The sequence below is a fragment of the Exiguobacterium sp. s80 genome (genome assembly GCF_018618725.1).
Taxonomy (GTDB): domain Bacteria; phylum Bacillota; class Bacilli; order Exiguobacteriales; family Exiguobacteriaceae; genus Exiguobacterium_A; species Exiguobacterium_A oxidotolerans.
The window spans coordinates 173015-222134 of record NZ_JACSMP010000004.1 but is presented as its reverse complement, the minus strand read 5'-3'; the positions used below and the strand labels follow the sequence as shown (position 1 = coordinate 222134).

Genomic DNA, 49120 nt, shown 5'->3' with positions numbered 1-49120 from the left:
GCTTCAGGAAAATACTTCGTCTCCCTGCTCGTCGAGCAGGAGAGCAACGAAATGCCGAAGACGGGCTCATCCGTCGGCGTCGATGTCGGATTGAAGCACTTCGCCGTCCTGTCGGACGGCACGGTATACAAGAACGACCGTTACTTCCGTTCGCTTGAGCAAAAGCTGGCGCGCGAGCAACGCAAGCTTTCTCGTCGTCAACGGTTGGCCTTGGACAAGAAAGTAACACTTTCCGAGGCGAAGAACTACCAGAAGCAGAAGCGAAAGGTCGCCCGCATCCACGAGAAGATCGCCAACAAGCGAACCGATTTCCTGCACAAGGTGTCGACCGAGATCGTCAAAAACCACGACGTCATCGGCATCGAGACCTTGCAAGTGAAGAACATGCAGAAGAATCGCAAGTTGAGCAAGTCCATCTCTGAGGTCAGTTGGTCGGAGTTCTTCCGCATGCTCGGATACAAGGCGGCATGGTACGGAAAGACCGTCGTGAAAGTCGGCAAGACCTTCGCCTCTAGTCAACTGTGTTCCAGTTGCGGACATCAACACAAAGACGTGAAACATCTTGGCTTGCGTGAATGGACATGCCCGAGTTGCGGCATCCACCACGACCGTGATGTGAACGCAGGACTGAACCTCAAACAAGAAGCTGAACGCCTCTTAGCTTCTTCAACCGTCGGGACGACGGGGTTAGCCTGATCAGGTTTCGACCGTCAGGTCGGATCACTCAGGAATCCTCCACCTCTAAGCGAAGCGTAGGTGGAGGTAGTTCAAGGGCGTTTTATTTGTTTACATACGTCAATACGTCTGCGACAAATGTCCGACTCCCTGCAAGAACACTCGTTTGTTCTTGGAAAGTCATCGCGTCGCCTTCAATTGTCCCGACGCGCCCTCCAAGCTCCTCAATCAACAGTTGTCCAGCTGCGTAATCCCATGGCATGTTTCGCATCGTAATGTAGCCGTCAACACGCCCCGCGGCGACCCAAGCGAGTTCAAGCGAGGCGGCACCGACTGCCCGAACCCCAACAGCGTCTTTTACGAGTGGCGCTAGCAATGCTGCATCAATTCTTCGATTGGCAGTCACCCACGTCGCATTCATACAGATGATCGCATCATTAACCGGCTTCTCTTCAATTGGCGCTAATCGAATTCCATTTTCGAATGCGCCCTGTCCTTTAATGCAATGAAACATCTCATCCGCCATGACGTCATACACAAATCCATACTGAAGTTCGCCCTCTACCATGATGGCAATCGAAATCGCAAATAAGCGTTTTTGGCGAATGAAATTCATCGTGCCGTCAATCGGATCGACGAACCAAATCGTGCCACCCAATGTTTCAGGTCGCGCCGCACGCCCTTCTTCTCCATATATATGATGATCTGGATACTGATTCAGGATACCTTCAATTAATAAATCTTCGACATTTTTGTCAATCTCCGTCACTAAGTCACTTTTATTCGTTTTTTCTTCGATATGATACGCATGGTCTATCATCTGACGGATATATTTACCCGCTCGTTTCATTAAATCGATAGCATGTAACTCTATGCCTTGCATGCGCCTCACTCCTTTTATATGATTCCTGTCTTTTCCATAGTAACAAAAAAAGAAAACCAGCGAAAATTTTCGCTGGTTGATTGATTTAATTTATTTGATTTTTAGTTTATCGTTTACTGAATCATGCCTCTAATAACACCATTTCTTGGCGGTATTTTTCGAGACGCTCTTTACTGGCACCAACCGCTTCTGCATCACTTTCTACGATTGCATCGTGCAATGTTGCGAGCTCATAATCAATTTCGAGACGCAATACCGGAATGCGTTTTTCTGCATCTTTTCTCTTGTATGCTTCTATTACTTGTTTCACAGTAACCACACTCCTTCGCGAGATAAATGAACGTTTTAATTATCAGACAATTGCGACTAATTAGTGGATTGAATCTATAATAGTACGATTCAACTTAGATGTAAAGCATCTATTTTTAAAAATTACAGTTTAACGATATCGTCTTGTATGTAATATATAACCCATTTTTCTTTATTCTAAACAACTAATCGGTTTCCCTTTCAGGATATATGTAGGATGCACACTAAAAAAAGACAAGGAATTCCGAATGAAATCCTCGCCTTTCTCTCTTAATCATTCTTCATTTTTTCATTCGTAAAATCGGTTCGTCTTGTTTGATTGCTTGTTGGACCGCACGGTAACTGGAGCAACCTGTTTCTTCGAAATAGAATTGATCGAGTTGTTTTTCTTCCGACTTCGCATTCACGATTTTCTTGAAGGCTTTATATGTCCGCATAAATTCTTCACGTGACACACCTTTTTCGTAAGCTTCTTCAACGATGTTAAAAAAATCAATGACGGTGACGATTTCCTTCGTCGACCAGTCTGGGTTGATGGGATAATTAAGAGCCATCCTGACACATCCTTTCTTCACGATTCTTATTTTACAATGAAATCGAAGATAAAACAGTTGCAACGTTATGAAAACTTGTTATAGTTAGCTTGTTTGATTGTTTTTTTATTCGGTTTTAAGGGGGGAAATCTGGTGCAAACAAAAAGCTTAACACAGCTCGATACACCTTTATTCGATGCGCTACTCGCGCATGCGAAACGTCAACCAATTCAATTTCATATTCCTGGTCATAAAAATGGGCAAGGAATGGATCCTGCATTTCGATCGTTCATCGGTCAAAATGCACTCGATATCGATTTAATCAACATCGCTCCACTCGATGATTTACATCATCCGAAAACGATTATCAAAGATGCCCATCAATTGGCGGCACAAGCATTCCATGCAGATGAAACGTTTTTCTCTGTCCAAGGAACGTCAACGGCAATCATGGCAATGATCATGAGCGTCGTCGGTCCGGACGATAAAATCCTCGTTCCGCGAAATGTCCATAAATCGATCATGTCGGCTATCGTTCTTTCTGGAGCGCACCCGATTTTCATTCACCCTGAATTTGATGAAATGTTTGGAATTGCTCACGGTATCACACCAAGTGCCGTCGAACGTGCCCTCAGTCTTCATCCTGATACGAAGGCGATACTTGTCATTAACCCGACGTACTTCGGTGTCGCAGGCGACCTTGAGAGCATCGTCAAGCTTGCTCATGGGAAAGGCATCCCTGTCCTCGTCGACGAAGCACACGGCGTCCATATCGGCTTCCACGATGATATGCCGCTATCAGCAATGCAAGCAGGGGCTGACTTAGCCGCTACGAGTGTGCACAAACTGGGTGGATCACTCACAGGAAGTTCTGTCTTGAACGTCCGCCGAGGTCTGGTCTCGCCCGATAAAGTCCAGACTGTCCTCTCGATGTTGACGACGACTTCAACATCGTATCTGTTACTCGCTTCACTCGATTGTGCACGGCGCCACCTCGCGATCAATGGTGAGGCAATGAACCGACGCGCACTTGAACTATCGGCACGGATGCGGATGGGTCTCGCTAAGTTGCCTTACCTCGCCGTCTTCGGTGAATCGGACTTACATTCGAGTGCGACATTCGCGTTCGACCCGACTAAAGTATTGATTTCGGTCAAAGGACTCGGTATTTCGGGTCACCTCGTCGAAGAGTTCTTACGCGAAGAGCACCGGATTGAAGTCGAACTATCAGATTTGAATAACATCCTCTTAATCATTACTTCAGGCGACTCTGAGGAAACGATTGACGCCTTACTGACTGGAATGACTGAGCTTGTTGAGCGGTACCGTGATACAGGTGCAAAAACGACTTCACATTCTATCATGTTGCCTGACATACCTGCACTCGCATTAAGTCCACGTGATGCCTTCTACGAAGAAACGGAAACGATTCCGCTCGCGCAAGCTGTAGGACGGATTTCTGCGGAATTCATGATGGTCTATCCCCCGGGTATCCCGATTTTCATTCCTGGTGAGATGATTACGACGGATAACTTAGCGTATATTAAAGAAAATATCGAAGCGGGTCTTCCTGTCCAAGGGCTTGAGGATCATTCACTCGAAACAATTAAAGTCATTCAACAATCGAATGCCATTCGATGATTCAAACGAAAGCAGACGTTACAGCTTCTCAAAAAAGTACGGGTGCAGGATATCAAATCCTCCGCCCGTACTTTTTATTTTACCAAGACCACACCTTAGCCTCTTGCATATGATAATGAAAAAAAGCCCTTAAGCGGTCGGCTCCCCGCTTAAGGGCTTAAAGCTTATTTCATGATGTGGATTGGGCTACCGATTGCAACTTCAGCAGTTTCCATCGCGATTTCACCAAGTGAAGGGTGTGCGTGGATTGTGAGTGCGATATCTTCAGCAGTCATTCCAGACTCGATTGCGAGTCCCATCTCTGCGATCATGTCAGATGCGCCTGTACCAGCGATTTGAGCACCGATCAAGAGACCGTCTGATTTGCGTGTGATCATTTTCAAGAAGCCGTCTGGCTCGTTGAGTGCAAGGGCACGACCGTTTGCAGCATAAGGGAATTTAGAAGCGAGGTAATCAAGACCTTCTTCTTTCGCTTGTGCTTCTGTATAACCGACTGTTGCGAGTTCTGGGTCTGTGAAGACAACCGCAGGAATCGCGCTATAGTCGAGGTATGCCGGGTGTCCAGCAGCAGCTTCAGCAGCGATTTTCGCTTCGAAAGATGCTTTGTGCGCAAGTGGTGGTCCAGGAACGATGTCCCCGATTGCGTAGATGTTTTCGTTAGACGTACGGCACTGATCGTCGATTTCGACAAGTCCGCGCTCGCTAAGTTTAACTTCAGCCATCTCAAGACCGAGATCAGAAGTGTTCGGGCGACGACCGACAGTGACGAGGACGTAGTCCGCTTCAACTGTTTGTGTTTCACCTTTCACTTCGAACGTTACTTTAACGCCGTCTTCTGTCTCTTCCACACTTTGTGCAAGTGCTTCGTTGTGGATTGTGATGTTGCCTTTTTGTTTGAGTTTTTTCTTAACGACTTGTGTCATTGCCGGCTCAAAACCAGAAAGGATGTCTTTTGTTCCTTCTAAGATGACAACTTCAGTATCGAAGTTAGCATACGCTGTACCAAGCTCCATTCCGATGTATCCGCCACCGATGACGATGAGTTTTTTCGGAAGTTCAGGAAGGTTCAATGCGCCTGTAGAAGAAAGGACACGTTTAGACCATTTGAACGCTGGAAGTTCGATTGGAGTCGAACCTGTTGCAATGATACATTTTTTGAATTTGTAAGGTGTTGAAGAATCTTCGTTGATGATACGAACTGTATCTTCAGATTGGAAGTATGCTTCCCCTACGACTGTTTCGATGTTGTTACCTTTAAGAAGGCCGCCAACACCACCCGTTAATTTGTTAACGACTGATTGTTTCCAAGATTGAACTTTCGAGAAATCGACTGCAACGTTCTCAGATGTGATCCCCATTGAGTCCGAACCTTTTGCATGTTGGAAGTTGTGTCCAGCTGTAATTAACGCTTTTGACGGGATACATCCAACGTTCAAGCAAACACCACCGACGTTTTCACGTTCGACGACTGTTACTTTAAGTCCGAGTTGTGCGCCACGGATTGCAGCGACATAACCACCAGGGCCGGCCCCGATTACGAGTAAATCTGTTTCTTGTGCGAATTCACCTACTACCATTGCTTATCCCTCCATAATGAGAAGTTGTGGGTCGTTCAACAAGCGTTTAACTAGGTTAAGCGCGTTTTGTGCTGTTGCACCATCAATGAGACGGTGGTCAAAGCTGAATGAAAGTGCAAGTACTGGTGCTGCAACGATTTCACCGTTTTTAACGACTGCTTTTTCAGCAATACGGCCGATACCGAGGATTGCAACTTCCGGGTGGTTGATGACAGGTGTGAACCATTGTCCGCCAGCAGAACCGATGTTTGTGATTGTGATCGATCCGCCTTTCATCTCTTCACCAGAAAGTTTACCATCACGTGCTTTACCAGCTAAATCATTGATATCATCAGCGAGTGAGAAGATTGATTTGCGATCTGCGTCTTTGACGACAGGTACGACAAGTCCGTTATCTGTATCCGCTGCGATACCGATGTTGAAGTAGTTTTTGTAGACGATTTCTTCGTTAGCATCATCGATTGAAGCGTTGATAGTCGGGTACTTTTTAGCAGCCGCAGTCAATGCTTTAACGACGAACGGAAGGTAAGTCAATTTCGTACCTTGTGCTGCAGCAACTTCTTTGAAGTTTTTGCGGAGTGCCACGAGGTTCGTTACATCGACTTCGTCCATAAGTGTTACGTGTGGTGCCGTATGTTTCGAGTTGACCATTGCTTTCGAAATCGCTTTACGAATACCTTTGATTTTTTCGCGTGTTTCAAGCTCAGGTTGAGCAGCAACATACGGTTTCACTTCAGCTTTAGGAGCAGATGCTTGTGCAGATGCTTTTTCTTCTGAAGCTGGTGCAGTAGAAGATTGACCACCGTTTGCAAATGCATCGATGTCTTCTTTAACGACGCGACCGTTGTCTCCAGAACCTTGAACTTCACGGATGTCGACGCCTTTTTCACGTGCATATTTACGGACAGAAGGCATCGCGATGACACGTTCTGATTTGTGGATTTGAACTTCAGTCGGCTTGTCTTCGACTTTTTGATCCGTGTCTTGGACATCTTTTGCGTTTTCTTCTGCTTTAGGTTGTTCAGGAGCTGCTTCTTCAGAAGGAGCTGAACCTTCACCTTCGACGTCGAATGAGATTAATACGTCACCAACAACAGCAACGACACCTTCGTCTACTTTTACTTCTTTGACTGTACCATCAACTGGTGACGGGATTTCAACGACCGCTTTATCGTTTTGAACTTCAAGAAGAACGTCGTCCTCTTTTACTGTGTCGCCCGCTTTTACGAACCACTTTACGATTTCGCCTTCGTGAATACCCTCACCGATATCCGGCAATTTGAATTCAAATAAACCCATTTGAATATGCCTCCTTTTATTTCACTCTTCTAGTCAATTGTTATCTTTAAAACGGAAGCAAGGAGAGAATTTCCCCTCTCCTTTTTCCGAATCACGCTTAGAAATTGTAAACTGTTTTTACTTTTTCAACGATATCTTTGTGGTCTGGAATCCAGACGTCTTCACCTTGTGCGAATGGGAAGATTGTATCTGGAGCCGTTACACGAAGAATCGGTGCTTCAAGATCAAGAATTGCACGCTCTTGAATTTCAGTTGCGACCATTGCAGCCACACCTGCTTGTTTTTGAGCTTCTTGAACGACAACGACACGGTTCGTTTTCTTAACTGACGCAACGATTGTATCGATATCGATTGGGCTGATTGTCATCAAGTCGATGATTTCGACGCTGATGTTTTCTTTTTCAAGTTCCTCAGCTGCTTTAAGTGAAGCGTGGACCATCGCGCCGTACGTGACGATTGTAACGTCTGTACCTTCAAGTTTGATGTCTGCTTTACCGAGTTCGACCGTGTAGTCCCCTTCAGGAACCTCGCCACGGAATGAACGGTAGAGTTTCATGTGCTCAAGGAAAACGACTGGGTCGTTATCGCGGATTGACGCGATCAAAAGACCTTTTGCATCGTACGGAGTTGACGGGATGACGACTTTAAGTCCTGGTGACTGAGCCATCAATCCTTCTAAGTTATCCGCGTGAAGTTCTGGTGTCTTAACGCCACCACCGAATGGTGAACGGATTGTAACTGGTGCACTGTACGTACCACCTGAACGGTAACGTAGACGCGCGAGCTGAGCTGCTACTGAATCGAACACTTCGAAAACGAAACCGAAGAATTGGATTTCCATGATTGGGCGGAAACCAGTCAAGCTGAACCCGACTGCAAGACCACCAATACCTGACTCGGCGAGTGGTGTATCGAAGACGCGGTCTTCGCCTAATTCATCTTGAAGACCTTCTGTCGCACGGAATACCCCACCGTTTTTACCGACGTCTTCACCGAACAAGAGAACTTGCTCGTCGCGTTTCATCTCGACGCGCATTGCGTCAGTGATCGCTTGGATCATCGTCATTTGTGCCATGGGTTATTTCGACTCCTTTGCTGTATACTCATCAAGCTGCTCTTGCAGGTTTTGTGGTAACTTTTCAGCCATCACGTTGATGAAGTCAGTAACTTTTTGTTTTGGTTCTTTGTCAGCTTGTGCAAGTGCTTCTTTCACATCAGCTTTTGCTTGCTCGATGACTTCGTTTTCTTTGTCTTCGTTCCAAAGACCTTTTGTTTCCATGAACGCACGGAAACGAACGAGTGGATCTTGAGCTTGATACTCATCATCCATATCTTTTGTACGGTAACGTGTCGGATCATCACCAGCGAGTGTGTGTGGTCCGTAACGGTACGTGAGTGTTTCGATCAATGTCGGTACACCGTTGAGTGCTTCGACACGTGCTTGTTTCGTTGCAGCGTAAACTGCGAGAACGTCCATACCGTCAACTTGAATACCGTTGATGCCGGCAGCGACCGCTTTTTGTGCAATTGTTTTTGCCATTGATTGTTTTTCAACCGGCGTCGAAATTGCGAAACGGTTGTTTTGGACAACGAAGATTGCAGGGGCTTTGAATGCTCCAGCAAAGTTCATTCCTTCGTAGAAATCACCTTGTGAAGAACCGCCATCACCTGTATATGTGATTGCTACTTGCTCTTTACCACTTTTCTTAAGACCGAGTGCAACACCGGCAGCTTGAACGATTTGTGCGCCGATGATGATTTGTGGCATTAAGACGTTCACACCTTCAGGAATCTTACCGCCTGTGATGTGTCCACGTGAGAACAAGAATGCTTTGTAGAGTGGGAAGCCATGGAAGACCATCTGTGGAATATCACGGTATCCAGGAAGAATCCAGTCATCCTTATCGAGTGCGAATTGTGTTCCGATCATTGACGCTTCTTGTCCTGCTACTGGAGCATAGAAACCAAGACGTCCTTGACGGTTGAGTGAGATTGCACGTTGGTCCCAGATACGTGTGTATACGAGACGACGCATTAATTCCGTTAATTCTTCATCTGAGAGATCCGGCATAGCGTCTTTGTTGACGACTTCACCTTTCTCGTCAAGAATGCGGAACGTTTCAAAGTTTTCTTCCACGTTTTTAAACATGTTTAAGTTCATCTTTTCACCTCATCCTTTCACTGTGCTCAGCGAAATATTCCTCTGACTGATTTGCCCACATACCAATAGTGTTCAAAAAATCGAAGTCCCGTGTGACCTTTCTTGAACATATATCTGTGTACCTATTCAGTTGAGTAAACTGTATTAACATGACTCGACACGATTTGATGTCTTGTTCATTACGTTACAAGTATAAAACTGTAACGCCTATAAAATCAAAGGAAATGTTTTATTTTTTTTTACGACCGTCATTTGTGACGCCTTTCACAAAAACCTTCTGTTTCTCCTTCTGTACTATTCAACTATTTGTAACTGTGTTAGTTATGAATTTCCCCTTTCGCTTGTGCTATAATTTTTATAGATGAAAGGGGTGTTGTTCATGATCACCATGAATGAAATCGTACGCGAAGAAGTTCCGACGCTTCACGAACGATCGGTGGAAGTTACTTTCCCACTCAGTGAGGAAGATAAAGAAACGATGCGCTTGATGCGCGAGTTTCTTGCTAACAGTCAAGATGATGAAATAGCTGAAAAGTACGATTTGCGTAGCGGGATAGGTCTTGCTGCTCCTCAAATCGGTGTCAATAAGCGGATGTTCGCGATTCGACTTCCAGACGGCGACGATCTTTTAGAGTTCGGAATCTATAATCCGAAAATCATCAGCCACTCTGTCGAACAGACGTTTTTAACTGGTGGTGAAGGCTGCCTATCCGTCGACCGTGAAGTCGAAGGTCACGTGCCACGCTATATGCGTATTACCCTTACTGGCATCGATCATAACGGAATTCCTGTAAAATTAAGATTAAAAGGTATGAAAGCCATCGTTTGCCAGCATGAATATGACCATTTAGACGGCATCATGTTTTACGATCGAATCGATAAAAAAGAACCATTCAAGGAATATGGACCTGCCACATGAGCTCTTCCACGCCTTGAAACAAAAAAGCCATTTCCTGATTCAGGAAATGGCTTTTTTCGTTAAACTTCCATAATGATCGGCATGACCATCGGATGACGTTGTGTTTTTTCAGTCAAATAAGGTGTTAATGTATCGTTGATGACTTGTTTGATATCTGTCCACTTCGTGTTTCGGTTCGTTAATGATTGTTCTAACGAACGTTTCAACAAGCGCTCGGCATCTTTAATTAAGTTGCCTGATTCACGCATGTAGACGAATCCACGGGAAATGATGTCCGGTCCAGAAACAAGACGGTTTGTTTTCGAGTCGAGTGTGACGACGACGACGACGAGTCCTTCTTCCGAAAGAATACGACGATCGCGTAACACGATGTTTCCAATATCTCCAATCCCTTTTCCATCGACGTATACCGCATTCGCCTGGATTTTACCAGTGATCGCTGCTGCATTGGCATCGAGTGCTAAGACTTCACCGTTATCCATGACGAAACAGTTCTCTTCCGGAACACCCGCATCCATCGCAAGCGACATGTGTTTTTTCAACATACGGTATTCACCGTGAATCGGCATGAAGTACTTCGGCTTGAGTAGGCGCAGCATCAAGAGTTGCTCTTGCTGACTACCGTGACCTGACGTATGGATATCATTGAGCTTACCATACATCACGTCTGCTCCTGCTTTATACAGCTGGTTGATCGTTTTCCCGACCGAAACAACGTTTCCTGGAATCGGTGAAGATGAGAAGATGACCAAATCATCAGGAATGATTGAAATCTGACGGTGTGTCCCATTGGCGATTCGGCTTAACGCTGCCATCGGCTCTCCTTGCGAACCTGTACAAAGAATCGTAATTTCATTCGATTTATACCGTTTCATTTCGTTCGGTTCGATGATTGTTCCTTTAGGTGCCTTGATGAAATCAAGTTCTTGTCCAATCATCATGACCTTGTCCATGCTTCGACCGAAGACGACGATTTTCCGTCCTGCTTCGACCGAGGCATTGACGACTTGTTGGAGACGATAAATGTTCGAGGCGAACGTCGCAAAGATGATTCGTCCATCCGCTTTCCGGAAAACATCCGAAATCGTTTCACCGACAACCCGTTCACTCATTGTAAATCCTTCAACTTCAGCATTCGTCGAGTCAGATAAGAGACAAAGTACGCCTTCTTTCCCGAGTTCTGCCATCTTCGCTAAGTCAGCAGGCTCCCCAACTGGTGTGAAGTCGAACTTAAAGTCCCCCGTATGGACGATATTGCCTTGTGGCGTTTTTACGACGACACCGAACGAATTTGGAATCGAGTGTGTCGTCCGGAAGAATGAAATACTTGTCTTCCGGAACTTGATGATCGAGTCCTCATCAATTTCATGAAGTTCCGCCGTCCGTAATAAACCATGCTCTTCTAATTTGACCTTGATTAAACCAAGGGCAATTTTCCCCGCATAAATCGGTAAGTTCACTTGTTTTAATAAGAAAGGAAGTCCGCCGATATGATCTTCGTGTCCGTGTGTAATGAACACACCTTTGACTTTATCTTTATTTTTGATTAAATACGTGTAATCTGGAATAACATAATCGATTCCGAGCAATTCATCTTCTGGGAACATGACCCCTGCATCAATGACGATGATTTCATCTTGGAATTGAACCACATATGTGTTCTTCCCGATTTCTCCTAAACCGCCGAGTGCGAATACGGCTGCTTGGTGGTTTTTGACGAACTTCATGCGAACGTCGCTACCTTGTAGTCAACACTTTGTTTTTCGTACTCTAGGAATTCTCCACTTACTTCGCGGATGAATTCAACATTAATGTCTTTGATGAGATGATCAATCGATGTTCGCACGTCACGAATGCTCTCTCCTTCAACATACATAACCTCTGTCCGTTCTCTTACTGGTGCTTCCGAACGAAGCGGTTGATAAAATACTTTAAAAATCATACTTAGCAACTCCTTATCAGTCCATTGTTTTTTGTCCTTAGATTAGTATACACGAAAACGGTTCATTTTTTCATCCTTATTCAACAACTGATATCTGCTTGAACCTAGGCGCTATGCTATACTTTCATTTGTAAACGGCTATTCAGCCAATTAAATAGAGAAGGTGAAACCATGGCAAATCAAAAAGTCGTCTTTTTCGATATCGATGGAACCTTGCTTCACGATGGTCATTTCATACCGGAATCGACAAAACAGGCAATCAAACAACTACAGGAAAACGGCGTTTACGTCGCCATCGCGACCGGGCGTGGTCCTGCAATGCTGTCAGGCGTCCGTGAGCAACTCGGCATCGATACGGTCATTGGCTACAACGGTCAAATCGTCGTTCATCAAAATAAAGTCATCTATAAACGTCCGCAACCCGTCGATGATTTGAAACATTTAACATCACGTGCAAAAGAGAATGGGCACACACTTGTTTATCTCGGCGAGAAACAAGGCTTCACGACGCGTCAAACAGACGATACCGTCGCGACGTCACTCGGCGCGCTCGATATTCCCCTCCCTGCTTATAATGAAGAAGCTTACGAGACGCACGATATCTTCCAAACCCTCGTCTATTGTCAGGCAGAAGAAGAATCGATTTATACGCAAAACTATCAAGCATTCGATTTCATTCGCTGGCACCCACAAGCGATGGACGTCATCAATGCCGGATCGTCGAAAGCCGATGGAATTAAACAATTCCTCCGTTTAACGGATATCAAACGTGAAGATACGTTTGCTTTCGGTGACGCGCTGAACGATCTCGAGATGCTCCGCTACGTCGGAACAGGCATCGCGATGGGCAATGGATTAGACGAAACAAAAGCCGCCGCCGACTTCGTCACGAAACACATTCTTGAAGACGGCATCGCGCACGGTTTAAAAAAATTCCAATTAATTTAAAAGGGATACAAAAAAAGCTGAGGAGATCCCTCAGCTTTTTACTTTATGGATGGCTCGTTCGAGACGATCCAAGTCTTCGTTTTCTCCAATGACGACAAGGTAGTCGCCCTTTTCAATGACTTCATCAGCTTGTAACGAAATCATGACATTTTCTCCCCGTTTGATGGCGACGACGTTCGCGCCGTACTTACTTCGTAAATCAAGATCAATCAACGTTTTGTTTGCCATGCGATCGCTGACCTTGATTTCAACGATTGAGAATTCTTGAGACAGGTCAAGATAATCCAAAATATTCGAACTCATCAGGCCGTTCGCAATCCTAACCCCCATGTCACGTTCCGGGTGGACAATGAAGTCAGCACCGATTTTCCGCAATACTTTTTCATGGTAATCGTTCGTCGCTTTGACAGTGATTGATTTAACACCGAGTTCCTTTAAAATCAACGTTGTCAAAATCGAAGCTTGAATGTTTTCCCCAATCGCAACGATGACGTGATCAAAGTTTCGAATTCCAAGACTTTTCAATACGTTCTCATCCGTCGTATCCGCGATGACGGAGTGTGTCGCAATCCCCATGTATTCATTGACACGTTCTTCATCCGAATCAATCGCTAGAACGTCATAGCCATTCTTCGATAATTCACGGACGATTGAACCACCAAAACGCCCCAAACCAATTACTGCAAACTCTCCATTCATGTTCAACTCTCCTTCAGATTTCGCTTCGTCAGTAGTAGTGTACCCGATTCCTTCTTAAAATACTATAAACGCCTTCACAGTGCGTGAAGGCGTTTAAGATCTCGCTATTTTTTTACTTTTTCGCCTCTGACATAATCGTTATCAAACAGGAACAATCGTAAAATCAGATAGAGTGCCGGAATCAATAATAATAGTCCGAAGATAAAGACTACGACAAGCGACGTCGCCATTGTTTCGTTAACGACCGCTTTATTGATATCGATGTACGGATATAAGATATACGGTAAATGAGTATAGCCGTATCCGAACCATGCAACTCCGTATTGAGCCATGACAGCGATAAAGGCAATTCCATAATTCCGCTTCAGGTAGACGAGTGCGACTGCAACACAGAAAAACACAAAACTTGCTGCGAACCACCACCAGTTACCATTCAAAATGTTTTCATAATGCCATGCAGCTTGATTCTTTAAACCAAAGAAAACAAGTCCACAGACGATGATCGTTGGAATGCTCCAAAAGAGCGCCCATTTCCGAATCAAGTCACTCGCCCCTACGTCTCGCGCCTTATCTGCGTAGAACAACAGGAACATCGCACTAATATAAAGGACAGAGACAATCGCAAGTGCTACGACTGACCAGGAATAAAAGTTCGTAAACAATTTCGTCCCTAAAAACTCAACCGTTTCATTCGTTTTACGAATAAAGCCACCTTGACTAATCGTCAACGTCGTCGACATCGCAGCCGGAATCAAGAGCCCCGTCGCACCATAGAGAAACGTATAGAACATACTATCGTTCGAACCGTAGTTCGCAAAGGCATAAAAGCTACCGCGAATCGCAATCAGAACGAGTACGATTGATGCAGGCACGAGAAGTGCCGTTCCATAGTAATAAGCTGTGTCCGGGAAAAACCCGACGAGACCAACAAAGAAGAAAACGAAGAAAACGTTCGTCACTTCCCAAACGGGCGAAAGATAACGTAAAATCAATCGATTCGTCAAATGATCTCGTTTTGTATATTTCGAGTAAAATGCGTAAAATCCAGCACCGAAGTCAATTGAGGCAACGATGAGATATCCATAGAGGAACGTCCAAAGTACGGTTATTCCTAGTGTTTGAATGTCCAACTCGTTCCCTCCTTATTCTTTATCGTCCGCAAACATCGCTTCACCGCGAGTATGGTGATCGTCTGCGAGTTCTTTACCGACAGGATTATTCTTAAACATACGGAGCAATACGACTGTACAAATCGTACCAAGTAAGAGGTACAACATGCTGAATAGAATCAGCATCGGTCCGACTGCAGTAGATGTCGTCGCTGCGTCAGCCGTTCTCATAATACCATATAGCGTCCATGGTTGACGTCCGATTTCCGCGTACATCCAACCTGCTTCAATCGAAACGATGGCAAGTGGTCCACCAATGAAAATACCGCGCAGTAACCATTTATTATACGGGTTCAACTTCTTCAGTCGGAATGCGAGTATGAACAAGGCGGAAATCGCTGCTAAATACATCCCGATCGATACCATGATATCGAAGAAATAGTGGACGAATAACGGCGCTTGGTCTTCTTTCGCAAATTCATTTAGACCGATGACTTCTGTATCTGGTGCTCCACCTGCAAGAATTGACAAGGCGTATGGAATCTTAACCGCACCTTTGATGTCATAACTACCATCTTCTTGTTCATCCAAAATCCCACCGAAAATCAATTCTGCTTCATTTGTCGTTTCAAAATGCCACTCCGCTGCTGCTAATTTTTCAGGTTGATATTTCGCAAGATACTTTCCTGAAAAATCACCGACGAGCGCTGTCGAGAAGGCGAAAATCAATCCAGCCATGACTGTCAGACGAAGTGCCTTTTTGTGATACGCCGTCTCGGCTGCGGACAGTGTTTTCTTGCGCAATAGATGGAACGCAGCAATTGCTGCTAAGATGAACGCAACCGTCAAGTAAGCAGATACAATAACGTGTGTCGCTTTTGTTGGCGTTGCCGTATTGAACATCGCTTTTAACGGTTCGATTTGTGTTAACGTTCCGTTGACAATTTTAAAACCTTCCGGAGAATTCATGAACGAGTTAACTGTCGTGATGAAGAAGGCTGACGCCGTTGCCCCGATGACGACCGGAATCCCGATTAACCAGTGTAACCATGGATTTTTAAAGCGATCCCATGTGTACAAGTAAATCCCAAGGAAGATCGCTTCAAAGAAGAAGGCGAACGTTTCCATGAAGAGCGGCAAAGCAATCGTCTGTCCGGCTACTTGCATTAATGAAGGCCATAAGAGCGATAATTGTAATCCGATTGCCGTCCCCGTAACGACTCCGACCGCTACCGTTACGATATAACCGCGCGTCCAACGTCGTGCTAAAAGAATATAATCTGGATCTTTTCGTTTAATTCCAATGTACTCGGCTGCGAGTACCATCAACGGAACTCCTACACCAATCGTTGCAAAAATGATGTGAAATGCTAATGTGAGCCCTGTCAATAATCGACTGAGCATAACTGGATCATTGAACATGTGTGTGCCCCCCTCTTCCTAAACGTACTTCTATATATGTTTATATCCGTATCATAGAGAACATAATCATTTGTGTCTGTTCTAAATGTTTGATGTAACAAATTGTTCACATCTATTCGTGATTTTCTTCACAAAACGTTCGAAAACTAGATGATCTCGCTAAATGAAAACCCTTTACTTCGATTTGAGGCGAAGTAAAGGGCATTTCTACAGTCTTTTTACGATTCATTCAGTTTACACATATTCACGGAAGTAATGATCCAGTAAATTAATCACAAATGGGATCGCCTCTTCATCCGGATTCAACGTCGGCTGATGTAAACCGGACGTTGGATTATCGATTCCAAGCCAAAACATCATGCCTGGGACTTCTTTTAACATGAATCCAAAGTCTTCACCCGTCATCGCAGCGTCGCATTCAACATAATTTGCATTCATCTTAACGAATGAAGAAAATTTATCGACGACGTTTTGATCATTCACGACTTCGTAATAGCGGTTTCCAAATTGCAAATCAATTTTCACGCCAAATGACGCTTCAATTCCACGAACGATGTCACGTACCCGTTCTTCTAATTTTTCCATATCAGTACCGTTCAACGCACGCATCGTTCCATCTAGCACAGCTCGACCGGCAATAACATTTTCACGAATCCCCGCATCGACCTTGCCAATCGTGATGACACTACAATTCATCGGATTGATTGATCGACTGACGATTGTTTGCAACTGCATGATGAGTGCAGCCTGAGCAACGACCGTATCGACCGTCAAGTGTGGAAATGCAGCATGACCACTTTGACCATAAATCGTGATGTGAACTTCCCGCGCACTGGCAAATAATACGCCAGGACGACTCGCAATTGTCCCGACCGGATATTCAGGTGCCACATGGAGACCATACATTTCACTCGGACGATATTTTTCGAATAAGGGACTTTTAATCATCGGTTCCGCTCCACCCGGACCTTCTTCTGCCGGTTGGAATAAGAAGACGACGTCATCCATGATCGGTAACTCGACAAGACGACGAAGCAGACCTAACGCAATTGACGCATGGACGTCATGCCCACAGGCGTGCATCATTCCCGGATGCTCCGAGCCAAAAGGAAGACCCGTCGCTTCTTCGATCGGCAAACCATCGATATCTGCGCGGTAACCGATTGTTCGATTTCCGGTCAACCCTTTAACACGAACGAAAACACCTGTTTCAAACGTATCGTAGCTGACGCGGTCTTCAGGATAAGAGCGAATCTGATTTAAAATAAAGGCTTGCGTCTTGAACTCCTTGAATCCTAATTCAGGTATTTTATGAAGTTCTCTTCGCATTTCAATCGCGTATTCCATCTGACTGACTTCCCCCTTCTTCTTTTACGATGTCCCAAAAGGCTTGGACTTGTTTTAACTCAAGCATGGATTCCGTCGATAAAATCCATGTATCGCGTTTCAGTACTTTACCCGAAGACGTCTTCAACGGAATCTGCATCACTTCGCTCGATTCTTGAATCGTTGACTCTGGTAAAATCGCGAATCCAATGCCGTGTAACGCCATTTGTTTACAAGTTTCGATTTGGTCGACGACGAGCGTCCGCGCAGGCGGACTTGAAAAACGATCCTGCCACCACTCGAGTATTTCTTGATAGTACGTCGAATCACTTTTGAACTGAATGAATGGTCGGTCCGTCTTACGCAACTGTTCAAGCGTCGTCAACTCACTATCAACAAGATAGAGCGGGTCTGAGAACAACCGTTCCTTGACGCCCTTCCAGTCCGGATTACCTCGAATGATGCCGATATGAAAATGTTCTTCGAGCATATGCCGCATCATTTCACTCGACCACCCTGTTACGAGTTGGACGCGTACATGCGGGTAACGTTCCACGAAACGTTTCAACACGCGTGGCAACCAATATTGACCCATAATGGAGGCGACAGCAATCCGAAGGGTCCCGTAGACTGCCCCTTCTTCGGCAGTCAGTTCACTTTTCAGTTCTAATTCTTTTCGATTCATTTCTTTTGCGAGCCCAATGACTTTTTCTCCTTGGGGCGTAATGCTTAATCCACGGGAAGAACGAATGAACAACTTCGTCGCCCACCTGCGCTCAATCGCAACCAATCGTTGACTGAGTGCCGGCTGCGAGACGAAAAGACGTTCGGCTGCTCTTCGCATATTCAGCTCTTCCGATAAAGTTATCAACATTTCCATTTCCGACACTTGCAATGTAAGATTCGACTCCTCATGATATAAGATGGCATTAGTTTAACACGTTAGGAAGGAAGGTACATATGTCACGCTATCATTTTATGTTAATCGTCTCAACGATTGCGACCTTAGGAAGTCTGTACTTCAGTGAAGTTCGCGGTTTCATCCCTTGTCCACTTTGTTGGTGGCAACGCTTGTTCATGTATACGACGGCATTTTATTTAATCATTACACTCTTTCGGAATCGCCCCGTCGATGCTCTTTTCGTTCGACTATATGTTGGAATCGGTTGGGCAGTTGCTGCCTATCACGTTGTTCTCGAACGCCTCCCGGATGGCGAGGCACTCTGTACGAATGGTTGCCTGATTCAATGGGTCAACTACTTCGGTTTTTTGACAATCCCAATGATGAGTTTAATCGCCTTCACCCTCTTATTGATCCTTGCCTTTTACCCGAATAAACAAAGTGCATAAGTTGCAGATATCTGTTCAAACAAATGCGTCACGTAGAACTCACTACAAAAATTAACGCACAGGAAACCCGAGCGATTCCATTTCGATAACAGGAATGCTCGGGTTTTTCATTTCCTTCCGATGCCGATACTATGCTTGACCGTTTCACTGCCACTCCCTCGACACCGCGTAGGCACTTGAAAAAGATAATTCCGATAACTGACCTTCTCCTTCACACCAATCACCTACGAAAGCAATCGACGTATCCGCTTCCAAAAAGCAAGGCAACGGCCTTTGTCCCATCTTCCATTTGATTTCTTGAACGATTGCGCGTTTCATCGTCCGCTCTGTCACAAGGCGATCTCGCCACCCTGGATAGTGGTGATCTAATAAGTCATGGGCGTGCTGTACTTTTTCTTCAATATATGTCGCTTGACTGACCTGTTTATGATCAAGATATGCGACGACTTGTAAGACTTGTCCCTCTTTCGGAGAAATGCTTGCATCATAGTGTGACAAATCCGTGACGAAGACTTGATGGTCTCGATCGAATACATAAGAAAAAGGAGTATCAATGTAAGGACTGATTCCGACATCATAGACTAGGGCTTCGGCTGGTTCAAACTGCGCGTATGGTTCAATAAAGTGCTGGATCGATAATGGTAATGCAACTTTACGCATCTCGCGAGGAGGTATCGCGAGAATTACACGCTTAGCCGACCATTCATTTTTTTGGCGATCGCGTAATCGATAACCTCCCCTACTTTGTTCAATCGCTGTAATCTTGGTTTTCCGATGGATTTCTCCCCCGTAGTCCGTCAAAACGCGTTCGAGTTCATCAATTAAGGTTTGCCAACCTCCAGCAATATATGAAACCGGTTTGCGCGTACGAAATAGTTTCCGGTAATACGCAAAATAGACAGATGACGGAATATTTTCGGGTTCGGAAGTGAAAAAATTACTCGAAGCTAAATCGAGCATTAACCTTGAGACATCGTCTTCGACCTTTTCTTGGACCAACCAGTCCCCAATTGAAACTTCCGACTCTCCACGTTCGAGTGACAGTAGTGTTTTAACGACCGCCCATGTGAAACGCACCTTATCTGTTCCTTCCACTAGTTCTGTCTTCAACAGGCCGAGTGCATTCGCAGGAGCCGCAGTCAAATGTCCAGCAAACTCATATTTCGCCTTAGAAGAAGAAAAATCGAGCCATGTCACATTAAGCTTCAATTGTTTAATTAATGAACGGAGTGCTGATTGGTCACGCCCATAAACAGCATGCGCTCCATAATTGAACGTAAATCCTTTAAGCACTTGCGAAGTTGCCCTCCCCCCCAGTAAACCGGCATCGTACAGATGAATTTCCTTTCCTTGATCCGCGAGAAGTGCTGCCACTGATAAACCAGCTAACCCACCACCGACGACTGCAATCTTTTCCACTCGACGCACCTCCTTTTAAGCATCAATTCCCTTTTCTTGATTCTTTTCCCGATTCCAAACAAAAAAAACGACACCCCTAAAGGATGTCGTTTTAAAAAGATACTTTGCCTCGGAGAGCAAGCATCGTCATATCATTTCCACCAGTCATCTAATGGAGAAACCGGCATATGATGTTTATGACCTACACGTTTATACTGTGTCTCTAGTTTCGTTTGACTTGCAGTTGAAATGCTTTTTCCTTCTAGATAGTCGTCAATCTCATCATACGTCATCCCTAATGCGAGTTCGTCAGGTAAACCAGGTCGGTCATCCTCTAGATCAGCTGTCGGTACTTTATCAATCAATCCGACAGGTGCATCTAAATAACGTAACAATTGTTTTCCTTGTCGTTTGTTTAAGCCAGTCAACGGTGTTAAATCACAAGCCCCGTCACCATGCTTCGTGTAGAAACCTGTGACGAATTCAGCTGCATGATCCGTTCCGACGACGAGACAACCAAAGTGCGCTCCAAGATCATATTGTACTTTCATCCGTTCACGTGCCTTCGTATTACCTTTACTGAAATCAGATAGGACTTCTCCTGTCGCGACTTCAAATGAAGCCATTGCCGCTTCTACTGCCGGCTTGATATCAACGCGTAACGAGTGATCTGGTCGAATGAATGATAAGGCAAGTTGTGCGTCCGATTCATCCTGCTGCTGTCCATAAGGAAGGCGGACCGCATAAAAATGAAAATCTCGTCCTGTTTCTGCTCTCAGTTCTTCTACAGCGAGTTGACAGAGCCGTCCGGCAAGAGACGAGTCTTGACCACCTGAAATACCAAGGATAAATCCTTTAGCACCCGTATGAAGTAAGTATTCTTTTAAGAAACGAATCCGGTTCGCCACCTCTTCATGCGCCTCGATGACCGGCTTGACTCCTGTCGCTTGAATGATGTCTTGTTGCATTGTCACATCACACTCCTCATTCTCTATTTTTTACCAAAATTAGACGAGAATACTCCCCCTTCTAAACGTTCAGGGCGAAGCCCTAGTCCAAGTGGGGGATGAATCGTCGTCGGTCAGGACGTGTCTTCCAACACGTCAATTGTCCGACGCTCTTCGTTTGAAAACAATTAAAATCAGGAATAATTAAAATGTCACGTTCTTTGGAAACTGAAGATATAGGGTTGTGACAGGAAGTTCGTCTGTCACGTAAAATCTTCAACGTCCACCTTGCGGATGACCGAAGTAGCGAAAACCAAGCAGAGTAGGCATCCGCTCAAAAGAAACGGGCAAGTTTAACGTTCAACCGTCGGGACGACGGGGTTAGCCTGATAAAGTTTCGAACATTAGATCGAATAACTCAGGAATCCTCCACCTTTTAGCGAAGCGTAGGTGGAGGTAGTTCAATAGTTTCAGTTTAGCATCATAGCTTCCCTTTAGAAATAACGGATGTCACCTTCGATGTCGAGTCACGCGCTCCCTCGAATTGTTGAACAGTCATTCCGTCGATTTCTTTTACATCGCTAGTATCTGATAATTCAATCGTCACTTCATATTCCTTTTCCTCATACGGTTTAAACTGTTCTTCTTCAATCGCTTGTGTAAAAAGATGTTCTTTCGAAAACGTGTAAATCACGTGATTTCGTCCATCACGCACCATTAATTCAAAGCGTTGTGATGAAGGATACGCAATTTTCACGTTTTGGTCATTTGGATTGTGCAACCGTACGATTGCCTCTATTGTATTCAATCCAACAGCCTGTCCTGACACGGCAATTTCAATCGGTTGATTCGACACTTTTGTTGCAAGGTCCGCTTTTTTAGTTTCTTGACTACATCCGACTAACATGAGCGCTAATCCAAGTAACAGCAACCGTGTTCGAGACCATTTCATGACGTCTCCTCCCTCTTTTCATCCATTTTATCATACAAAAAAGGAGACAAGGTTTCCCTCATCTCCTTTTCATAGTTGCTGATTAAGCAACAGGCATTTCTGTTATATCGGTTGAACCTGAGAATAATTGTTCCATCCCCGTTACGAATAATTCATCACAGATCGCATCTGTCGCTGTGACCGGTGCGACGAGTGTGATTGTCCGGCTATCACCTGTCTCGATTGTAACGTACACACCAGAAGCCGTTCGTTCTTTATACCCCACTGCTAAGTCTGTTTCTGCAAAAAGTATCATGTCCCCGCATCTCCTTTGTTATGTTAGATTTCAGTTAAACCAACTCACTCGGTTAATCTCGAATCCGTTATGTTGATTTCACTTTACCAAACGTCCAAAAGAGCAGGTGAATTGTCATTCGACAATTCATGTCAAAACTTTATGCCAGTTTCCTAACCCATAAAATGGATGATATAAAAAACAAATCATTTCTTTTGAAACATGCAGATTATCATCAGATTTCAAAGACATTTCAAAATCATTACAGTCTTTTCTTCTTTTTTTTGCCAGGACATAAGTCTTATAGGTAAAATATGACTAGACAAAACATGCGCGATTTTGTCGAATGATTGTGCCAAACATGGTTTTTTCAAGTTCTTATGAACTTTCATCAATCAAACGGTTCATTTGTTGCCAGACTGTCCCTAGTGCTTCTTCCCCACTCTCGATTCGTGCTAAGGCGAGCTCGGCTTGGAGTGCGACTTCATATTCTTTATCTTGCGCTGCTTCTTTTAAGCGAGATACTGCCCGTTCCGTTCCAACATCGAATAGAAAGCGCGCGGCACGCCAACGAACAAGTTTGTTTTTATCGGTCAACGCTTCAATCATCATCGGCTCCGCTTCCGGAAGTGCCCAATCAGATACTGTATCCCCTGCGGTCCGACGAACGATTCCTGAAGGGTCATGTAAAGCATTCGTGATATATTCGAGCAATTCTTGACGATTCTCCTCAAACATGCCGAGCTTGACGATTGCTTGTCGTCTGATTTGCATTTTTTCATCCTGAAGCATCTTCGCATAAGCCGAGATCCAGCTTAAATCAATCGGTAATTCATCCAGTGCTGCAAACCGCTCTTTCCAGTCGCTCGAGCTAAGGGCTTGTCCATCAAACGTAACGTCTTCACCCGAAGCGAGTACTTTCAATCGTTCAACCCGCTCTTGAGGATAGGCGATTTCGAGCTCTTGCGCCACTTCCTCTAGACTATCGTCCAGTTCCCCATACCGTGGGGCTTGTTCAACCCAGCGTCGATCACTAATGACATTTTGGACAAAAGGTTGGACGAATAGTGCAGCATCCCGAAACCTTTCCGGTAACCCTTGTCGTTTTTCTTCTAATCCTTTGACGCCTTTGATTTGCATCGGGACACCGAGGATGAATTGAACAAAGAGATGCACAGGTTCGAATGCGGCATCTGTTTCATGATTTTCGACATCACTTAAATTCTCACCAAAAGCTCGGCGAATTTCGATGACGAGTGTTCGCCAATCGTATTTTGGAAAACGTTCGACGGCAAGAAAGTCACTCACTTGATAGACTGATTTAATTCCAGGAATGTCTAAAAGTTTCGTTACGTGCTCCGGCGCACCAAAAGCATGTTCAAAGGTCTGTCCCTTTTCAGAAAATGTTTCATCAACGATGACTTTCATGTTGTTTGGACTTGGTGTTGGTTCAATTGCTACAATTTTCATATCGATCCCTCCCCCTCCATCATTCAGAAACTTTAAAGAAATTGCAACGCAAAAGCTCTACGATTCGAACCGTAGAGCTTTGATGTTGTTTAAGCAAATACACGCTCGATAATCTCACAGAACGCATCCGGTGTTTCAAGCATCCCCATGTGACCACTGTCCGTCGATTCAAAGCTGATCCGTGAGTTATTCGGGCTAAATGCACTCTCTTTAGAGATAAGGGCATCTTTTTCACCATGAACAATCACACCAGGAACTGAAGTTTGATTCAATGCGCTCGTGACATCTCTCCGGTCGCGCATCGCACTTAGAGCGCGTATTGCACCTTCGACTGTCATCATGTAACCAATCTCTTTTGCTTCAGAAATTAGCATCGGATCTGCCCCTTCAGCAAATAAGCCGGGAATCATGCCGTCAACGAATGCCCGAACTCCAATTTCCTCGACACGACTAATGTTTTGATTCCGTTTTTGTTTCGCTTCAGTAGCGTCTGGTTTCGCCGTTGAATAGACGAGACCGAAACCAGCAATTTTATCTGCATAAGCTTCGACGATCGCAGCCGTAATATATCCGCCGAAAGAGTGACCAATGATAATCGGATTTTCGATTTCCCGGCGTTCCAAGTCCTTCATGACCCACTCTGCAAATCCTTCCACTGTGTCAGGTCCTACGTCCTCTCCTTCATGACCGGGTAGTCGCAGCGGCAAGACATCAAACGATAAGCGAAGCTTTGCTTCCACCCGATTAAAATAATCTGTTCCTCCAGCAAATCCGTGTAGCAATACGAGTGTTTGTTTCGACATTGACTAACTCATCCCTTCCATTCCGATGCAAGCATCCGGTAAATTGTCAAATCCATAAAACGTCCATGACTGTAGGCATAATCCTCAAGCAATCCTTCCGATTGAAAACCTAATTTTTGGACGAGTGCATTCGAAGCAAGATTTTCAGGTGCAACAAGGGCACTGATGCGATGGAGGGCGAAGTCTTCGAATCCATGTGTTAAAACAGCACGCGCCGCCTCAGAAGCGACACCTTGCTTCCAGTAGTCTTGACTGACCTCAAAACCGATTTCAGCACGGTGGTACTGCGCTAACCAATTATGGAAGCCGATTGTCCCGATTAATTGGTTCGTTTGCAAATCAGCGATTGCCCACCGAATCGCCTTCCCTTGTGTAAACTGTTCTTTGAAATAACTAATGACGTTTTTTGCTTCATACACAGTCGCTAACGGATCCGATCCGTAATAGTACATGACGTCCTCATCTGAAAGAATCTTAAATAAATCACGTGCATCTTTATTTTCAAGTTCCCTTAGAACAAATCGTTCCGTCGTCAACTCTGGAAATGGTTTTCGTAACCCCCACATCGTTTGATCACCTCTTTTTATGCTTCTATTCTTTATTATGCCCGTTTTCAAAAGGAATTATTCTTTTCGCTCGATTGAAGTTTTGCTACTATTGAAATAGTAAGTATTGATGAGTCAAGAAAGGAAGCAGATGGCTATGTCAAGTACAATGCTTTATTTTTATGAAGATGCAGAAAACCATCGTTTAACGATGTCTGGTGTGACATTTTCTGATTTCATGATTGCGCTAGATTTAAAACGTCCATTACTTGTCTCAGGTGCAGACTTTAAAGCCGTCAAACAATCGTTTCGTACTTCGCTCAATTACGTTGAAGCACATGAAATCGAGCAATTTTCCGCGTCGAATGATGTCGTTCGTCATCCATTGAACGCGATCGACATCCGCTCTTCACATTCCTTAGATACATTAACTGATCCTGAAGTTGCGGAGCTGTTATTCCTCATGCATATGAAGCGTGGTATGCCGAGCCCGTTCGCGTCATCGGTCGAGAACGAGTTCGCCTATTTCAGTGAACACGACGGATTTCAGGCAACAGTATATTTAAAAGATTGGTCCCGAATCGAGCAAATTCTCTCAGTCTTAATTCAGCGAAAGATTCGTCACGAGCTTCGTGGGTTATCTCCCCGTCCTTTGACGGCTGAAATCCTGATCCATATTCGTCAATTGCTCAGCGAAGGTGTGTTAATTGATTTCGCGAATATAAAACGCTCTGTTTTTACGAGACAACTCAGCATTCCTCTTTATATTGCGGGTCGTTACGAAGACATGGCCGTGCTAAAGGAAGACTTTGAGTCTGAAAAAGAGTCCATCATCGCACGTGGTGAATTCGTCCACCGCAAAAAAGCCTGGGATTTTGAGGTACGATGATCTTCAGCATCTCTATCATCAAATGATAGGATGCTTTTTTTGTATCTTATTTTTTTCTACTTTCATGTATTATTTCAAGAAATCTAATATCATACAATACCTCTCTTGAATTAATTGAATTTTCACATAAAATAATGCTAGCTTCTTTTAGAGACTTCGTTATAATGAGATTAACCTTTTGGATAAGTTAGAAGTTGCAGTTGTTTTTTTTCGTTACACGTATGATGATTGTTCGTGTTAGCTAACAAAGGAGGAACTAGTTATGGACCAGTTAAAAGTGAACGGAATCGGATCATTCGCTAAATTCGCGACGAACGGACATATCCTGAAACTGAAGGATGCGTCAATTGGCGAACTTAAATTATCACTGAATGATGCGAGCTCAATGGCAATCTCACCGATTGATGAAGAGACCGGAGTATTCACCATCCGAGGGCAGCAACAGGAACCGCTCGTCGAGCTAACGTTGCCCCGTCAATCTTGTGAAGTCGTTCACGCCTGGCTCCTCCACAAAATGAGACGACAAAAAAAGGGGCGCTTCATGGCTTCTAGTTAAACTTATGTCGCTCGTTATATCTATATTAACCATCCGGTCACTTCTTCAATGAAGGACCGGATTTTTTGTTATAATATGGTTCTTTTCGCATCTTTTTTAGTAATAATATGCATGATAACGTTCTCAATATTTTTTCTTTTGGAACAATTGTCAGAAAATATTGATTAATCATGTATCCCGTGATAATCTGAGACAAATTCAACGAGAGGAGCACCATATTATGAGCACTTTAGTTTTAACTTTGAATCACCGACTGATTATTCTGTACGCGTGGGACTGAAAACATTTCATGTGACGATGAAATAGTTTTTGGGCCCTCCTTTCGATGGATCGAATGAGGCGTCCAGTGAAACAGATGGCGCCTATCCAATCTAACGGATAGGTTTTTTAATTCCACATTGCGGTTGATCTTCTTTTACAAGTGTAGAGGTTAAAACGCGTTTGCTTCGACTCCTCGATTCTTGAATAACGAATGTTTTAAAATTTATTTATAACAGCTAATTTCTAATGGTATAGTGAGTAAGATTATGAGGAATCAGGAGGCATAATATATGTTGAACCGTAAAGATTTATTCGCTTTAGGATTTATGATTTTCGCTTTGTTTTTTGGTGCCGGTAACTTAATTTTCCCACCCGAACTCGGTGCTCTTGCCGGAACACAATTCTTACCTGCCATGCTAGGCTTCATCGTAACAGGCGTCGGTCTCCCGTTAGCGGGCTTAATCGCAGTCGCTTGGGTTGGCGGCGGAATTAGTACGCTGGCAAATCCATTGCCGAAAGCTGTTGGTGCTTTCTTGACATTCGCACTTTACGTCGCGATTGGTCCATTCTTCGGCATCCCGAGAACATCCGTCGTCACGTATGAACTTGGTATCGTTCCTTTTTTAGGAGAACCCAGCCAAACGACGTTAATCATTTCATCATTACTCTTTTTCTTGGCAACCGTGTTTCTCGTTTTAAGACCGGGTAAGTTACTTGATATCATCGGTCGCTTCATCACACCGTTATTACTGACGGCACTTATGATTCTCAGTATAAGTAGTATCGTCAATCCACTTTCTGCCGTCGAGGCACCAGCTCCTGCATACAACAGTTTTACGAACTCGTTTGTTCAAGGATTTCTTCAAGGCTATTTGACCCTCGACGCACTCGGTGCACTCGTCTTCGGGGTTATCGTCTTACACACGCTTCACACACGTGGAATTAAAGATCGTACATCACAATTAAAAAACGTGACAAAAGCCGGTTTAATTGCCGCAGTCTCATTGACTGTCGTCTATACAGGACTTGGTTTCATTGGACGAAACAGCTTCGGTGCTGTCGGTTCAGTCAGCGGTCCTGATTTGTTGCAACAATATGCTGATAGTACGTTCGGTACGGTTGGTTTAGTCATTTTAGGAACAGCGATTTTGCTTGCTTGTTTAACAACTTCCGTCGGTCTTGTGACAGCATTTTCAGAATATTTGATTTCATTGTTTAAACGATTGTCTTTCCCGGTCGCAAGTATCACGACAGCCGTATTAGGGTTCGCAATCTCGATTTTCGGATTGCAGACACTACTGTCGATTGCTGTACCTGTATTGATGTTCCTTTATCCGATTGTCATCGTCTTAATCGTCTTGACGTTCATTCGTTCAGCTATCAAGAAGCCAGCCATCGTCTATGGTGCGACATTGTTCGTAACGGCGCTTCTCTCTTTACTCAGCTCACTCATGTCGTTAAAAGTTTTACCTGCATTCGCCAGCAGTATGTATAAAGCTTTCCCGTTAGTCGACCAAAACATGGCATGGTTATTACCTGCAATCGTGACATTCATCATCAGTTCATGGATTGGACACGTTTCTCATAATTCCATCAGCCAAAAACAAGCAGGCTGATGATTCCGCTTTCATGCCTGTGGTATAATGAGAAAAATGGAATTCTACTGGAGGCGTCGTTTTAATGGATAAGATTGCTTGGATCACCGATAGTATGGCTTTTTTCCGAGAGGGAGAAGCAGAACAGATCGGAGTCCATGTGGTGCCGACCCAACTCATCATTAACGGTGAATCGTACCGTGAGTATGTCGACATTTCAATTGAACAACTAGATGAAAAAATGAAACAACATTCTTCTGCCGTCCCTACGACTTCTCAGCCTTCCTTTGGAGAGTTAGTCGAGTTGTATGAGCGTCTAAAGAGCGAAGGATATGATTACGGGTATGCCATTCATATCACGAGTGGCTTAAGCGGAACATATGCAAGCTCAGTCGCAGCTGCAGAGGCTGTTGGCTTCCCCTTGTATGCCATTGATTCTTATACAGGGGCGACCAATCAGCAAGAAATGATTAAGATTGCGATCGAGCTCGCAACTTCTGGAATGCGTCCTGAAAACGTGATGACTGTTCTCGAAAAGTTCAAACACGGTTCTCACTTTTATTTGATCATCGGGAATATGGAAACGATGCGGCGTGGGGGTCGCGTTTCAAGTAGTCAATTTTTACTTGCGAACATGCTGAATATCAAGCCGATTGTTACGTTCAATGAACTTGGGAAACTCGTTCCCTTTAAGAAGGTTCGCTCCTTGAAGAAAGCTTTTCAGGAAATGGCTACGGAGGTCGTGGCAAAAGTCCAGGCTTCTGGTCTACACCAGCAAAGACTCTACGTCGGACATACATTGGCGTTAGAAGAAGCTGAACAACTTCGTGGTCTCATTCAATCTAAACTATCTGACGTTTCCATCGAAATCACTCAATTCGGCCCATCTATTTTGTCACATGCAGGTGCCGCTACTATCGGTGTCTATTGGTTCGACCAAATTGAATACCCGTAATAGTAAAAAGAAAAAGCATCCGACGTCACTACGTCGGATGCTTTTTCTTTTACTTTAATGATTCACGTTTGATAACGATGAAATAGTTCTTCTAATAACGCTGATTCATCCTCTACGGAAGAGATTCCTTCATGGGGACGAGTCAGACGTTCCGATAAGGTCATCGCCGGATAAGCTTGCCAGTTCGTCACTTCTACTTCTTCGAGATAGATTAAAATCGACGACATCGTGGCAGGTTGCTGATGTTGTCGCAGCCAATTTTCATATCGCTTATCTGATTTCCCTTCTTTTAGCAGGGTTTTCCCGCTCTCAAGAATTGCCCACTTTGGTTTTGCGTCGATTTGAAATAATTCAAGATGTTTAAACTGATCTACCGTTCGGCTCGTCACTGGAATCACTTGATTGATTTCAACTAGACGCTTCAGGCGCAGATGCGCCCGCATCGTCATGAACTGTTTGTTTCCATCCATTCGCTCGACGAGCAATGTCGGTTTGTTCATCGTCCGCATCGTTGCTTCATCGAACAAAATGCTATTGTCAATATCAAGTAACAACATTAATTGTAAATCTCCTTTTTTCGTCTCGGTGATACGAATGCATATGATAAGCTGAGGACGAAGGCCGCGAATAAAAATCCTCCGAGGACATCAGAAAAATAATGAACGTTCAAAATAATCCGTGAAGATCCCATTGCGAGAAACATCAACGTACAAATCGTGCTGACGACAATCCGCCCCGTCCGACTTAAAAAGCGCCAAGCAAGTACGATGAATCCTCCATAAACGGCAAATGCCATCGATGAATGTCCACTTGGAAAGCTATATCCTACGCCCCCTACCAAGTCATTTAATGATGGACGTTCTCTGACGAAAATCAATTTAACGACTTGATTTAACGCCCCGACGGAGAGACAAGCAATGAAATACCAAATGCTACCGACTTTATCACGCCAAATCAGGTAACTGACGATTGCAAGAATGCTCGTAATCGTCACAGCTCCGACACCTGATCCAATCCGCGTGAACCACGAGACATAGCTACCTGGAACACGTTCTGCCATTTCATTCGATAATTGGGCATCAAACAAAAAATAACCTGTCAGGCGAATCGATAACGCAATCGTTAAAAACAATACGAGTACGATTCCTGAGACGATTAACGCCCGATGATTGGTTTTCATTAGTACGTTCCCTTTCGTTGTTCAAGTTCTTCCGCTGAATAGTCTTCTTTATCACGTAAACGGTGTGCAAGGCGTCCGGATGCGTTCGCTGCAATCGCCGCGACAATGTCATCCATGAACGTATTGACACGTCCATCATCGACTTTCGTATCGAGCTCCTTGATAATACCGATTTTGGCTTTATCTAAGTAACCGAACGTCGTGACCGCGATTGAACCATACGTATTGACCGCACCAATCGCAATCGTTTCATCGACGCCAAACAATCCTTCATCGCTTCGAATGATGGATAATAATGGTTCAGACAACAGACCCTTTTCCGCAAGAATATCAAGTTCTGCCCCAACTAAAATCGCATGTTGGAGTTCCCGTTTTTCGAGTACACGTTCGACTGAGCTGAGACATGTCTCGAGTGTCAACTCCTCCGTATAAGGTGCCTGCATCTGATACACGATTTCAGAAATGGCATGAATCGTTACTCCACGTTCGTGAAGCTTTTCAATCGCTGCTTGTTTGACCTCTTTTGAATGTGCTTTTTCTTTCATGACTAAATCCACCTCTCTGACAAAGTTCTTCACAAGTATACACAGATTCCCTGACTCTTCTCAAACATCTTTGACATAGCGCCCATAATCCGTCATGATTATTTTGTAAAGCGTTATCATTTTAGGGGAAAGTAGGGGATTTTTCGATGAACATCGGGGTAGTTCTGTTTCCATCGAAGCGCATACAAGATTTCGCGAATTCGTATCGAAAACGATATGATTCAAAGTATGCTTTAATCACGCCACATATTACGATGCGTGAACGCGTGAGTGTTGATGAAAGTGAGTTAGAATCGATTGTTTCTGAATTAAACAAAGTGGCTGAACAAACGAAACCACTCGCACTACATCTTCAAGGGGCACGCTCTTTCCATCCGACAAACAATGTTTTGTTCTTAAAAGTCATGCCGACGGACGAAATGGAGCAGTTGCATCGTGCGTTACATTCAAATGGACTCGAACATACACCCAAGTACGACTTTTTGCCACATATTACGATTGGCCAAGATCTTTCTGATGTCGAACTGTTCGACGTTCTAGAACGGCTAAAGATGGAAGATATTCGCTTTCAAGAAGACGTCACGAAAATGGCACTTCTCTATGAATTAGAAAATGGTGCCTGGAGCGTTTATGAAACATTCCGCTTCAAACAACACTAACATTAAACTTCCCGGTCGAACTTACGGCCGGGAAGTTTTAATTCCGGTAAAACTCCATACGCATTCGCTTGTTCTTCTAATTCATAATCATGTGACTGAATCCGCTCAATCGGATTGATTCGGGCAATCGGTTCTGTTTTTCGTTCCGGTTCAACACGAACCTGCCGATTGACGTATTGAACGACTGTAAAATCAATTTGATACATATCTCTTCCCTCCTATTTCTGTAGCCGTTATTTTCCTCATCTACTTTTCTTATTCCCAAAATAGCTTTTTAGAAAACAAAAAAACCAGGGTTGCCCCCGGTTTAGAACTACAGCAAATAGGTTGAGCACTTAAAGAATGTGGAAACCACTGTCGACGTGGAGAATTTCACCTGTCACGCCACTCGACATTTGTGACAACAGGAACAAGCCACTTTGACCGATTTGTTCCGTCGAAACGTTTCGGTGCAGTGGTGCGCGCTCTTCGATGCTGTCGAGAATCGAGTTGAAGTCGCCGACACCTTTTGCTGATACCGTACGCACTGGACCAGCTGAGATTGCATTGACACGAACACCTTGTTTTCCGTATTCAGCCGCAAGGTAACGAACGCTAGCGTCGAGCGCAGCTTTCGCGACACCCATGACGTTATAGTTCGGGACCATCTTCTCACCACCGAGATATGTCAACGTGATGACTGAAGCATCTTCTGTGAAAAAGTCCTTCGCTGCTTTGACGACTGCCGTTAAGCTGAATGCAGAAATATCGAGCGCTTGCGCGAACTGTTCACGCGTTACGCTTGAAAACTCGCCGCGTAATGCTTCTTTATCGGCAAAGGCGATCGAATGGGCAATCCCCGAAATCTGTCCGTGATCCGCATGGATGCTTTGGAACACTTGCTCGATTTCTTTATCACTCGTTACGTCACATGTATAGTAAGTAGCTGGTCGCGATAATTCTTTCCCTAACTTTTCGAGTGGTGCTTTAAATCGTTCGCCTACATACGTAAACGCGAGGCTTGCACCTGCTGCGTCAAGCGCTCGGGCAATTCCCCATGCGATCGAGCGTTGATTGATGACACCCATTACGACATACGTCTTTCCCTCAAGTGAAGGATAAATATTCATTTGAACTCCCCCTAAAATTAGTACCTGGTAATAACACCTATATCTAGGTTACAAAAACGTAACGCTTCTGTCAACCACCCCTCTTGATATTGCGATTTTGATAAATTACGTTAATATAGAAAGAGATAGAAAGTAGGGATGAAATGAACCGTTTTAAATCATTTACACAACGATATGATAACACGTTACTTTTTTTACTCGGTTGCCTGATGATCATCAGTATCATCGCAATCTATACGGCGCAACCTTTTTTGCAAGGCGCGATTAGTGAAATCAATTTCATGGCGAAACAGATTCAGTGGTATATCATCGGATTTATCGCACTATCTGTCGTCATTCTCATCGATTATGAGCAACTCAAACGTTTTCATTGGTATTTATATGGAGCAGGAATCGTCTCCTTGATTGGTCTTGTCGTCTTACGTAATACACCGCTTGTTGCGAACATTAAAGGGGCGTATGGCTGGTATCAGCTTCCGGTCATCGGAACGGTCCAACCGGCAGAGTTCATGAAGTTCTTTTTGATTGTCACGTTAGCTGCCGTCATCTCTGAACATAATGCACGGTACGTTCAACACGAACGTGATTTTTTACTTCTGCTCAAAATGGTTGTTGTAACATTACTTCCACTCGCTTTAATCATCATCCAACCCGATTTAGGAATCGGCTTAATTTTATGTGTTATTCTTGCCTGTGCGATGCTCTTATCCGGCCTCAACTGGAAGTGGCTCCTGAGCATGGTGATTTTATTTACAATTTCAATCGTCGGTTTCTTTTATCTCTTTTATTTCCAAAATGATTTACTTGCGACCTTCTTCCCAGGACACGCGATGAACCGAATCATGGCGTGGTTACAACCATTTGAGTATGCCGACGATTTATCTTATCAATTGGTCCAATCGATTAATGCGATCGGCTCCGGGCAAATGTTTGGTGTCGGCTATGGAAAACTCCAGGTTTCCGTCCCGGAATTGCATACTGATTTCATTTTCACTGCGATTTCTGCCCATTACGGATTTATTGGGGCTGCCGTCGTCTTAGTCATCCTGTTTTTGTTCATCTACCGCCTGATTCAAATCGCACTTGAAACAGCCGATCCGTTCGGAACCTATATCGTGACAGGTTACGTCGCAATGTTTACGTTCCAAATCTTTCAAAACATCGGGATGACGATGGGTGTTTTACCGATCACCGGCCTCCCACTGCCTTTCATCAGCTATGGAGGTTCGACGATGATCGTCAACTTAGTAGGTCTTGGCCTTATTATGGCGATCGCTTCCCAATCACGTGTCTCGATGTTTGATGAAGATTAAAAAAAGAGTTGATTCCCTGTTGCAGGAATCAACTCTTTTTTATTGTTCTAAGAACAAATCACTCGGTAACGGCGCTTCGAACATGACCATTTCTCCCGTCCCCGGGTGAGGAAACCGTGCGCTTGCACTATGAAGCGCTTGGCGTGGAATCAATGGCGTCCCGCGATACATCGTATCTCCGACTAACGGATGACCGAGTGCTGCGAGATGAACACGAATTTGATGTGTCCGTCCCGTTTCCAGCTTGATTTCTAACTGTGAAATCGTTCGCATGAATGCTTCGACTGCCGTACTCTTCAAGATATGCGTAACCGCCCGTTGACCATCTTCACGGACCATCCGTTCCATGAACGAATGGTCCGTCTGACCAATCGGTAAATCGATTGTTTGTGGACCGAGTTCTCCTTCAATCAATGCAATATAACGCCGGTCGAGCAGTCCATTTTGTTGCATTTTACTCAATTGATGATGAGCTAGCGCATGTTTGGCAAAAATCACAAGCCCACTTGTATCCCGGTCCAATCGATTGACGATATGAATCGCATACGGAATCTGTCGTTGTTTATAGTAACCCAACACGAAATTCGCCAAAGAACGTTCCGGGTGAAGACGCGAGGGAATCGAAGCCATCCCCGGTGGTTTATTGACAATCAACAACCACTCGTCTTCAAACAAGATATCAAGCTCTCCTTGTGTCGCAATCATGTCTTCTGCTGGGTGCTCCTCAGGGAAAGAGACATGGATTTCGTCGTCGAGATCGACACTCTCGTTAACGTTAACATGTTGTCCGTTTCGCAAAATGTCACCATGATGCTTTATCGACACGAGCATTTTTCGGGAAATTCGGAGGCGCGTCGTACAAAAATGTCCGACACTCCAGCCGACCTGTTCATGTGTCACTGTTTCTTTCAATTCAAATACCATCATCACTTACCTCTTTTACTTAACTTCTTTCTTCTGCTAAAAATGATTCTCTGACCCGCTCCCAAAACGGGAAGGAACGAAAACGGGCAAATTTTACTTTCTTATCGGAGACACGACAGCGAATCGATTTTACGTTTTGATGAACAATAGAAGCATAATGATCGTAAGTCAATTGAAAATCAATCGGATTGACCGGTCGTATTTCGACATCATGGTGCTTCGGCAACAACATCGGGGAACCGATTGTTCGATATACACGATTGTTGATGGAAGCCATCTCAGTAATTTGAATCGCTTCGAGGGCCGGGTGGACAATTGCACCACCTAACGCCTTGTTGTAGGCTGTCGAACCGGATGGGGTCGAGATACATAACCCATCCCCACGAAACGTCTCAAAGTAGTCTCCACGTATCGACAAGTCACATACAAGTGTCTGATTAAAACTTTTAATCGTACATTCGTTTAGCGCCAACAACTTATTATGTGAACCGTCCGCATAATCAATCGACAGCTCAAGCAATGGGTATTCGACCGTCGCCAAATTTTCATCTGCGATATGACGAATCAACTCGTCCATTTCTTCCGGGCGCCAATCTGCATAAAAACCAAGATGTCCCGTATGAATCCCAACGAGTGTGATGTCTTCGACTTGACTCAAATAAGAATGAAATGCCTGGAGCATCGTTCCATCTCCACCAATTGAAATGATGATTTCCGGAGTCGCTGCATCAAGAACACTCCCCCGAGCAATCAACTCTTGTTCCAATTGATCGCGTAGCATTCGCGAGCGTTCATCATCTCGTGCTGTAATCGCAAAGCGCATGGTCATCCTCCTACTCGCTTACTGGATTATTAGTTTGTTTTCCGTCTCGTTCATGTAGGACGAGCTGTGCGTCTTGAATCTCTACTTTCAGTTGACTCATTTCCGCATCCAATAAAAAGGCGGCTTCCGCGGCACGTCGCAGTCGTTCGCGTGTTTCCTCCGGAATGTTTCCTTGGTATTTATAATTGAGTGAGTGCTCAATCGTCGCCCAAAAGTTCATCGCAAGTGTCCGAATCTGAATCTCAACGAGCGTCGGAATCTCACCTTCAATCGTTTGGACAGGATAGGCAATAATAATATGATAGGAACGATATCCGCTCTCTTTTTTTTGTGTGATATAATTTCGCTCTTCGACCACCTTAAAGTCTCCACGTGATCGTAACAGTTCTAGTACGTGGATGATGTCGTCGACAAATTGACACATAATGCGTAAGCCGGCGATGTCTTGCATCTCTTGTTCTAACGAACTGATCGCAATCGATTTCCGCTCCGCTTTTTGGATAATACTCTTCACAGGTTTTACCCGTCCCGTGACAAATTCAATCGGTGAATGTTCCCCACGTTGTTGAAATTGTTTTCGAATGGCCTTTAGCTTTACCTTCAGTTCATCAACCGCGATTTGATACGGCGCGAGAAATAAATCCCAATTTTCTTTTGTCATCGTTTTCGTCACCACTTTTAATCTAAATTGTTGGTTCAATTCGTTCCACTACTTCATTCATGTTATCATATTTTCAAGCATTCAACTAGAAAGGCGTGAACCGGAATGAGACAAGAAATGGAAATTGAATTTAAAAACTTGTTAACAGCAGATGAATACAAGCAACTGATGCAAGTTTACGGCAAACAAGACGAAACGATTTGGCAAGCAAATGATTATTTTGATACACCTACGTTTGAATTGCGTCAGCATGGCGCCGCTCTACGCATCCGTCAGAAAAAAGAGGGTCTCGTATTAACCTTAAAAGAACCGAAAGATGATGGTTTACTTGAAACACATGTTTCTCTATCGGAAGCAGAGGCAGAGGAATTATTCAAATATGGTCTGATTCAATCTGATGCGATGAATGAACAATTGAGTCGCTTCAACTTAACAGCATCGCTTGAACACTTAGGACGTTTAGAAACAACTCGTTTTGAAACAAAATTGAAAGACGGATTGCTCGTACTGGATCAAAGTCACTATTTAGGCGTAACCGACTACGAATTAGAATTCGAAGTGCAAGCCTTCGAACAAGGTCAACTTGCTTTCACGCAACTGCTCGAGAAACATCAAATTCCACGTCGTGAAACGAAAAATAAAATTGTCCGTTTCATGGAGCGTAAAGCGGTTTCACGCTAATCGTGTACAAATGTACAAGCAAAACCTTTGCTCTTTCATTTTTTTCGTTGCTAAAATAGGGTAACGATAACAACAGAAGGGGGTGAACGGATGGAACACGATCAATGTAACGGTTCTTATTGTTCATTGGACGAACCATCAATTCAACAACCGACGAAACCCCTAGAAATTTATCATTTTCTAGATGTGACGCAAACAGATGGTTTACGGTTGATACCCGTTCTCAAGAAATTAGAGTTAGAGTATGGTCATCTCTTCCGACTCAGAACGATTGCGACAATTCCTTGTGCTCCATCACGCTCTGCGTGTGATATGTCGCCATTGTTGATTTTAAAAGCAATCGAACTACAAGGTAAGACATTCGGAATGCGCTTCATGAGACGTCTCCGGATGTTGCATAATGTAGAAGGCGAAAGTGCCTATACACGTTCTTCTTTAATCCGCTTAGCCGAAGCCTTAACTGAATTCGGTCTCGACTTGGAGGAATTTCATCGCGATGTTGAATCAAATACGATTCAGCTCATGCTCGAAAAAGAAACGCAGCTCGTGACAGAATGGGACGTACGCGTCCTCCCTACCCTCGCTTTCATTGGAGATGAAGAAGCCATTAAAGCTGAAGGTGCTTATGAATACCTCATTTATGTCTCCATTTTAAATGAGTTATTGGATCAACCTGTTGAGAAGCAACCAAAGCCACCGCTCGAACATTTCTTGAAACGGTATGAAACAGCAACAACTTCAGAAATCGCTTTTATTTACGATGTATCTGAAGCGCAAATTGAACATGAGTTGAAAAAACTTGCACTTCAACAAAAATGTGTCTCACTTTCTTATTGTGACGGTAAAGTATGGCGTCACCTTAAAGACTCAGCACATGCTTAAGTTAAAAGAAAAAGGTGTTTCCGCAATTGCGGAAACACCTTTTTTGTCATTCACATGACCATTGGATGGGGGAAAAGAGAATCATCAGGGGAATGTGACCCTCTTCACATTCTTAGTATATAAGAGCCCCGGATTTTTTTCTATAACTTTGTGCAAAAATTCACAGAGTTGTCACTCTCCGAGTAATGCTTCGAATTCATCCAACACACGTTCAAATTGACGTAATGCTGCTTCCACTGGTGCTTTTGTCGTCATATCGACACCTGCTGCCTTTAAGACTTCAATCGGATAATCACTTGATCCTGCTTTAAGGAAATTATTAATGTAACGATCAACAGCAGGTTGTCCTTCTTCTAAAATTTGCGTCGTCAATGCGGCAGCGGCTGAAATACCTGTCGCATACTGGTAGACATAATAATTGTAGTAGAAGTGAGGAATCCGTGCCCACTCAAGACCGATTTCTTCATCCAATACGATTCCGTCGCCAAAATATTTTTGGTTCAACGCATAATACGTTTTCGTCAGGAATTCTGGTGTCAACGATTGACCGAGTCGAGCCGCCTCGTGAATTTCATGTTCAAATTCTGCGAACATCGTCTGGCGGAACAACGTACCACGGAATGTTTCTAATTGATTGTTTAACAGATAAAGTTTCTCTTTTTTGTCTGTAACACGTTTCAGTAAGAAATCATTTAACAAAGCCTCATTTGTCGTCGAAGCTACTTCCGCTACAAAAATCGAATAATCACCATAAGCATATGGTTGTGATTGACGTGTATAGTAACTATGAACAGAATGTCCGAATTCATGTGCCAATGTAAAGAGGTTGTTGACGTTATCTTGCCAATTCATCAAGATAAACGGTTGTGTATCATATGCGCCAGAAGAATAGGCACCACTGCGCTTACCACGTGTCTCGCGAACATCGACCCATCGATCTGTCAAACCTTCTTCTAAGATATGCTTGTACTCATCTCCAAGTGGTGCCAATCCATCGACCATCAATTGTTTCGCTTCATCGTAAGAGACTTTCATTTCGACTTCGCTAACGAGCGGTGTATACATGTCATACATATGAAGCTCTTCTAATCCGAGTACACGTTTACGAAGTTCAACGTAACGATGTAACAATGGGAGATGTTCATGGACCGCTTCTACTAATCCATCATACACTTGCTCCGGAATGGCATTTCCATGTAATGCAGACTCACGCGCCGACTTGAACTGTCGCACTTCCGCATAAAAATTATCTTTTTTGACTGATCCTGCAAGTGTCGACGCGAGCGTGTTTGTATAGTTGCCGTATGTTTCGTACATCGCCTTGAACGCTGCCTCGCGGACTGAACGGTCTTTCGACTCCATGAATGTAATGAATCGACCATGTGTCAATTCCGCCTCTTGCCCGTCTTCCCCTTTGATTTTAGGGAATTTCAAGTCAGCATTATTCAACATACCGAACGTCGTTCCAGATTGCCCTAATACTTCCCCTGCTTTAGCAAGAATTGCTTCTTCAGCTTCAGTTAATACATGGTCGCGTTCTCGATTAAGTTCATCAAACGCATGACGATACATCGCAAGATCCGGATTGCGATCTAAAAATCCCGTAATCGTTTCAACTGGAATCGTCAACAGTTCTGGTGTCATGAAAGCTAGTGCAGCTCCAATCTGCGAAGCGAGCGTCCGCGCACGGTCATTCATCGCTTGATAGAAGCTATCAGCCGTATTTTCGTCATAACGCATATGCGCGTATGTATAAAGCTTATGCAGACGTCGTGAAATTTCATCACGTAACTGTAAACCTTCAAAAAGCGTTGTATCATCTTTTCCAAGTCGCCCTTTGTAATCAATCATCAAAGGTAACATCGCTTTGACAGATTCAAAATCCTCTTCCCATGCTTCATTCGTTTCATAAATTGATTCTAAGTTCCACGTTTCTTCTACCGTGACATCTTTTCGTGTCAATAGTTCTGCCATTTCAATCACTCCCTTACTTCATTTATACCTGTTTCTTTTTCGACAAACAACTGAATTGCTCCTGCTAAAACAGCGTCTTCTTTAAAACGGTTTACAGTTGTAGCAATACTAGATTGCTGACATATGCGTGCGACAGCTAGTAAATTCATCCAATCCTCTACCACACGTCGAAGCAGATTCGGCTCATGAGAAATCCGGCATGCGTCGAGACAGGAGACTAACGCATGTTCAAGTCGGATTTTCGAGTAGTTTCCTTGTAAGGATAAATAAAGTGTCATTTGAAGTTCAAAAGGATGGAGTGGAAAGGCGAGAAGTGTTTCGATGGGTAAAAAACAGTGGGCTGGAAGGTATAAAACATGCAGACCTGCTTGATAGAGTGGATTTTTGAGTAGATGATTTGGCATCGTCGAGAAGAAAGGACGTAGTCGGTATTTCCGCACAAGTTGAATCCATTTTTTCGCAGAAAATTTCCGGGGAAATGCTTGGGGGGTAGGTCTAATAAATTGTGTGAAAGAAGTTTCTAGTCGTTGACAAATCACTAAGTGTTTCGTAAAAGGGACAGCAAAACCATAGCGGTTAATTTTTCCCTGTTCGATTAAATCGAGATAACCATCCGTCAATAATGCTTGTTTCATCCACCCGTCTAACTTAATGATGCATCCGCCTGTTGGATGAAAGCCAATCCAGCGCACAGCATATGCTTTTTGTTGATCAATCGTTCGTCGTCGATTCCACTCCAACGCGGTCATCTTCGATCGTTGGATTTCTACCGCTATCCGGAGTGCAGGGATCCACAAGTCAAATCGACGTTGCCCTTGAACTTGTTCTAAAGCGACGTCATAACCTAAGCTACGAAAGTATTCCGCTAAAGTCGTTTTCCAACCTTGATGTGCACTCGACTCTCCCGTACATGCTGAGACATGAACAAAATGCGTTCGCTTTCGTCCCTGCCTGACCCGTAATCGGTTCAGGCAATAAGGACAATACAACGTCATTTGCTTTAATTGTTCGACTTGTACGAGATGGATATTGATTCGGCGACCTGTTTCATCAACGGCTTCAAACATGACAGCACCCCTTTAGAGTAAAGGTGAGAATAGACGTGAAACTGACTCAATCAAGCGTTGCGAAAAACTGCGCTGACTGAAGTAATGGCGATCAACTTGAGTCGAATGCGAAAAATCATCATAAAAATCCCGGGTCAGTTCGTGAACGGAATTTGTACCATACAAGAAGGCATTGACTTCAAAGTTTAGATGAAAACTTCTTAAATCCATATTCGCCGTTCCGATGGTTGCAATCGCATCATCGACGACAATGACTTTGGAATGCATGAATCCTTTATTGTATTCGTAGATTTTAACGCCTGCTTGGAGTAAATCGTCGAAATACGAGCGACTCGCATAAAAAACAACTTTATGATCCGGAAAACTCGGCAAGAGAATTCGAACATCGATTCCGGACATCGCTGCTGTTTTTAATGCTGTCATCAAGTCCTCGTCCGGAATCAAGTACGGTGAAGCAATGTAGACCGAACTTCGTGCTTCCGTAATCAATGCGAAGTAAAGCGACTTCATGGTCTCTTGCGGTTCGTCCGGTCCACTGGCGATGATTTGAACGCCCCCTGTTGCATCCGTGACCACTTCGAGCGGCTCCATGTAGAAAGGTGTGAACAGACGCTCTCCTGTCATGTAGTACCAATCCTGTAAAAATATCAATTGGAGCTCTGACACAGCCTCTCCACGAACGACAAGATGCGTATCTCGCCAAAATCCGAATGCTTTATCTTTCCCGATGTATTCATTTCCGACATTGATTCCGCCTGTAAATGCGACCGTTCCATCAATAACAACGATTTTACGGTGGTTTCGATAATTGGATTTGCTGGAGATGAAGGGAAGGACGACAGGGAAAAAGGCATGCACTTCAATGCCAGCCTGAATCATCTTTTTAAAGTAACTTTTGTCAGTAGAGAAACAACCGACTGCGTCATATAAGAAACGAACCTCGACCCCAGCCTCAGCACGTTCAATCAAAGCGGCTTGTAACTCGAGGGCTAACGCATCATCGCGGACAATATAGTACTCTAAGTGAATATGGTGCTCCGCTTGACGGATTTCAGCGAGCAAGAGCGGAAATTTCTCCTCTCCGTTAGTCAATATCTTCGTATGTGTATTATACGATATTGGAAGCCGGCTGATGGAATCGATAAGTTTGACAACCTTTGCATAATATCCATGTTTGAACACTCGATTGTGTATACCATGATCAAATTGGGTACGATATTTAATGTATGACTCTTCATCAAGCATCGCTTTTAAGCGAAACATTTTTTTACGGCGATAGTTCTGACCGAACGTGAAATAGACGAACACGCCTACGACGGGCAACGCCATCATGACAAGCGCCCAGACTAAAGTCCGTTCGGGATTTCGATTTTCAAGTAAGATGATGATGAAGACACTTAAAACGATTAAGATGATGACGATTGATAACCAACCGACCATGTAGACACTCCAGTAGTAAGACAAAAACGCCAGTAAGCTACAGGTCAACAGTAACGTCATCAGCAGTTGAACACGTCGTAACATGAAATCCCCTCCTCTTTCTTTTTATTATGTATCAAGTTTTTCGACTCTATTATCAGAAGGGAAGTATTCGAATGAAAACTTACATCGTAACGGGCGCGACTGGTGGAATCGGGGAAGCGACCACCCTCCAACTTGCAAAAGAAGGACATACCGTTCTTGCCTTAGGGAGAAATACCGAAAAAGGAACGGTACTCGAACAACATGGACAAGGCAACATTCATTTCTTCCAGGTCGATCTTGCTAAACCACCAGAGATTCAGCAGTTCTTCGATGACACCGCGACTGACTTTCCAACCATCGATGGCATTTTTAACAATGCCGGAACTTTTGGAAAACCTGTCGCACCTGAACGCGTAACAGATGCCCAACAAGAAGTATTCCAAGTCAATTATCATGCACCTGAACAAATCATTCAACTCGCTGTCAAACGATTTTCCAAAGGGGCTTCAATCGTTAACAATAGCGCAATCGTCGGACATGTCAAATTCCCGGCGATGCTCTTACCTTATGCGTCTTCAAAAAGTGCTCTTATCACCCTTACGAAAACTTACGCGGCCCGGTTTCATGGAAAGTATCGTTTTAATGCGATCTGCCCCGGCCCCGTCGATACAGCATTAAGCCATTCCTTATACGGTGGGAAAGACAAGTTTGACTTGGCAATGAAACATCACCTTCGCGGGAACGCAGCACAGCCGGCTGAAATTGCAGAAGTCGTCTGTTTTTTATTGTCGGATAAAGCTAGTTATATCAATGGCCAATCATTAATCGTCGATGGTGGATATACATTGACGTGATGCTAACAAAAAAAGGACTGCTCCCTTTTTCTATAGGAGCAGTCCTTTTAACGTGACATTTGTATTTAGTTCGTAAAGTGCTTACGGACGACAGCAAAAACATCGTCGGCAATGATGGTTTTACCATACTCTGCGACCGGATGAATCGTTTGTTCGCTAAATTGCAAGTACTCGGCAATCAAACTCATCACGTTTTCTTGTTCTTCCACTTCCACTTCGTCTTTAAAATGGACGTGGAGCAAGTAGGCACCATCTTTTTGATAGAGCGCTGTTTTCAAATCTTTGAAGACCGGTGCTTCTGCATATTGGCTAAGAGCAATAACATGCTCAAAATCCGTCGTTTCAAATAATACGTCTTGGCTGAGTTCTGTTTCTTTATCTTCTGCCTCAGACATTGCTGAACGGAGTAATGAATCCAACTCTTCTTCATCCACTTGTTCGCCATCAACTGTTGTTTTAGCGATTGTAACCGTCACTTCAAGACCTTTTTCAAATGCTTGAACTTGTATCCATAGTGGACCTTCGAAGGAGATGGACTCTTTTTCATTCGCTTCATCCATCATCTGCCAGAATAACTGTTCTCCACGCTCACGGTTATACCAAATCTCGTCTCGGGCAAAGCCGCGGCGTTCGATATCCGTATACGTAATGAAGAACTTGACCGTGTTGTCATTGACGCGTTCGATTTTCAATATGTCCACTCCTTTCATCTCGCTCTTATCTAGTATACGAACGAGCACATAACATGGATTCAAAAAGAACCCCTTTTTAACCATATAGGGTATATTCCTTTGTTATCTTTATTTTAACCTTTTTTGACGGTAACAAAAAGCACACTGCTCACGGAAGCAGCGCGCTGGTTAAAATTTATTCGTTTACCAAGCGTTGCGCTTCCATCAATTGGAAAGTGCGAACTTTACGTGGTAAGAAACGGCGAATTTCATCCTCATTATATCCAACTTGGAGTCGTTTTTCGTCAATCAAAATCGGACGACGTAACAATCCAGGATATTCTTGAATTAAATCATAAAGATGTTGCAGCGACAAGTTCTCGACTGAAACGTCTAATTTAGAAAAGACTTTTGAACGTGTCGAGATAATCTCATCTGTTCCATCTTCCGTCATACGAAGAATTTGTTTGATTTCATCAAGCGACAATGGTTCCGAAAAAATATTTCGTTCCACAAATGGGATTTCATGTTCTTCAAGCCACGCGCGCGCTTTACGACAAGAAGTACAGCTTGGTGAAGTATAGAGTGTTACCATTGAAAAACATCCTCCCCCTGATTTACATCATGTCTGAACTATAAAAAGGAACGTATCCTTTTCCTAATTATTAATGATGATTCTATTACTTGACAGTTTACATTGAATTTCAAATAAAACCTAGCTATTTTTTAAGATGAAAGAACTTTTTCGTAAAAAAACTCGCTGGAGCCACGAGATGGCTTCAGCAAGCTGGCGTGTGATCAAAAGGTTGAGAAATCGTTTCTTTTGCTTTCGGGAGTTTCATTTCTTTTAATTTCTTTTCGAAAATATCCCGCAAAAGTCGTTTTTTCAACTTTTTCTTCTTATCACGTTCTTTCATAACTCCGACACCTCACTCGGTCCGAAAAAAGAACAAGCAACCAACGAAAGCTGAATTATCATCTTCTACATTAATTAGTATACCACGTTTGCCTAAATTCTATTCCTACTTCGGTTAATTAAATGTGTGAGATTGTTGCGTTCATTTAAGCAGAGAGTTGCAATTACTTGCAAATTCACGTAGAGTATATAGAAATACTTACTCGTTGAAAGGAGCATTTCAGTTATGCCAGTTACTTTAGTTACAATTATCGAACACCCGATTGCCCAAAAATATTTAGAGCGTTCTGGGCTCAATCATGCGATTTCCGTTGCGGAACGGGCATTGACGCTTGCGACACAGCGTGGTCTTGATGCTGATTCGGCGACAAAAGCAGCACTGCTTCATGACATCGGCCATTATGAATGGTATACGGATGGAACATGGAATTATGATCTTTACCGTCAAAATGATATTCATGCGATTAAAGGAGCAGAACGTGCCCATAAGTTATTAATTCGTTTAGGGGAAGAGCCGGCACGCGCAAAAGAAATCTCGCTTGCCGTCCTCTTACACACGGATTCATATCTCCCACCAGGTACAATTAACCGGACCCCACTCCAACAACTCGTCCACGATGCCGATACGTTAGAAGAGCAACCGGGTGGTTTGCATCATTATGAGAAAATCCCCTTTGATGAAGCCGTCAAACGTCTTGATGCATTAGATTCAGTTGTCCATCGCTTTAGTAACCTTCCACGAATCGCTTCCGAAAACTAAAAAAAGGCATTCCTGAACGATTCAGGAATGCTTTTTTTATTAGACGAGTTGTGCTTGATACGCTTCAAGCTCAGCATCCGTCATCGAGACGTAATGTCCCGGCTCGATTTCACGAAGTGCAGGGATACTCGAATCTTCACTCGATTTACCAACGGCTCCGCCTGTCGGGCGATCATAGACAATCCGTTTACGTGTCCGTTCGTGCTCTGGATCCGGTAGCGGGATTGCAGATAAGAGCGACTTCGTATACGCATGAACTGGGTTCTCGTACAAACGATCCGCATCACATAACTCAACAAGGTGACCTTGATACATAACACCAATCCGGTCCGAAATATATTTAACCATCGAAAGATCGTGGGCGATGAATAAATACGTCAAACTGCGATCACGTTGTAATTGTTTCATCAAGTTGACGACCTGTGCTTGGATGGAAACGTCAAGTGCCGAGATCGGCTCATCGGCAATGATGAAGTCCGGTTCTACTGCTAGTGCACGTGCGATCCCAATCCGTTGACGCTGACCACCAGAGAATTCGTGGGGGTAACGACTCGCGTGTTCTTTCGTCAAACCTACTGTTTCTAACAAGTCGTAGACACGGTTATCTCGCTCTTCTTTTGATTTCGCAAGTCCGTGGATATCAATTCCTTCTGCGATGATATCTCCGACTGTCATCCGTGGATTTAGAGATGCGTAAGGATCTTGGAAAATCATTTGCATCGCACGGTTGAACTTCAATTTTTCTTTACGTGATTTCTTCGCATGGACATTCTCACCTTTGAACAAGACTTCCCCGTCTGTCGCATCGTAAAGTCCGATAATCGAACGACCCGTCGTCGATTTGCCGCAACCTGACTCTCCAACAAGACCAAGTACTTCTCCTTCATAAATATCAAATGAAAGTCCGTCTACTGCTTTGACGACACGTCCTCGTCCAATATTGAAATGTTGCTTTAGATTTTTTACTTCAAGTAATTTATTACGGTTTTCCATTACTTAAGACCGCCTTTCAAAAGCGACTTCGCAAATGTACTATCTGGACGATATTTCAGTGCGAGGTCACGGATGGCTGCTGGTGGTTCTACGTAAGGAGCTTGTGGATGTAACAACCACGTTGCTGCTTCGTGTGTATCAGTGATACGGAAGAACGGAGGTTCTTTCTCGAAATCAATTTTCATCGCATATTGATTACGTGGTGCGAATGCATCACCTGTAGGCGGATGAAGCAAGTTCGGTGGCGTACCCGGAATCGCCGGTAAGTCCTGCGAACGGTCATCTGAAGGGCGTGGCATCGATCCGAGAAGTCCCCATGTGTACGGGTGGCGTGGTTCATAGAAAATCTCATCAACCGTACCTTTTTCAATCAATTTCCCAGCATACATAACAGCTACGCGGTCGGCCATGTTCGCCACGACACCGAGATCATGCGTGATGAAGATGATTGCTGTACCTGTTTTTTGTTGAATGTCTTTTAAGAGCTCTAAAATCTGAGCTTGAATCGTAACGTCGAGTGCTGTCGTCGGCTCATCGGCAATCAAAACTTTCGGGTTACATGCTAACGCAATCGCGATAACGATCCGTTGACGCATCCCACCTGATAATTGGTGTGGATATTGTTTTAAACGTGCTTCCGGATTCGGAATCCCTACGAGCGTCAATAATTCGAGCGTCCGTTTTTTTGCGGCATCCCCTGTCAAGCCTTGGTGACGTTTCAAACCTTCTGCAATCTGTTTGTAAATTGTCATCGTCGGGTTGAGTGATGTCATCGGATCCTGGAAGATCATTGCGATGTCACGACCACGAACTTTTTGCATTTCCTTGTCCGACAACTTGACTAAGTCACGGTCTTCGAAAATAATCTCACCATTCGTGATCTCACCAGGAGGATTCGGAATCAGTCGCATGATTGCTTTTGATGTAACCGACTTTCCTGAACCAGATTCACCAACGATTGCAAGTGTTTCACCTTTTTTTAAATCAAACGATACGCCACGGACGGCTTGTACCGTCCCGGCATACGTATGGAAAGCGACGGTTAGGTCGCGTACAGATAAAATAGTTTCCATTGTGGATGAACTCCTCTCTAATTTCCGTTAGCGGCGTAGACGTGGGTCAAACGCATCCCGTAATCCATCGGCCAACATGTTAAAGCTGATCATTAGGAGTACGATGACCGTCGATGGCACGACAAGCAAGTAAGGGAACGTCTTCAATTCTTTGTACCCTTCGTTGATCAATGTACCAAGGGACGGTTTCGGTGGAGCGAGACCAAGTCCAATGAAGCTAAGGAACGCTTCGAAGAAAATCGCACTAGGAATCGTGAACATAAGTGAGATGATAATAATTCCAAGAGTATTTGGAATCAAATGCTTAAAGATTAAACGTGAGCTAGAAGCCCCAAGCGTACGTGCTGCGAGTACAAATTCCTGATTCTTAAGTTTCAAGATTTGTCCTCGAACGAGTCGACTCATCCCAATCCATCCGGTGATGGTCATCGCCAAGATAATCGTCGTGATCCCCGGTTCAAGAATCAAGATGAACAGAATGATTAAGATTAAGTTCGGAATCCCGGTCAGGATTTCCGTAATACGTTGCATGATGTTATCAACACGACCGCCATAGTAAGCAGAAAGTCCACCATATGTGACACCGATGATGACATCGATGATTGCAGCCATGACACCAATAAAGAGTGAAACGCGTGTACCTTCCCAGACACGTGACCAAGAGTCACGTCCGAGATGATCCGTTCCGAACCAGTAGTTTTCTGTTACTTGTTTTTGCTCGTAAAAATCAATTTCTTTATCACCTAATGTTGCCATACCATCAAATCCGGCCCACTCAAGCCCTGTTACTTTTGGTGGTAGCTTCGCTTGCGTGATTGTTTGCGTGTAAGCATCGCGCCCTGAAATCATCGGTCCGAAGATTGAAAGTAACGCAATGATAAGAATGATGATGAGCGAAAGAATCGCTGCTTTATTTCGAATAAGACGCGTCCAGGCATCTTGCCAGAAATTTAAACTTTTTCCGGCGATACGCTCTCCGGCTTGTTCGTTGAACTCAACCGTTTGAAACAGTGACGAATCGAATTGTTCCGTTTTTGCATTTGAATTTTGCTCTGCCATTATTCATTACCCCCCAAACGAATCCGTGGATCAACGACACCGTACAGTAAGTCGACGATCAAAATCATAAGGAT

At 44.1% G+C, this 49120-nt stretch carries 54 protein-coding genes (1 of these 54 only partly in view); 15 read left to right on the top strand and 39 right to left on the bottom strand.

What is annotated here, in order from left to right:
- On the top strand, positions 1–696 hold a 696-nt coding region (locus KNP94_RS10245; protein ID WP_215115620.1), incomplete at its 5' end, for an RNA-guided endonuclease TnpB family protein.
- Between the two features lie 82 nt (positions 697–778).
- On the opposite strand, the gene KNP94_RS10240 is transcribed toward KNP94_RS10245, so the two are convergent.
- The 3 genes from KNP94_RS10240 to KNP94_RS10230 form a co-directional block, all read right to left on the bottom strand.
- Entirely contained in the window at positions 779–1558 is a 780-nt protein-coding gene (locus KNP94_RS10240) for an inositol monophosphatase family protein (RefSeq protein WP_214765255.1), read from the bottom strand.
- 121 nt (positions 1559–1679) lie between these two features.
- On the bottom strand, positions 1680–1868 hold the full coding sequence (locus KNP94_RS10235; RefSeq protein WP_029330952.1) for a hypothetical protein: 189 nt from the start codon (positions 1866–1868) through the stop codon (positions 1680–1682).
- Positions 1869–2148: 280 nt separating this feature from the next.
- Positions 2149–2421, bottom strand: a complete 273-nt coding sequence (locus tag KNP94_RS10230; RefSeq protein WP_029330953.1) for a UPF0223 family protein — start codon at positions 2419–2421, stop codon at positions 2149–2151.
- A gap of 132 nt (positions 2422–2553) precedes the next feature.
- Here KNP94_RS10230 and KNP94_RS10225 point away from each other — a divergent pair, with 132 nt between their 5' ends.
- Complete coding sequence (locus tag KNP94_RS10225; RefSeq protein ID WP_214765257.1) at positions 2554–4041, top strand: aminotransferase class I/II-fold pyridoxal phosphate-dependent enzyme; 1488 nt, start codon at positions 2554–2556, stop codon at positions 4039–4041.
- A gap of 164 nt (positions 4042–4205) precedes the next feature.
- On the opposite strand, the gene lpdA is transcribed toward KNP94_RS10225, so the two are convergent.
- The 4 genes from lpdA to pdhA all read right to left on the bottom strand — a co-directional run bounded on the left by lpdA (position 4206) and on the right by pdhA (position 9078).
- Positions 4206–5618 carry a dihydrolipoyl dehydrogenase gene (gene lpdA / locus KNP94_RS10220; RefSeq protein WP_088837466.1) on the bottom strand — a complete coding sequence of 471 codons (1413 nt, stop codon included), beginning with the start codon at positions 5616–5618 and terminating at the stop codon, positions 4206–4208.
- A 3-nt stretch (positions 5619–5621) separates the two neighbouring features.
- Positions 5622–6917, bottom strand: a complete 1296-nt coding sequence (locus KNP94_RS10215) for a dihydrolipoamide acetyltransferase family protein (protein WP_029330956.1) — start codon at positions 6915–6917, stop codon at positions 5622–5624.
- Between the two features lie 97 nt (positions 6918–7014).
- On the bottom strand, positions 7015–7992 hold the full coding sequence (locus KNP94_RS10210) for an alpha-ketoacid dehydrogenase subunit beta (protein WP_215115619.1): 978 nt from the start codon (positions 7990–7992) through the stop codon (positions 7015–7017).
- Positions 7993–7995: 3 nt separating this feature from the next.
- The gene (pdhA, locus tag KNP94_RS10205) at positions 7996–9078 is read right to left on the bottom strand and encodes a pyruvate dehydrogenase (acetyl-transferring) E1 component subunit alpha (RefSeq protein WP_026827895.1); all 1083 of its coding nucleotides are present in this window, start codon (positions 9076–9078) and stop codon (positions 7996–7998) included.
- A 379-nt stretch (positions 9079–9457) separates the two neighbouring features.
- Here pdhA and def point away from each other — a divergent pair, with 379 nt between their 5' ends.
- Positions 9458–9997 (top strand): peptide deformylase, encoded by a 540-nt coding sequence (def, locus tag KNP94_RS10200; RefSeq protein ID WP_029330958.1) that lies wholly within the window; start codon positions 9458–9460, stop codon positions 9995–9997.
- A 59-nt stretch (positions 9998–10056) separates the two neighbouring features.
- On the opposite strand, the gene rnjA is transcribed toward def, so the two are convergent.
- Both rnjA and KNP94_RS10190 read right to left on the bottom strand, forming a co-directional pair.
- Positions 10057–11724 (bottom strand): ribonuclease J1, encoded by a 1668-nt coding sequence (gene rnjA / locus KNP94_RS10195; protein ID WP_088837468.1) that lies wholly within the window; start codon positions 11722–11724, stop codon positions 10057–10059.
- Positions 11721–11939, bottom strand: a complete 219-nt coding sequence (locus KNP94_RS10190) for a DNA-dependent RNA polymerase subunit epsilon (RefSeq protein ID WP_088837469.1) — start codon at positions 11937–11939, stop codon at positions 11721–11723. Before KNP94_RS10190 ends, rnjA begins: the two co-directional genes overlap by 4 nt.
- Before the next feature lie 171 nt (positions 11940–12110).
- On the opposite strand from KNP94_RS10190, the gene KNP94_RS10185 reads away from it, so the two are divergent.
- Positions 12111–12887 (top strand): Cof-type HAD-IIB family hydrolase, encoded by a 777-nt coding sequence (locus KNP94_RS10185; RefSeq protein ID WP_088837470.1) that lies wholly within the window; start codon positions 12111–12113, stop codon positions 12885–12887.
- 30 nt (positions 12888–12917) lie between these two features.
- Here KNP94_RS10185 and KNP94_RS10180 read toward each other — a convergent pair whose 3' ends face one another.
- The 5 genes from KNP94_RS10180 to KNP94_RS10160 all read right to left on the bottom strand — a co-directional run bounded on the left by KNP94_RS10180 (position 12918) and on the right by KNP94_RS10160 (position 18338).
- Complete coding sequence (locus tag KNP94_RS10180; RefSeq protein ID WP_029330962.1) at positions 12918–13586, bottom strand: potassium channel family protein; 669 nt, start codon at positions 13584–13586, stop codon at positions 12918–12920.
- A 104-nt stretch (positions 13587–13690) separates the two neighbouring features.
- Positions 13691–14716 (bottom strand): cytochrome d ubiquinol oxidase subunit II, encoded by a 1026-nt coding sequence (locus KNP94_RS10175; protein ID WP_088837471.1) that lies wholly within the window; start codon positions 14714–14716, stop codon positions 13691–13693.
- A 12-nt stretch (positions 14717–14728) separates the two neighbouring features.
- Positions 14729–16117 (bottom strand): cytochrome ubiquinol oxidase subunit I, encoded by a 1389-nt coding sequence (locus KNP94_RS10170; protein WP_029330964.1) that lies wholly within the window; start codon positions 16115–16117, stop codon positions 14729–14731.
- A 234-nt stretch (positions 16118–16351) separates the two neighbouring features.
- Complete coding sequence (locus KNP94_RS10165; RefSeq protein ID WP_088837472.1) at positions 16352–17464, bottom strand: N-acetyldiaminopimelate deacetylase; 1113 nt, start codon at positions 17462–17464, stop codon at positions 16352–16354.
- Entirely contained in the window at positions 17448–18338 is an 891-nt protein-coding gene (locus KNP94_RS10160) for a transcriptional regulator CcpC (RefSeq protein WP_029330966.1), read from the bottom strand. Before KNP94_RS10160 ends, KNP94_RS10165 begins: the two co-directional genes overlap by 17 nt.
- Positions 18339–18403: 65 nt before the next feature.
- Here KNP94_RS10160 and KNP94_RS10155 point away from each other — a divergent pair, with 65 nt between their 5' ends.
- Positions 18404–18793 carry a disulfide bond formation protein B gene (locus tag KNP94_RS10155; protein ID WP_214765263.1) on the top strand — a complete coding sequence of 130 codons (390 nt, stop codon included), beginning with the start codon at positions 18404–18406 and terminating at the stop codon, positions 18791–18793.
- A 144-nt stretch (positions 18794–18937) separates the two neighbouring features.
- Here KNP94_RS10155 and KNP94_RS10150 read toward each other — a convergent pair whose 3' ends face one another.
- From KNP94_RS10150 to KNP94_RS10120, 7 genes are all read right to left on the bottom strand, one after another.
- Positions 18938–20212: an FAD-dependent oxidoreductase gene (locus tag KNP94_RS10150; RefSeq protein WP_157898489.1), complete on the bottom strand. Its 1275-nt coding sequence runs from the start codon at positions 20210–20212 to the stop codon at positions 18938–18940.
- Positions 20213–20343: 131 nt separating this feature from the next.
- Entirely contained in the window at positions 20344–21159 is an 816-nt protein-coding gene (nadE, locus tag KNP94_RS10145; RefSeq protein ID WP_088837475.1) for an ammonia-dependent NAD(+) synthetase, read from the bottom strand.
- Positions 21160–21619: 460 nt separating this feature from the next.
- The gene (locus KNP94_RS10140) at positions 21620–22090 is read right to left on the bottom strand and encodes a BsuPI-related putative proteinase inhibitor (RefSeq protein ID WP_088837476.1); all 471 of its coding nucleotides are present in this window, start codon (positions 22088–22090) and stop codon (positions 21620–21622) included.
- Positions 22091–22172: 82 nt separating this feature from the next.
- Positions 22173–22385 carry a hypothetical protein gene (locus tag KNP94_RS10135; RefSeq protein WP_215115618.1) on the bottom strand — a complete coding sequence of 71 codons (213 nt, stop codon included), beginning with the start codon at positions 22383–22385 and terminating at the stop codon, positions 22173–22175.
- 357 nt (positions 22386–22742) lie between these two features.
- Positions 22743–23834 carry a virulence factor gene (locus KNP94_RS10130; protein ID WP_088837477.1) on the bottom strand — a complete coding sequence of 364 codons (1092 nt, stop codon included), beginning with the start codon at positions 23832–23834 and terminating at the stop codon, positions 22743–22745.
- 89 nt (positions 23835–23923) lie between these two features.
- Positions 23924–24637, bottom strand: coding sequence for an alpha/beta fold hydrolase (locus KNP94_RS10125; protein WP_088837478.1), 714 nt, complete (start codon positions 24635–24637; stop codon positions 23924–23926).
- Between the two features lie 8 nt (positions 24638–24645).
- Complete coding sequence (locus tag KNP94_RS10120; protein ID WP_029330974.1) at positions 24646–25203, bottom strand: GNAT family N-acetyltransferase; 558 nt, start codon at positions 25201–25203, stop codon at positions 24646–24648.
- 136 nt (positions 25204–25339) lie between these two features.
- On the opposite strand from KNP94_RS10120, the gene KNP94_RS10115 reads away from it, so the two are divergent.
- The 4 genes from KNP94_RS10115 (at position 25340) to KNP94_RS10100 (ending at position 29438) form a co-directional block, all read left to right on the top strand.
- Positions 25340–26071 (top strand): hypothetical protein, encoded by a 732-nt coding sequence (locus KNP94_RS10115; protein WP_088837479.1) that lies wholly within the window; start codon positions 25340–25342, stop codon positions 26069–26071.
- A gap of 262 nt (positions 26072–26333) precedes the next feature.
- A complete protein-coding gene (locus KNP94_RS10110) occupies positions 26334–26627 on the top strand; it encodes a hypothetical protein (protein WP_029330976.1) in 294 nt (97 codons plus the stop codon).
- Positions 26628–27178: 551 nt separating this feature from the next.
- Positions 27179–28504 carry a branched-chain amino acid transport system II carrier protein gene (gene brnQ / locus KNP94_RS10105; protein WP_088837480.1) on the top strand — a complete coding sequence of 442 codons (1326 nt, stop codon included), beginning with the start codon at positions 27179–27181 and terminating at the stop codon, positions 28502–28504.
- Between the two features lie 64 nt (positions 28505–28568).
- Positions 28569–29438 (top strand): DegV family protein, encoded by an 870-nt coding sequence (locus tag KNP94_RS10100; RefSeq protein ID WP_088837481.1) that lies wholly within the window; start codon positions 28569–28571, stop codon positions 29436–29438.
- A gap of 62 nt (positions 29439–29500) precedes the next feature.
- Here KNP94_RS10100 and KNP94_RS10095 read toward each other — a convergent pair whose 3' ends face one another.
- The 3 genes from KNP94_RS10095 to KNP94_RS10085 are packed head-to-tail and all read right to left on the bottom strand — an operon-like array spanning position 29501 to position 31163.
- Entirely contained in the window at positions 29501–29995 is a 495-nt protein-coding gene (locus KNP94_RS10095) for a hypothetical protein (RefSeq protein ID WP_088837482.1), read from the bottom strand.
- Entirely contained in the window at positions 29995–30618 is a 624-nt protein-coding gene (locus tag KNP94_RS10090; protein WP_088837483.1) for a phosphatase PAP2 family protein, read from the bottom strand. Before KNP94_RS10090 ends, KNP94_RS10095 begins: the two co-directional genes overlap by 1 nt.
- Positions 30618–31163, bottom strand: a complete 546-nt coding sequence (locus KNP94_RS10085; protein WP_088837484.1) for a phosphatidylglycerophosphatase A family protein — start codon at positions 31161–31163, stop codon at positions 30618–30620. Before KNP94_RS10085 ends, KNP94_RS10090 begins: the two co-directional genes overlap by 1 nt.
- 146 nt (positions 31164–31309) lie before the next feature.
- On the opposite strand from KNP94_RS10085, the gene KNP94_RS10080 reads away from it, so the two are divergent.
- Positions 31310–31822, top strand: coding sequence for a YjcG family protein (locus KNP94_RS10080; protein ID WP_029330982.1), 513 nt, complete (start codon positions 31310–31312; stop codon positions 31820–31822).
- 2 nt (positions 31823–31824) lie between these two features.
- Here KNP94_RS10080 and KNP94_RS10075 read toward each other — a convergent pair whose 3' ends face one another.
- Positions 31825–32028: a hypothetical protein gene (locus KNP94_RS10075; RefSeq protein WP_029330983.1), complete on the bottom strand. Its 204-nt coding sequence runs from the start codon at positions 32026–32028 to the stop codon at positions 31825–31827.
- Positions 32029–32157: 129 nt separating this feature from the next.
- Entirely contained in the window at positions 32158–32931 is a 774-nt protein-coding gene (gene fabI, locus KNP94_RS10070; protein ID WP_214768658.1) for an enoyl-ACP reductase FabI, read from the bottom strand.
- 143 nt (positions 32932–33074) lie between these two features.
- On the opposite strand from fabI, the gene KNP94_RS10065 reads away from it, so the two are divergent.
- A complete protein-coding gene (locus KNP94_RS10065; protein WP_214766454.1) occupies positions 33075–34244 on the top strand; it encodes an FtsW/RodA/SpoVE family cell cycle protein in 1170 nt (389 codons plus the stop codon).
- A gap of 39 nt (positions 34245–34283) precedes the next feature.
- Here the strand turns inward: KNP94_RS10065 and KNP94_RS10060 are convergent, their stop codons facing one another.
- Genes KNP94_RS10060 through yjbM form a run of 3 tightly spaced genes read right to left on the bottom strand, consistent with a single transcriptional unit; the run spans position 34284 to position 36652 of the window.
- Positions 34284–35171, bottom strand: coding sequence for an RluA family pseudouridine synthase (locus KNP94_RS10060; RefSeq protein ID WP_251132625.1), 888 nt, complete (start codon positions 35169–35171; stop codon positions 34284–34286).
- A gap of 16 nt (positions 35172–35187) precedes the next feature.
- Positions 35188–35991 carry an NAD kinase gene (locus tag KNP94_RS10055; protein WP_088837488.1) on the bottom strand — a complete coding sequence of 268 codons (804 nt, stop codon included), beginning with the start codon at positions 35989–35991 and terminating at the stop codon, positions 35188–35190.
- Positions 35992–36001: 10 nt separating this feature from the next.
- On the bottom strand, positions 36002–36652 hold the full coding sequence (yjbM, locus tag KNP94_RS10050) for a GTP diphosphokinase (protein WP_029330988.1): 651 nt from the start codon (positions 36650–36652) through the stop codon (positions 36002–36004).
- A 105-nt stretch (positions 36653–36757) separates the two neighbouring features.
- Here yjbM and KNP94_RS10045 point away from each other — a divergent pair, with 105 nt between their 5' ends.
- Both KNP94_RS10045 and KNP94_RS10040 read left to right on the top strand, forming a co-directional pair.
- Positions 36758–37333 (top strand): CYTH domain-containing protein, encoded by a 576-nt coding sequence (locus tag KNP94_RS10045; RefSeq protein WP_029330989.1) that lies wholly within the window; start codon positions 36758–36760, stop codon positions 37331–37333.
- A gap of 90 nt (positions 37334–37423) precedes the next feature.
- Positions 37424–38215 (top strand): DsbA family protein, encoded by a 792-nt coding sequence (locus tag KNP94_RS10040; RefSeq protein WP_088837489.1) that lies wholly within the window; start codon positions 37424–37426, stop codon positions 38213–38215.
- 171 nt (positions 38216–38386) lie between these two features.
- On the opposite strand, the gene pepF is transcribed toward KNP94_RS10040, so the two are convergent.
- From pepF to cls, 3 genes are read right to left on the bottom strand one after another with little or no spacing between them, the layout of a single operon-like run.
- Positions 38387–40189: an oligoendopeptidase F gene (pepF, locus tag KNP94_RS10035; protein WP_088837490.1), complete on the bottom strand. Its 1803-nt coding sequence runs from the start codon at positions 40187–40189 to the stop codon at positions 38387–38389.
- 5 nt (positions 40190–40194) lie between these two features.
- Positions 40195–41256 carry a competence protein CoiA family protein gene (locus KNP94_RS10030; protein ID WP_088837491.1) on the bottom strand — a complete coding sequence of 354 codons (1062 nt, stop codon included), beginning with the start codon at positions 41254–41256 and terminating at the stop codon, positions 40195–40197.
- 12 nt (positions 41257–41268) lie between these two features.
- A complete protein-coding gene (gene cls / locus KNP94_RS10025) occupies positions 41269–42780 on the bottom strand; it encodes a cardiolipin synthase (protein ID WP_088837492.1) in 1512 nt (503 codons plus the stop codon).
- Positions 42781–42851: 71 nt separating this feature from the next.
- Here cls and KNP94_RS10020 point away from each other — a divergent pair, with 71 nt between their 5' ends.
- Positions 42852–43574: an SDR family NAD(P)-dependent oxidoreductase gene (locus KNP94_RS10020; protein ID WP_214766456.1), complete on the top strand. Its 723-nt coding sequence runs from the start codon at positions 42852–42854 to the stop codon at positions 43572–43574.
- A 65-nt stretch (positions 43575–43639) separates the two neighbouring features.
- On the opposite strand, the gene mecA is transcribed toward KNP94_RS10020, so the two are convergent.
- The 3 genes from mecA to KNP94_RS10005 form a co-directional block, all read right to left on the bottom strand.
- On the bottom strand, positions 43640–44266 hold the full coding sequence (gene mecA, locus KNP94_RS10015; RefSeq protein WP_088837494.1) for an adaptor protein MecA: 627 nt from the start codon (positions 44264–44266) through the stop codon (positions 43640–43642).
- A 175-nt stretch (positions 44267–44441) separates the two neighbouring features.
- The gene (gene spxA / locus KNP94_RS10010; protein WP_029330996.1) at positions 44442–44840 is read right to left on the bottom strand and encodes a transcriptional regulator SpxA; all 399 of its coding nucleotides are present in this window, start codon (positions 44838–44840) and stop codon (positions 44442–44444) included.
- A 184-nt stretch (positions 44841–45024) separates the two neighbouring features.
- Entirely contained in the window at positions 45025–45162 is a 138-nt protein-coding gene (locus KNP94_RS10005) for a hypothetical protein (protein WP_167331086.1), read from the bottom strand.
- A gap of 225 nt (positions 45163–45387) precedes the next feature.
- Between KNP94_RS10005 and KNP94_RS10000 the strand changes: the two genes are divergently transcribed.
- Positions 45388–45921, top strand: coding sequence for an HD domain-containing protein (locus KNP94_RS10000; RefSeq protein ID WP_029330997.1), 534 nt, complete (start codon positions 45388–45390; stop codon positions 45919–45921).
- Positions 45922–45960: 39 nt separating this feature from the next.
- On the opposite strand, the gene KNP94_RS09995 is transcribed toward KNP94_RS10000, so the two are convergent.
- The 4 genes in view from KNP94_RS09995 to opp3b are tightly spaced (at most 27 nt apart) and all read right to left on the bottom strand, a layout consistent with a single transcriptional unit that may run on beyond the window.
- Positions 45961–46914, bottom strand: coding sequence for an ABC transporter ATP-binding protein (locus KNP94_RS09995; protein WP_029330998.1), 954 nt, complete (start codon positions 46912–46914; stop codon positions 45961–45963).
- Positions 46914–47987, bottom strand: coding sequence for an ABC transporter ATP-binding protein (locus KNP94_RS09990; RefSeq protein ID WP_159173523.1), 1074 nt, complete (start codon positions 47985–47987; stop codon positions 46914–46916). Before KNP94_RS09990 ends, KNP94_RS09995 begins: the two co-directional genes overlap by 1 nt.
- Positions 47988–48014: 27 nt before the next feature.
- Positions 48015–49046, bottom strand: coding sequence for an oligopeptide ABC transporter permease (gene opp3C, locus KNP94_RS09985; RefSeq protein ID WP_088837496.1), 1032 nt, complete (start codon positions 49044–49046; stop codon positions 48015–48017).
- A protein-coding gene (opp3b, locus tag KNP94_RS09980; RefSeq protein WP_088837497.1) for an oligopeptide ABC transporter permease crosses the window boundary here: on the bottom strand, positions 49046–49120 show its 3' end. 852 nt of this gene lie beyond the right edge of the window; 75 of the gene's 927 nt are visible here — the last part of the coding sequence; the start codon falls outside the window, past its right edge; it ends in the stop codon at positions 49046–49048. Before opp3b ends, opp3C begins: the two co-directional genes overlap by 1 nt.

Bases quoted from the DNA above. Each gene is read 5' to 3' on its own strand.
- KNP94_RS10115 (WP_088837479.1), top strand. From the start codon at position 25,340: ATGTCAAGTACAATGCTTTATTTTTATGAAGATGCAGAAAACCATCGT.
- KNP94_RS10125 (WP_088837478.1), bottom strand. From the start codon at position 24,637: ATGTCGAAACAAACACTCGTATTGCTACACGGATTTGCTGGAGGAACA.
- lpdA (WP_088837466.1), bottom strand. From the start codon at position 5,618: ATGGTAGTAGGTGAATTCGCACAAGAAACAGATTTACTCGTAATCGGG.
- def (WP_029330958.1), top strand. From the start codon at position 9,458: ATGATCACCATGAATGAAATCGTACGCGAAGAAGTTCCGACGCTTCAC.
- KNP94_RS10075 (WP_029330983.1), bottom strand. From the start codon at position 32,028: ATGTATCAAATTGATTTTACAGTCGTTCAATACGTCAATCGGCAGGTT.
- KNP94_RS10100 (WP_088837481.1), top strand. From the start codon at position 28,569: ATGGATAAGATTGCTTGGATCACCGATAGTATGGCTTTTTTCCGAGAG.
- KNP94_RS10000 (WP_029330997.1), top strand. From the start codon at position 45,388: ATGCCAGTTACTTTAGTTACAATTATCGAACACCCGATTGCCCAAAAA.
- KNP94_RS10215 (WP_029330956.1), bottom strand. From the start codon at position 6,917: ATGGGTTTATTTGAATTCAAATTGCCGGATATCGGTGAGGGTATTCAC.
- KNP94_RS10080 (WP_029330982.1), top strand. From the start codon at position 31,310: ATGAACATCGGGGTAGTTCTGTTTCCATCGAAGCGCATACAAGATTTC.
- brnQ (WP_088837480.1), top strand. From the start codon at position 27,179: ATGTTGAACCGTAAAGATTTATTCGCTTTAGGATTTATGATTTTCGCT.
- KNP94_RS10240 (WP_214765255.1), bottom strand. From the start codon at position 1,558: ATGCAAGGCATAGAGTTACATGCTATCGATTTAATGAAACGAGCGGGT.
- rnjA (WP_088837468.1), bottom strand. From the start codon at position 11,724: ATGAAGTTCGTCAAAAACCACCAAGCAGCCGTATTCGCACTCGGCGGT.
- opp3C (WP_088837496.1), bottom strand. From the start codon at position 49,046: ATGGCAGAGCAAAATTCAAATGCAAAAACGGAACAATTCGATTCGTCA.
- KNP94_RS10155 (WP_214765263.1), top strand. From the start codon at position 18,404: ATGTCACGCTATCATTTTATGTTAATCGTCTCAACGATTGCGACCTTA.
- KNP94_RS10060 (WP_251132625.1), bottom strand. From the start codon at position 35,171: ATGATGGTATTTGAATTGAAAGAAACAGTGACACATGAACAGGTCGGC.
- KNP94_RS10135 (WP_215115618.1), bottom strand. From the start codon at position 22,385: ATGATACTTTTTGCAGAAACAGACTTAGCAGTGGGGTATAAAGAACGA.
- KNP94_RS10055 (WP_088837488.1), bottom strand. From the start codon at position 35,991: ATGCGCTTTGCGATTACAGCACGAGATGATGAACGCTCGCGAATGCTA.
- KNP94_RS10040 (WP_088837489.1), top strand. From the start codon at position 37,424: ATGGAACACGATCAATGTAACGGTTCTTATTGTTCATTGGACGAACCA.
- KNP94_RS10065 (WP_214766454.1), top strand. From the start codon at position 33,075: ATGAACCGTTTTAAATCATTTACACAACGATATGATAACACGTTACTT.
- KNP94_RS10170 (WP_029330964.1), bottom strand. From the start codon at position 16,117: ATGTTCAATGATCCAGTTATGCTCAGTCGATTATTGACAGGGCTCACA.
- KNP94_RS10045 (WP_029330989.1), top strand. From the start codon at position 36,758: ATGAGACAAGAAATGGAAATTGAATTTAAAAACTTGTTAACAGCAGAT.
- KNP94_RS10140 (WP_088837476.1), bottom strand. From the start codon at position 22,090: ATGAAATGGTCTCGAACACGGTTGCTGTTACTTGGATTAGCGCTCATG.
- KNP94_RS10090 (WP_088837483.1), bottom strand. From the start codon at position 30,618: ATGAAAACCAATCATCGGGCGTTAATCGTCTCAGGAATCGTACTCGTA.
- KNP94_RS10030 (WP_088837491.1), bottom strand. From the start codon at position 41,256: ATGTTTGAAGCCGTTGATGAAACAGGTCGCCGAATCAATATCCATCTC.
- spxA (WP_029330996.1), bottom strand. From the start codon at position 44,840: ATGGTAACACTCTATACTTCACCAAGCTGTACTTCTTGTCGTAAAGCG.
- fabI (WP_214768658.1), bottom strand. From the start codon at position 32,931: ATGAATATTTATCCTTCACTTGAGGGAAAGACGTATGTCGTAATGGGT.
- yjbM (WP_029330988.1), bottom strand. From the start codon at position 36,652: ATGACAAAAGAAAATTGGGATTTATTTCTCGCGCCGTATCAAATCGCG.
- KNP94_RS10180 (WP_029330962.1), bottom strand. From the start codon at position 13,586: ATGAATGGAGAGTTTGCAGTAATTGGTTTGGGGCGTTTTGGTGGTTCA.
- cls (WP_088837492.1), bottom strand. From the start codon at position 42,780: ATGTTACGACGTGTTCAACTGCTGATGACGTTACTGTTGACCTGTAGC.
- KNP94_RS10095 (WP_088837482.1), bottom strand. From the start codon at position 29,995: ATGTTGTTACTTGATATTGACAATAGCATTTTGTTCGATGAAGCAACG.
- KNP94_RS10020 (WP_214766456.1), top strand. From the start codon at position 42,852: ATGAAAACTTACATCGTAACGGGCGCGACTGGTGGAATCGGGGAAGCG.
- KNP94_RS10130 (WP_088837477.1), bottom strand. From the start codon at position 23,834: ATGAAAATTGTAGCAATTGAACCAACACCAAGTCCAAACAACATGAAA.
- KNP94_RS10085 (WP_088837484.1), bottom strand. From the start codon at position 31,163: ATGAAAGAAAAAGCACATTCAAAAGAGGTCAAACAAGCAGCGATTGAA.
- pepF (WP_088837490.1), bottom strand. From the start codon at position 40,189: ATGGCAGAACTATTGACACGAAAAGATGTCACGGTAGAAGAAACGTGG.
- KNP94_RS10110 (WP_029330976.1), top strand. From the start codon at position 26,334: ATGGACCAGTTAAAAGTGAACGGAATCGGATCATTCGCTAAATTCGCG.
- nadE (WP_088837475.1), bottom strand. From the start codon at position 21,159: ATGCAACAAGACATCATTCAAGCGACAGGAGTCAAGCCGGTCATCGAG.
- KNP94_RS10230 (WP_029330953.1), bottom strand. From the start codon at position 2,421: ATGGCTCTTAATTATCCCATCAACCCAGACTGGTCGACGAAGGAAATC.
- KNP94_RS09990 (WP_159173523.1), bottom strand. From the start codon at position 47,987: ATGGAAACTATTTTATCTGTACGCGACCTAACCGTCGCTTTCCATACG.
- KNP94_RS09995 (WP_029330998.1), bottom strand. From the start codon at position 46,914: ATGGAAAACCGTAATAAATTACTTGAAGTAAAAAATCTAAAGCAACAT.
- KNP94_RS10120 (WP_029330974.1), bottom strand. From the start codon at position 25,203: ATGTGGGGGTTACGAAAACCATTTCCAGAGTTGACGACGGAACGATTT.
- KNP94_RS10005 (WP_167331086.1), bottom strand. From the start codon at position 45,162: ATGAAAGAACGTGATAAGAAGAAAAAGTTGAAAAAACGACTTTTGCGG.
- KNP94_RS10210 (WP_215115619.1), bottom strand. From the start codon at position 7,992: ATGGCACAAATGACGATGATCCAAGCGATCACTGACGCAATGCGCGTC.
- KNP94_RS10190 (WP_088837469.1), bottom strand. From the start codon at position 11,939: ATGATTTTTAAAGTATTTTATCAACCGCTTCGTTCGGAAGCACCAGTA.
- pdhA (WP_026827895.1), bottom strand. From the start codon at position 9,078: ATGAACTTAAACATGTTTAAAAACGTGGAAGAAAACTTTGAAACGTTC.
- KNP94_RS10165 (WP_088837472.1), bottom strand. From the start codon at position 17,464: ATGGAATACGCGATTGAAATGCGAAGAGAACTTCATAAAATACCTGAA.
- KNP94_RS10185 (WP_088837470.1), top strand. From the start codon at position 12,111: ATGGCAAATCAAAAAGTCGTCTTTTTCGATATCGATGGAACCTTGCTT.